Below are 56101 nucleotides of genomic sequence, written 5' to 3'. Positions count from 1 at the left end.
AGAAGTCCTCGACGAGCGGCTTGAACGGGGCCTTCTCCGTCGGGCCGCCCTTCCCCGCGAGTTTCTTGATCTGATCGGCCGCGCCGGCCTCGATCTGGTCGAGACGGATCAGATGCGGCACGGCCTTGAAGATCGCCTGGCGCAGGGCCGAGAGCGAGTCATAGCCGAGCTTCTTGCCGAGCGCCTCCGACAGCGCGCGGACAATCGCCCAGTCCTCGCGGGCCTCACCCGGCGGGAATGCGGCCCGTCCGGTCATTTGCACGCGGCCTTCGGTGTTGACGTAGATCGCGGACTTCTCGGTGTAGGCGGCTGCCGGCAGGATGACGTCGGCGCGATGGGCGCCGCGGTCGCCGTGGGTGCCGATATAGACGACGAAGGTGCCGTCCGACGGCTTGATCTCGTCGGCGCCAAGCAGGAACAGCAGATCGAGCGTCCCGAACGTCGTCATCTGCGCCGCGTTCAGCCCGCCCTGACCGGCGACAAAGCCGATGTCGAGCGCGCCGACGCGCGAGGCGCTCTCGTGCAGGACGCCGAAGCCGTTCCAGCCGTCCTTGAGCGCGCCGACGTCGAGCGCGAGCTTGGCCGCGGCTGCGAGAATGGCGGCGCCATCGTGGCGCGAGGCGGCGCCCGCACCAACCAGGATGATCGGATTCTTGGCGTTCTTCAGCACGTCCATGAAGGAGTGCTTGCCGGCCGCGAGCTCACCGAGCGTGTCCGTGCCCGCGCCGAGATGGTCATATTCGTAGGTGAGGTCGGGCTTGGCGCCGATCACGCCGACCTTGAAGCCGCCGGCGCGCCACCGCTTGCGGATGCGGGCGTTGAACACGGCCGCCTCTTTGCGCGGATTGGCGCCGATGATGAGCAGCGCATCGGCCTGCTCGACGCCGGCGAGCGTCGGATTGAAGATGTAGGAGCCGCGGCCGAACGCGGGATCGAAGGCGTCGCCGCCCTGCACTGCCAGATTGGCCGAGCCGTATTTGGCCAGCAGATCCTTCAGCGCGAACATCTCTTCGACGCCGGCGAGGTCGCCCGCGATCGCACCGATGCGCTTGCCGTCGGTGCGGGCCGCTTTCGCGGCGATCGCGGCAAAGGCCTCGGGCCAGCTCGCCGCGCGCAGCTTGCCGGCTTCGCGGATATAGGGCCGGTCGAGGCGCTGGGTGCGCAGGCCGTCGACGACGTGACGGGTCTTGTCGGAGATCCACTCCTCGTTCACGGCCTCGTTGATGCGCGGCAGGATACGCATCACTTCGCGGCCGCGGGTGTCGACGCGGATCGCAGATCCCACGCCGTCCATCACGTCGATCGACTGGGTCTTGCCGAGCTCCCACGGGCGCGCGGCGAAGGCATAAGGCTTCGAGGTCAGCGCGCCGACCGGGCAGATATCGACGAGATTGCCCTGAAGCTCAGACGTCAGCGCGTGCTCGAGATAGGTCGTGATCTCCATGTCCTCGCCGCGGCCGGTCGCGCCCATTTCAGGGGCGCCGGCCACTTCCGCCGAGAAGCGGACGCAACGGGTGCACTGGATGCAGCGGTTCATCGAGGTCTTGACCAGCGCGCCGAGATATTTGTCCTCGACCGCGCGCTTGTTCTCGGCGAAGCGGCTGGTGTCGACACCGTAGCCCATCGCCTGGTCCTGAAGGTCGCACTCGCCGCCCTGATCGCAGATCGGGCAATCCAGCGGATGGTTGATGAGAAGGAATTCCATCACGCCTTCGCGCGCCTTCTTCACCATCGGCGAACGGGTGGAGATTTCCGGCGGCTCGCCCTTGGGACCGGGACGGCAATCGCGCACGCCCCAGGCGCAGCTCGCGACCGGCTTCGGGCCGCCCTTCACCTCGACGAGGCACATCCGGCAATTGCCGGCGATCGACAGCCGCTCGTGATAGCAGAAGCGCGGAATCTCGGCGCCGGCCGCCTCGCACGCCTGAAGCAGCGTGTATTCGGCGGGGACATCGATCTCTTTACCGTCGATGATGAGCTTGGTCATTGTCTCTACTCCGCCGCGACCATGTTCACGGGATCGCGGACGCCGGCATCGTCGACGTCGGCCTTGTGCGAATATTGGTCGATGCGCGCTTCGATCTCATGACGGAAATGCGCGATCAGGCCTTGGATCGGCCACGCCGCCGCGTCGCCGAGCGCGCAGATGGTGTGGCCTTCGACCTGCTTGGTGACTTCCAGCAGCATGTCGATTTCGCGCTTGTGGGCGCGACCGTCGGCCATGCGGGTCAAGACGCGCCACATCCAGCCCGTGCCCTCGCGGCACGGCGTGCACTGGCCGCAGCTCTCGTGCTTGTAGAAATAGGAGATGCGGGCGATGGCGCGGATCAAATCGGTCGACTTGTCCATCACGATCACGGCCGCGGTGCCGAGGCCCGAGCGCAGCTTGCTCAACGAGTCGAAATCCATCGGCGTGTCGATGATCTGCTCGGCCGGCACCATGCGCACGGAGGAGCCGCCCGGGATCACGGCCTTGAGGTTGTCCCAGCCGCCGCGGACGCCGCCGCAATGCTTCTCGATCAGCTCACGGAACGGAATGCCCATGGCTTCTTCGACGTTGCAGGGCCGCTCGACATGGCCGGAGATGCAGAACAGCTTGGTGCCGACATTGTTGGGACGGCCAATGCCGGCGAACCATGCCGCGCCACGGCGCAGAATGTCCGGCGCAACCGCGATCGACTCGACATTGTTGACGGTGGTCGGGCAGCCATACAGGCCGACATTGGCCGGGAACGGCGGCTTCAGCCGCGGCTGGCCCTTCTTGCCTTCGAGGCTCTCGAGCAGCGCGGTTTCCTCGCCGCAGATATAGGCGCCGGCGCCGTGGGCGACGTAGATGTCGAACGGCCAGCCGTTGACGTTGTCCTTGCCGACCAGCTTGGCCTCATAGGCCTGGTCGATCGCCGCCTGGAGATGCTCGCGCTCGCGGATGAACTCACCGCGGACATAGATGTAGCAGGCATGCGCGTTCATCGCGCAGCTCGCGATCAGGCAGCCCTCGATCAGGAGATGCGGATCGTGCCGCATGATCTCGCGATCCTTGCAGGTCCCGGGCTCGGATTCGTCGGCGTTGACGACGAGATAGCTCGGCCGGCCGTCGGTCGATTCCTTCGGCATGAACGACCATTTCAGGCCGGTCGGGAAGCCGGCGCCACCGCGGCCGCGCAGCCCCGACGCCTTCATCTCGTTGATGATCCAGTCGCGGCCCTTGTCGATGATGTTCTTCGTGCCATCCCAGGCGCCGCGGCGCCGCGCGCCCTCGAGCCCCCAATCGTGGAGGCCGTAGAGGTTCTTGAAGATGCGGTCCTTGTCCTCGAGCATGTCAGTGCTTTCCGATCAACGGTTGGCTTGCTTGTAGGCAAGCCCGGCGGCGCAGACGGCGAAGGTCAGCGCCCAGAGCAGACTGGATTCCAGCGACGCGTTCAGGGCGAAGCGCTGAAGCAGGAAAATGAACGTGGCCGCCACGGCGGAATGCATTGCGACGAAGCCCCACTTCTTCACAACACTGCTCCCTTCAACTGGCGGCGAGAGATCACGCATCAGGTGATCTCCTTCAGCGTGGTCGGCCCACCGGTCGGCGCCGAGAACTGGCGGCCGTTCTGCGGACCGGGCTTGGGCGGATTGCCCGAGGCAAAGCCATCGAGCACCTTGCCGAAGCTTTCCTTGGTCAGATCCTCATAGGTATTCTTGCCGATCAGCACCATCGGCGCGTTCACGCAGGCACCGAGGCACTCCACCTCTTCCCAGCTGAAATTGCCGTCCTTGGAGAGATGGAAGGGCTCGTGATGGATACGGTGCTCGCAGACGTGGATCAGATCCTCGGCGCCGCGCAGGCGGCACGGCGTGGTGCCGCAGACCTGAACGTGGGCTTTCTCGCCGACCGGGGCCAGCTGGAACATCGTGTAGAAGGTCGCGACCTCGAGCACGCGGATATAGGGCATGTCGAGCATGTCGGCGACAGCGCGGATCGCGGCCTCCGAGACCCAGCCGTCGTGCTGTTCCTGTACGCGCCAGAGAATGGCGATGACGGCCGAAGCCTGGCGCCCGGCCGGATATTTCGCGATCTGCTGTTTGGCGAACGCGAGGTTCTCCTCCGTGAACGCAAAGCTCGCGGGCTGGACTTCCTTCGGTGCTAATCGGCGAACGGACATCTCTTCAATCTCTCACTGCATGCGGCGCGCGGTTTTCGCATTCAGGGCATTGATCCTGTCCTGCCAGAATGCGCTTGCGGTGCCGAAAACATTGTAGCCGACATGGGTCGAGACCTTGATGCGGTCGAGGATCGACAGCTCGGTCACCGTCTCCATACGCCTTGTGCTGGGATCGTAGACGATCAGCTTCAGCGGGGTGTGTTCGAGGATGTAGCGCGAGACCGCGTGCGAACGGTCGCTGCCATGCTCCTCGCACATGATGACGCTGTCGGCCTGGAGCAGCCGAGCGCCGCCCTTGATCGCCTCGATCTCGACGCCCTCGACGTCGAGCTTGATCAGGTACTTGCCGGTCGCGGCGACCTTGCCGTCGTCGATCAGATTATCGAGCGCGATGACCGGCACGTCCTCGCCGCCCGCCGACGCATCGCCGGCGATGCTGAAGGCCTCGTGCTTGGTGCCTGACAGACGCGCGGTGCCACGGGCCGCACCGATCGCGCATTTCATGGTCTCGAAGCGGCTGCCATTGATGCGGGCGTTGTTGGCGAGCTTCGGATGGTTCTGCCCGGACGGCTCGATCGCGATCGCCTTGTGCGAGCCGAACGGCTTGCTCGACACCAGCACCGACCAATAGCCGTAATTCGCGCCGCAATCGAGCAGGGTGTAGTCGACGTCGATGGAGTCGGCGAACAACAGCTCCAACTCGTCCTCGTAATTATAGGAGCGGTTGAGCAGTTTGCTCCAATAGCCGTCGCCGTAGGGAAATTCGAACACGGCGTCGGGGTTGAGCTTGATCGCGATGTTGCGCTCGGGCAGCGTCTTGCGCAGCAGATTGGCGCAGGCGATGTAGCCCATATGCGAGAAGTGCGAGGAGATCTTCGATCCCGTCACCAGCGCCAAGGCAGCCGTCCGCTCCCACAGGTTGGCCCCTTCAAGGGCCCCCGAGGCGCGGTCAAACTGGATCGGCGCCTGCGCCATCACCGATCGACCTCTCCGAACACGATGTCGAGCGAGCCGAGGATCGCCGACACGTCGGCGAGCAGATGACCGCGGCAGATGTGGTCCATGGCCTGGAGATGCGCAAAGCCGGGCGCGCGGATCTTGCACTTGTAGGGCTTGTTGGTGCCGTCCGAGATCAGAAAGACGCCGAACTCGCCCTTCGGCGCCTCGACCGCGGCGTAGACCTCGCCGGCCGGCACGTGGACCCCTTCGGTATAGAGCTTGAAGTGATGGATCAGCGCTTCCATCGAGCGCTTCATCTCGCCACGGCGCGGCGGCGCGACCTTGTTGTCTTCGACGACGACGGGACCCTTCCCGTCGGCTGCGTTCAGCTTCTGGATGCACTGCTTCATGATGCGCACGGACTGGCGCATTTCTTCCATGCGGATCAGATAGCGGTCGTAGCAGTCGCCGTTCTTGCCGATCGGGATGTCGAAATCCAGCTCGGCGTAGCATTCATAGGGCTGCGACTTGCGCAGATCCCACGCCGCGCCCGAACCGCGCACCATCACGCCGGAGAAGCCCCACTCCCAGGCTTCCTTCAGCGAAACCACGCCGATGTCGACGTTGCGCTGCTTGAAGATGCGGTTCGCGGTGAGCAGCCGGTCGAGATCTTCGACCACTTTCAGGAACGGATCGCACCAGGCGTCGATGTCGTCGACCAGCTTCTGCGGCAGGTCCTGATGCACGCCGCCGACGCGGAAGTAGGCTGCGTGCATGCGGCTGCCGGAGGCGCGCTCGTAGAACACCATCAGCTTTTCGCGCTCTTCGAAACCCCACAGCGGCGGGGTCAGCGCGCCGACGTCCATCGCCTGCGTGGTGACGTTGAGCAAATGCGACAGGATGCGGCCGATCTCGCAATAGAGCACGCGGATCAGCTGCGCGCGGCGTGGCACCTCGATGCCGAGCAGCTTTTCTGCAGCCATGCAGAAGGCGTGCTCCTGGTTCATCGGCGCGACGTAGTCGAGACGGTCGAAATAAGGGATCGCCTGCAGATAGGTCTTCTGCTCGATCAGCTTTTCGGTGCCGCGGTGAAGCAGGCCGATATGCGGGTCGACGCGAGCGACGACCTCACCATCCAATTCAAGCACAAGACGAAGAACACCGTGCGCAGCCGGATGCTGCGGTCCGAAGTTGATCGTAAAGTTGCGAAGCTGTTCGGGTTGCTCGTTCATGTTCAGACCTTCGGCCCCGCTTTTTCATCACCCGGAAGGACCGGATAGTCGGCGCCCTCCCACGGGGACAAAAAGTCGAACTTGCGGAATTCCTGGTTGAGCCTGACCGGCTCGTACACCACCCGCTTCTCCTGGTCGTCGTAGCGGACCTCGAGGAAGCCGGTGGTCGGGAAATCCTTGCGCAGCGGATGACCCTCGAAGCCGTAATCGGTCAGGAGGCGGCGCATGTCGGGATGACCGACGAAGATCACGCCATAGAGGTCGTAGGCCTCGCGCTCGAACCAGTCGGCGCCGGGAAACACCTCGATCAGCGACGGCACCTGCGTGGTCTCGTCGGCCTGGGCCTTGAGCCGGATCCGGGCGTTCAGGGTCGGTGACAGGAAGTGATAGATCACGTCGAAGCGCTTCTCGCGCGAGGGATAGTCCGCCGCCGTGATGTCGGTGAAGTTGATGAAGCGGCAGTTCGGGTCGTCGCGGAGGTACTTGACCACCTCGACGATCTTGCTGACCTCGACATCCACCGTGAGCTGGTTGAAGGCCACCGAATGACCGATGGCGGCGCCCGGAAGCGCGCTAACGATCGTCTGCCCCAGGGCGTCGAGCTTGGCGTCGTCCATGACGTAAAACCTTAGCGTTCGATGGTGCCGGTGCGGCGGATCTTCTTCTGCAGCAGCAGCACGCCATAGAGCAGCGCTTCCGCCGTGGGCGGGCAGCCCGGCACGTAGATGTCGATCGGCACGATGCGGTCGCAACCGCGCACGACCGAGTAGGAATAGTGATAATAGCCGCCGCCGTTGGCGCAGGAGCCCATCGAGATGACGTAACGCGGCTCGGGCATCTGGTCGTAGACCTTGCGCAGCGCGGGCGCCATCTTGTTGGTCAGGGTCCCGGCGACGATCATCACGTCCGACTGACGCGGCGAAGCACGCGGCGCGAAGCCGAAGCGCTCGACGTCGTAGCGCGGCATCGACACCTGCATCATCTCGACCGCGCAGCAGGCGAGACCGAAGGTCATCCACATCAGCGAGCCGGTGCGCGCCCAGGTGATGAGGTCGTCGGTCGCGGCCACGAAGAAGCCTTTGTCGGACAGTTCCGAATTGACCTCGAGGAAGAACGGATCATTGGCCCCGACCGGCTTGCCGGTCGACGGGTCCAGGATGCCCTTGGGGGCCGGCGCGAGAGCCGGACCGGCGGACGACACAGGGTTCAATCCCATTCCAGTGCGCCTTTCTTCCATTCATAGGCGAACCCGACCGTCAGCACGCCAAGGAACACCACCATGGACCAGAAGCCGGTCGCGCCAAGCTTGCCGAACGCCACCGCCCAGGGAAACAGGAACGCCACCTCGAGGTCGAAGATGATGAAGAGGATGGCGACCAGATAGAAGCGGACGTCGAACTTCATGCGGGCGTCGTCGAAGGCGTTGAAACCGCACTCATACGCCGACAGCTTTTCCGGGTCCGGCTGCTGGAACGCGACGATGAACGGCGCGATCAGCAGCACCAGACCAATGAGGCCCGCTACCCCTATGAAGACGACGAGTGGAAGATAGTTCTGCAGAATGCCGCTCATTGACGAGCCCTTTTTCCCGCAGCCTCGGGACAGCCACGGATTCGTCCAGTTTGGAATTGTTCTGAGCCTTAGCGCAGTGCACCAATGGGCGCAAGACACGCTCTTTTTAGGCCCTTTGTCGCCCTCAGAACGGTGGAAATCCCGGAATCACCCCGCGGCTGGTATGGAGCAGATCGACAGCCCCAGCAAGAGCGCCCCGATCAGTCCACACCCGCTGGGCCGTGACGTCCGTTGTTGAGAAGGCTCACTTTATCTAGGCCGCGACGCAGCAATGTCCAGATTACAACGAGGACAGGCGCGCCCACCATCGGGCGAGCGATCCGGGAGCCATGCATCACGATCGGACCCGGGCTCGTCTGGCGAATGCGTCGGGCGGGCGGCGCCCGCTTCCGCCGCCGCGGAAAATCAATGGCGAGCGCGGCGGCGACGTGGCTGGGTCGTCGCGCGCCGCGCTCGCATGAGCTTCGGGCCGGGGGGCATAGCCCGCGAGCTCATCGATCTCGTGGGTGGAAGCCAGTGACGAGCCGGTCAGGCTCTCACGATGGCCTTCCCTCGCCTGTTCTCGTCATTTGCCTCACCATTTGTAGGAGACGCTGGCAGTGACGCGCCGGCGGTCGCCGTAGAAGCAGGAGGACGCCGCCGCGCAGCTCGCGACATAGATCTTGTCGGTCAGATTGACCACGTTCAGCGCGGTGCGCCAGTTCTGCCATTCGTAGTGGAGCGCGAGATCGCCGAGCACGACCGCGGGAACCTCGAGGGTATTGGCGGTATCCGCCCACGACGAACCGACATAGCGGACACCGCCGCCGAAGCCGAACCCCGCGAGCGGCCCGTCCTTGAAGGTGTAGTCCGCCCAGCCCGACACCAGGAGCTCAGGCGTGTTGGTCGGGGTCTTGCCGACCAACGACGGGTCCAGATCCCTGCTGTTGAACAAATGGTAGGCCGTGAACGAGCCGATCAGCTTCAGCTCGCGCGTGGCGTTCGCCACCGCTTCGAGCTCGATGCCGCGCGATGTCACCTCGCCGGTCTGGTTCTGCAAGGTCGTGACGACAGGATCAGTGGTTGCCACGTTCTGGCGCTTCAGGTCGAACACCGAAGCGGTGAAGTAGCCGTCAAATCCCCGCGGCGCGACCTTCACGCCGATTTCCGCCTGCTGGCCGGTCTCCGGCAGGAACAGCTGGTTTTGCGCGTTGAGGCCGATGATCGGATTGTAGCTCGTGGCGTAAGACACATAGGGCGCGATGCCGTTGTCGAAATTGTAGATCAGCCCGGCGCGCCCGCTGAACCTGCTGTCGTCGCGGCTGGCGAGCGTGGCGCCGGTATCACGGCCAGCCTGCGTCGTCTCGACCCAATCGTTGCGGCCGCTCAGCACCAGCGTGAAGTTGCCGAGCTTCATCTGGTCCTGAAGATAGGTGCCGGCCTGCTTCTGCGTGATCTGGAAGTTGCGGAACGGTGCGCCCGTCAACGGAATGTCAAATCCATAGGCGGGATTGAAGACATTAATCGAAGGAACGGTGCCGAAGTTGAAAGCCTGATAGTCGTCGATCTGATAGCCCTTCAAATCGACCCCGAACAGCATCGTGTGCCGCACCGCGCCGGTGTTGAAGCGGTACTCCAGCTGATTGTCGAGATTGGCCTGGTTGGCGGTGTTCTTCGCATACCAATTATAGCGACCGAGACTGGCCGTGTTGATGTCAGCCCAATTATTGCCGACGTAGCCGCGATAGGTCACATCGACGTGGGCAAAGCGCGCATTCTGCCGGAACGTCAGATCGTCGGTGAGATTGCGCTCGAACTGGTAGCCGAGCATCTCCTGCTCGCGCGTGAACTTGTCGACGCTGGGATCGCCGGCGAAAAAGCTGGTGGGGATCTTGCCGAACCGAGCGTTGGTCACCGTGCCCTCATAGGGCAGGAAGTTGATGCCACGGGTTTCCTGCCGGGAAGCTGAAGCCAGCACCGTGAACGTCGTGTCGGCGTCCGGCTTCCAGGTCACCGACGGCGCGATGAAGTAGTTGTTGTCCGGGGTGAAATTGACCTGCGTAGGGCCGTTCTGGACCTGGCCGACGACGCGGTAGAACAACTTGCCGTTTTCGGGCTGGGTCGCGACCGGACCGCCGACATCGAAGCCGACATAAGCGTTGCCGAAATTGTTGACGCCGGTCTCGATGAAGCGGACGGGGTCCGCGGGCGGCATCTTGCTGATGACGTTGACGATGCCGCTCGGGCTCGATCCGCCATAGAGCACGGCCGACGGACCGCGCAGCACCTCGACGCGCTCCATGTTGGGCGCCTGGAGCTTCCAGCTCGCATAGGACGTGTAGAACAGCTGCATGCCGTCGAGAAACAGTCCGACGTCGTCGGACTTGAAGCCGCGGATCAGCCACCAGTCGTTGCGCGTGTCCGCGCCGAAGGTCCCGGCGCGGACGCCGGCGGTATAGCGCAGGACTTCGTCGAGCTTGTTTGCCTTCTGGTCGCGGATCTGCTCCGCGCCAATCACCGACACCGCCTGCGGCGTCTCCATGATCGGCGTGTTGGTCTTGGTGCCGGACGAGCTGCCGCCGGCGACGTAGCCGTGCACCGGGCCGAGCGGGGTCTCCACGGAACCGACATGGCGCCGCGGCTGCGGCTTGCTTCGGTTGGCGGTCTGCTGGGATGATCGCGGCGCGCGGCGCTGGACGGAGGGCGCCGCCCGGCGGCGCGCTTCCGGCGCGGTGACGGTGACCGACGGAATGTTCTGCGCGCCACTCTGCGCAGGAGATTGTGCAAGCGATGCCTGCGGCACCAAAACCCAAGCGGATGCGGTCGCCAATACGGCCGACCGCAGCATTCCAAGACTGTTCAACGCGCAACCCCAAAACTGCGTGTTTTGATTTGCCCATGCCGTCAGTCCCATGACGGCATGCGCTTGCGGTGACGCTTAGGGGAGCGCGCGCGAATTCCCTAATTGAAAGCCTCTTAGAAAGAGTCTTAGAAAGAGTCTTGGAAGGGTTCTTGGAAAGATTTTTGGAAGCGATCCAACATGTCCCGGATTGCCGAAACGTCAGCGCGAAGTCTTCTCGTTCTCGAGCATCTCGGCAGCGATCGTCGTCAATTGATCGACCTGCTGCAGCAGCGCCTCGAACTCGGCTTCGCTCAGATGTTCGCGCAAGCGCCGATTGCGCTCCTGCGCACCGGCGACGATCGCATCATGCGCCGCAAGGCCGGTTGCGGTCAGCGAGACCAGAACCTCGCGGCTGTCTTTCGGGTTCGCTGATTTCGCGATCAGCTTGCGCGAGACGAGTTCCGCAAGCGCGCGGCTGATCTGCCCCTTGTCCTGGCCGACAGCTTCCGCAAGCCGCGCCACGCTCATCGGCGGCCGCCGGCCGAGCGAGGCGACCAGGCCAAACTCGACCGAGGACAATCCGGCGAGACGCTTGTAGCGCAGGATGGCGCCGCGCTTGAGCAAATTGGCCAGCACCATCAGCCGCGACGACAGCATGACAGTGATCGGCGCCGGCGACTGACTTTCGTCCGCATCGGACGATGCGCGCCCGGCCCTGCTTGATGTCTGGCTCATGATCCACCTCTGCCAAGAAAGCCGCGGCGTGCCAAGTCTTGGTAGCGCAACCTCCCCAGCCTGATCCGAATGCGATTAAGAGGCATTTGGAAAATCGTTGACATTGTCATCGATCAGCCCTTCACTGGTGTTCAGGGCGTCACAAGCCGAGCCAGCAAGGCCGACAGCGGGAGGATCAGCATGACCATCACCCAGCGAGATCGCGATCTCGGCACGGCCTATGCGATGAAGCCGGCGCACACGCGCACCGAGCTCACCTCGGTCGTGCGCGGCACGCCGATGGGCGAACTGCTGCGACGCTACTGGCATCCGGTCGGGCTCATCAGCGATGCCACCGACACCCCGAAAAAGGTTCGCGCGCTCGGCGAGGATCTGGTGCTGTTCCGCGACAAGCACGGCCGCGCCGGCCTGCTCCACGCCCGCTGCTGCCACCGCGGCACCACGCTCTATTATGGCAAGGTCGAGGAGGACGGCATCCGCTGCTGCTATCACGGCTGGAAGTTCGACACCGAAGGTCACTGCCTGGAGCAGCCCTGCGAACTCGACGGCGGCCAGTTCAAGGACAAGGTGCGCCAGCCCTGGTATCCGGTCGAGGAGCGCTACGGGCTGATCTTCGCCTATATGGGCCCGGCCGAAAAACGCCCGGTGCTGCCGGCCTATGAATGCCTGGAGATCATGGACGACGGCGAGTTCGTGGAGGCGGACGACTCCTCGATCGGCGGCGGTGGTCCCGCGATCATCCCCTGCAACTGGCTCCAGCATTTCGAGAACGTGGTCGATCCCTACCACGTGCCGGTGCTGCACGGCTCGTTCTCGGGTCCGCAATTCACCAACATGATGGCATCGATGCCGGAGGTGACGTTCGACAAGACGCCGCGCGGGATCGCCGTGCGCTCGATCCGCAAGCAGGATGATGGCAAGGTGTTTTACCGCGTCACCGAGGCGGCGCTCCCCACCTTGCGCGTCGTGCCAAACCCGCGCGTGGCGCAGTTCGCCCGTGTCGAGTCGATCGGCTGGACGCTGCCGATCGACGACACCTCGTTCCGCATCTACGTCGCCGGCCGCGTCAAGAACCCCGGCGACATCGGGCGCATGCGCTCGAAATTCAACGGCAAATTCTGGTGGGACATGACCGAGGAAGAGCACCAGCAATTTCCCGGCGACTATGAAGCCCAGGTCGGCCAGGGCCCGCAGACCATCCATTCCGAGGAGCATTTCGGCCAGAGCGACCGCGGCATCCTCTTGATCCGGCGCATGCTGAGCGAGCAGCTCGAGGCGATGGAAGCAGGCCGCGATCCGATCGGAATCTCGTTCGATGTGAGCGCGCCTCGGGTCGAATTCGAAGCGGGGAATTACATCCGCGACGCGTGAAGCAGCCAGCTCCAATCAAAGCTGGACCGACAACGATAACAAAGACTAATTGGGGGAAGCGATGGTCGATGTGACATCACAAATGTCGGTGCAAACGGCCGCGACGGCAAAACCCCCGGCGCGGCGCTATTACGTGCTGGGCCTGCTCACGATCATCTACGCGCTGAACTTCCTCGACCGCACGATCTTCAACGTGCTGATCGAGCCGATCAAGAAGGAGTTCCAGCTCAGCGACACCATGATGGGCCTGCTCGCGGGCTTCGGCTTCGCCCTGTTCTACTCCCTGCTCGGCATTCCCATCGCGCGCGTCGCCGACCGGCTCAACCGGCGCAACATCGTCGCCGTCGCCTTTGCGTTCTGGAGCGCGATGACAGCGTTGTGCGGCGCTGCTTCGAGCGTCACGTCGCTGGCGCTGGCGAGGATCGGCGTCGGCATCGGCGAATCCGCAGGCTCGCCCGCCTCGCAATCCATCGTCGCCGACCTCTTCGCCAAGAACGAGCGTCCGCGCGCGCTCGGCATCTACGCCGTCGGCACCTATCTCGGCGTCTTCCTCGGTTATTTCGTCGGCGGCTACGTCAACCAGCACTATGGCTGGCGGATGGCGTTCTACGTCGCGGGCCTGCCCGGCATCCTGCTCGCTATTATCCTGTGGCTGACGATCTCCGAGCCGAAACGCGGCGCCATGCAGGAGAATTTCGTGCCTGAGCCGCTCGGGCCGACGCTGCGTTTCCTGGCCTCGCAGCAGAGCTTCATCATCGTGCTGATCGGCTTCTGCCTCACCACTTACACGAACTACGCGACCGCGGCCTGGATCCCGCCGTTCCTCGCGCGCGTGCACCATCTGTCGAGCGCCGAGATCGGCACCTACGCCGGCACCTTCAAGGGGCTCGCCGGCATGGCCGGCACCCTGCTCGGCGGCTTCGTGGTGGCGCAGATCAGCCGCCGCGACGACCGTTGGAAGCTGTGGGCGCCCGCCATCACCTCGGGCCTTGCCGGCCCGGTGTTCGCGCTGTGCATGCTGACGCAGGACTTTGCGATGATGGTGGCCATGCTGGCGCTGACCTCGTTCCTGGTCGGCTTCCATCTCGGGCCGATCTTCGCGATCGCGCAGACGGTGGCGAAGCCGAGCATGCGGGCGCTGGCCTCTGCCCTGATCGCGCTCACCGCCACCTGCTTCGGCCAGGGCGTCGGCCCGCTCGCCGTGGGCATGGTCAACGACGCCCTGAAGGGCACTTACGGCGCCGACGCCGTGCGCTATTCCCTGCTCTCGGCGGCGGTCACGACCACGCTGGGGGCGCTCCTGTTCGTCTGGGCGGCCCGCACGATCCGGAACGATATCGGCCGGGCCGCAGCCTGACGCCGGCCCCGGACGCCTCCCGGGCGAAACCCGCTCGCGGGGAGATGAAACCATTTTGCGGAACCCGCGAAACCATCCGGAAACAGACGGTCCTTACAAGAAGAGCCATAGACGGCGGCAAAGCCCGTCGGGAGGCTCAGATGAACCACTCCATTCACTCTGCTGATCGTGCGACCCACCTCAAGATCGTGGTGGTGGCGCTGGTAGCCGGAATCACGGTGGCCGGCTTCGGGATCGCAGCTCGCACCAATGCCGATTACAGCCAGACCGCCCAGTCCGCCCACGTGATCAAGGCCGGCAAGCCGGTCGTCGTCACCAGCGCCGGGACGTCGGAGATCCGCTGAGGGCGAAAAAGGTCCGGTTTGATACCAAATGGCCGCCTTCGGGCGGCCTTTCTGATTCAGGCGACGAGCGAGTGAGCCAACATGAAGCGGGTCAATAGCTGCCGCAGCAGTGCTTGAATTTCTCGCCTGAACCGCAAGGACAGGGATCGTTGCGGCCGACACCGCTCTGCCCATAACGCAGCCGGTTGAGGGCCTACCTGTTCTGCTCCAGGATCATCTTGCGGCGCGTCTCCTGCACGCCGATCACGGCAGCATTGTCGCCGGGCGTCCCAGAACGCCTGCGGCTTCAGATGGGCGAGCTTGCCGCTGACATAGACCGGGTAGAAGCAGCCGAGCGTTCCGTCGCGCAGGCGCTGCAGCGTCGTCAAATCGTAGAGGAAGAAACCTGCGGCCAGCAGCATCGCGTTGATGTCCTGGAAGTCGTCAACGTCGGTCTCGCAGACGACCACGCTGCAATTCTCGAGCACGTCGCGCGCGCCCTTCAGCGCGGCCTGTTCCGCGCCCTGCACGTCGAGCTTGAGCAGGAACGGCGGCTTGAGCGACAGCTCTTCGACCAGCGCATCAAGCGTCGTCGCCGGTACTTTCACCTTGCTGGTGGTGAGGTCGTTGACCCGCGACCAGTAGACGTCGCCCGCGGGACGCAGCGATGACCAGTAAGGATGCACGGATTCCGTGATCTCGATCTCGCCCTCGTGGTCGGTGATGGCGCAAATGCGATAGTGCCCGCCAAGCACCTCCTTGATCGCCTTGAGGGAGTCCTCGTAGATCCTGTTAGCGTCGACGTTCAGTGGCACCGCGCGCTGAGGCACGACTGATGGTTGAGCACGAAGTGCCCGTCGGCGCAGCCCAGATCGATCACGGTCCCGTAGCGCACGCCCTTCGCGAACAAATTTTGCAACGTCGCGCTGAAATCGGCTGCCTGCATCAACTCGATCCGAACAATCCCGGATTGAGCGGTACCATGTGATCAACGGCGCGATCAACTCGAGCGTCTGGCGACCGTCGCGCGGGCGAGGGAATTTTGCGCGGGTCGAAGACAACAAAGCATGCGGAAGTCGGGGGCGCGCGCAACCCGGGATCGAAGCGAGATCAGGATTTGAAGGTAAGGGTATGAAAGGATTGCCAAAAATGGCGCGAGAGACGGGGCTCGAACCCGCGACCTCCGGCGTGACAGGCCGGCGCTCTAACCAACTGAGCTACTCCCGCGTGACACGCAAATGTCTGCGGAACGAGGGGGGACTTAAAGGCCGGACCTGTTGAAGTCAAGGATGTTGCGTCCACAGCGTGAACGGGGCGGATTTCCGTCGAGGGCGCGCACGGACGTGACCCGCGCTCATGCCGGCGGCGTAGTCAGTCCGGTCCCGAATCGTCTACGCCTCCGGAACTTGGCGGTTCAGGGATCGTCACCCGACCACCGGCAAGCATCGAGGAGGCCAGATATGGCGAAGAAGGCTGCCGCTCCCGCCACCATCACGCTCAAGCACCTCGCTGCCGACATTGCCGAGAGCCAAGACCTGTCGAAGAAGCGCGCTGAGGCCGTTCTGACCGACATGGTCGACCTGATCACCAAGCACCTGAAGAAGGGCGACCGCGTCCGGATCGTCGGGCTTGGAATCCTCCAGGTTCGCAAGCGCGCCGCCCGCACCGGCCGCAATCCCGCCACCGGCGAGCCCATCCACATCAAGGCCAGCAAGAAGGTCGCCTTCCGCCCGGTCAAGGAACTGAAAGAGGCGATCTGACCCCTCACGTTTCGTTAAGCCTGATCAGCGTCCTCCGGCCTCACCGCGCCCTGCTTTTCTGGTATACCGCCCCTCTCCCCTGACCCGGCGGTTTGACCAGAAATGTCCTCCCTCACCTTTTCGCATACCGTGACCGAGCGCTTCCTGCGCTACGTCACCATCGACACCCAGTCCGATCCGGAATCCCCGAGCTCGCCCTCGACCGAGAAGCAGAAAGATCTCGGCCGTGTGCTCGCCGCCGAGCTCAGGCAGATGGGCGTCGAGGACGCGCATCTCGACGATTACGGCTACGTCTACGGAACGATCCCGGCGAACACGACGAAGAAGGTGCCGGTGATCTGCTTCTGCTCGCACATGGACACTTCGCCCGACGTTACCGGCAAGAACGTCAAGCCGCAGGTCGTGAAGAACTATCGCGGCGGCGACATCACGCTGCCGGGCGACACCAGCCAGGTGATCCGCTTCGCCGAGCATCCGGCGCTGAAGAACCAGATCGGCAACGACATCATCACCACCGACGGCACCACCCTGCTCGGCGCCGACAACAAGGCGGGCGTGGCCGAGATCATGGATGCCGCGCATTTCTTCATCAACAACCCGGACGTGAAGCACGGCACCATCAAGATCCTGTTCACGCCCGACGAGGAGATCGGCCGCGGCGTCGACAATGTCGACATCAAGAAGCTCGGCGCCGAGTTCGGCTACACCATGGACGGCGAGAGCGCGGGCAGCGTGGAGGACGAGACCTTCTCGGCGGACGGCGCCACCATCACCATCAACGGCGTCAGCGCCCATCCCGGCTATGCCAAGGGCAAGATGGAGCATGCGATCAAGATCGCCGCCGCCATCGTCGAGCGCCTGCCCCGCGAAGGCTGCTCGCCCGAGACGACATCAGGCAAGCAGGGCTTTCTGCATCCGATCGGCATCGAGGGCGCGCTGGAGCAGGCGACGCTCTCCTTCATCGTGCGCGACTTCACCGAGGAAGGGCTGAAGGAGAAGGAGATCCTGCTCGAGAACATCGTCAAGGACGTGATGAAGGATTTTCCGCGCTCGACCTACACATTCGAGGTGCGGGAGCAGTACCGCAACATGAAGCAGGTAATCGATCGTCACCCGCACATTCTCGAATACGCCATCGAAGCGATCCGCCGCGCCGGCCTGCGCCCGATGCGCACCGCGATCCGCGGCGGCACCGATGGCTCGCGCCTCTCCTTCATGGGCCTGCCCTGCCCCAACATCTTCGCCGGCGAGCACGCATTTCACTCCCGGCTCGAATGGGTCAGCCGGCAGGACATGGAGAAGGCGGTGCAGACGATCGTGCACCTCGCCATGATCTGGGAGGAGAAGGCCTAGCGCCTCTCGTCAAAAGACCATGGCCGGGATCGCTCCCGGCCATCGTCCTGCACGTCAGGGCACCGGCATCGCGCGCGGAGAGCGATGGAAGCGGTTCGAGCTTGCCATCCAGTTCGGCAACGGCTCTCCATCGCGGTGCCGCCCGCCGGCCACCGCCGCAGCCCAGGCCACCGCAGCGCCGATCAGGGTTGCTGCGGCAACGGAGAAGGCGACGATGATGGAATTACGCCGCGCCCGATTGATCGCCGTCCTTGAATCCGCGATCAGCGCGTCGACCCGTCGTTCCGAGTCGGGAGCGGCGAGTCCCGTCAGCGCGGCCACCTGCTGCACTAGATAGGTCCGATCATCGGTGCTGATGCCGCTGTGGCTCGATGACGTCATCAAGATGCGTCCTGCTTCGGCGCGGGCTTCCCTGAGGTCGGTGTTAGGGGGCCGCCGCGGCGCGCGAAACAGCTTGTCCAGCTCGTAGCTCAACAGTGGCTCGGCGGCGGAGGTATTGCTCGCCGAACTGCGCATCGGCGAACGATCAATCGCAGCTGCGCCGAGTATCGCGAGCAGAGCGGCACCAAGCAGCACGGCAAGCGCCCAGGACATCAGGCCATGCAGCCCGTCCCGCCGTTCGCCGTCGTCTTCGATCGTTGTGATCGTCGGGGCTGGTCGCGTTGTCCGGCCGGCGACATAGCCGCCGAAGCCGAAGCTGATAATCGCCTGGATGATCAGATACAGCCCCGACAGCAAAGCCAGCGCCGCCGATGCATCGCGCCATGTCGGCGAGGCTGAACTGACGCCCAGTCCGACGGCGACACCAAAGCCGACCAGGATGAACGACATTGCGCCAGCGGCCAACGCGCCTGCGATCACCGAGCTCCACTGAATGGTGCTCCGGTCATCGGCAGCGACGCCGCCGCCTTCCATGATGTCTTCCCGTATGAGAGTTTCCATCGTCATCGCCGCTCTCTCAGCGCAGGCCGAAGAACGACAGGATCGCCATGACGACGACGATCAAGCCGATGAGATAAATCAATCCATCCATAGTCCGTCCTCCTCGATTTCTCCTCGTCGCTAATCACAACGAAGAAAGAACGTTCCAAACTGGACCGAGCCCGCGGGAACGAACCGGCGCGATGCGGATTAGCTGTCCAAGTCCCAAGGATGAAGTTTGTGAGCACGAAAGCCCAGCCGGTCAGTCCCGGCTGGGCTTTCTTTTTGGGCGGCGGTTCCTGTCCTATGTTAACGACGCCGGCTCTCCGATCATCAAGGATGCGATAGGGGGGGAACCTCCGGATCGGGAGAGCGGCGTGGATCGCAGAACCGCGTGCCTTCATCAGGCAGATGCATTCCGGGAAAAGGCGATCGCCGATCCCGAGCACCACGACCAGTGGATTGATGAAGCCATCAAATGGCTGGAACGGGCCATGGAAGCCGGCTGTCGCGCCGTCGTGACGGTCGAAGCCGGCGATGTGCCGAACGCAGCAAGCGGAACGTCAGCCGACGCCCAGTTGAGCTTGATCACGCGCCAATGAGAAGCGCTGTCGTCTTCGCAATCGCTGCGGCAATTGTTCCAGGGGACGTAACAATGTTGCGGGTCGACACTGTTCCCGCCCCCATGCTAGGCCGGACACCGACTGCAACCAGAGTGAAATCGTGCTCGCAAACCGCCAGCCCTCAGGATCATGCCCGCCGCGCCACTGGCGCGGGCTGCTGTCTGTGCTGATCGCGGTTGTCTACCTGCTCGCGGGAGCGCTGCATGGCCTGCACGACATCGACGTCACCACGCCCGGTGGCGGCTCGGAGATCAGCGCCGTCCTTGACGGCTCGGGAGATCACAACGACCACAAGGCCATCGGCGGTCATCATTGCCATGGCTGCTTCTCGGTGACGATGGCGCAGCCGGCGCCACCGGCCGCATCGATCGGGCTCGTGTCCGCATCGCGCCCGCAACGCGCACCCCGGCTCGCCGGCATTATTCCCGATACCGACTCCCCGCCTCCCAAACAGATGGCCTGAACGGATTGGTCGGGCGCTCCGCGCCCATGAGGTTCATCCTTCACAGGTCGGTTTCATGTTTTACAGGGGAATGGCCGCGCGCCTGGCGTGCGCGGCAGCGTGTCTGATTGTCGGATTGGCGCTTGCGCCATCTCACGCTCAGACTCTGACGATGCGGAGCGCGCTCTCGCGCGCGCTGGCCACGAGCCCGCGGCTGACCGCGGCGGAGCGCGATGTCGGCATCGCCACGGGCCAGCGCATCCAGGCAGGTGCGCTTCTCAATCCGGAGCTGACCTACGAACAGGACAATTCGTTCGGGTCCGGCATCTATCGCGGCACGCGATCGGCCGAGACCACGCTGCAGATCAGCCAGGCCTTCGAGCTGTTCGGCAAGCGCGACGCGCGGATCGCCGCGGGTGTCGCCGGCATCGAGGTCGCCGCGATCCAGCGCAAGGCCGTCAGGCTGGAGGTGCTGTCGGAGACCGCGATCGCCTTCCTCAGCGTGCTCGGCGCACAGCGGCGCATCCAGATCCTCGACGAGCAGATCACCGCCATCGATCGGCTGACGCCGCTTTTGCGCCGCCGCGTCGAGGCCGGCGCCTCCTCGCCGGCCGAGACCGGCCGTGCGGAAGTGGCATCCGCCCTGGTGAAGGCCGACCGCGAGCGCTTCAAGGCGACGCTGGCCAGCGCCCGGCGCGAGCTTGCGGTCCTGATGGGCGACGCGGCACCGAAATTCGGCGAGGTCTCCGGACGGCTCGACACCATGGGACGGCCGCCGACGTTCCAGTCGGTCGTCGCCGCGATCGATGCCAATCCGCAGCTGGTGCGCTGGACCGCGATCTATGCCCAGCGCAACGCCGAGCTGTTGCTGGCGCGGCTGCGGCCCTATCCCGACGTGCGGATCGCCGCCGGCTGGCGCCATTTCAACGAGACCAATGACGACGCGGCGCGCCTCACCGTCTCGGTGCCGATCCCCGTGTTCGACCAGAATCAGGGCAATATCCTCTCGGCGCAGGAAAGCCTTGCCAAGACCAAAGCCGAGCGCGAGGCCAACCGCAACACGTTGATCGTGGTCGCGGGCCGCGCCTACGACTCGCTGCAGGGCTCGCTGCGCGAGCTCGCGGTGCTGCGCGAGAGCGCCATTCCCAAGGCTACCGAAGCCTCGGACGCCATCGCGCAAGGCTACGGCCAGGGCCGCTTCAGCCTGCTCGAAGTGCTCGATGCCCAGGCCAGCGTCACCCAGGCGCGGCTGCGCGAGCAGGAGGCGCTGCAGAATTTCCACGCGGGGGTGGCGACCATCGAAGGCCTCGTCGGCAATCCCTTCACGCTGGCGCGGGAGAGCGCACGATGAAGACGTCCTCCACCATCCTCGTCGCATTGTTTGCCGCCGCACTTGGCGCTTACTGCTATTCTCTGCTGGCCCCAACAAGGGTCGAGCATGCCGAACACGCCGCGGACAAGAGGCCGGAGAAGCCGAACGACCATGTCGAACAGGACGAGCACGGCGCCGACCGGATCCGCATCTCCGACGTCAAGCTTGCAGCCGCAGGCGTGACGCTGGCGGAAGCCGCGAGCGCCACGCTGACCGACACGCTCGCTTTCAACGGCATCCTGCGCGCCAACCAGGAAGCCGTGGTGCAGGTGACGCCGCGTTTTCCCGGCGTCGCCAAATCGATCCAGAAGCGCATCGGCGACAAGGTCGGCAAGGACGATCTGCTCGCCGCGATCGAGAGCAACCAGAGCCTCACCGTCTACGAGCTCAAGGCGCCGATTGCCGGCACCATCATCGAGCGGCAGATCTCGCTCGGCGAATACGCCTCCGAGCAGAAGCCGGCCTTCGTCGTCGCCGACCTCTCCACCATCTGGGTCGACCTGTCGATCTACCGCCAGGACCTGCGGCGCGTCCGCCTCAACGACGAGGTGCTGATCGATCCAGACGACGGCCGCGGCGAGATCAAGGGCACCATCTCCTACATGGCCCCGATCGGCTCGAGCGAGACCCAGACCGCACTGGCGCGCGTGGTGCTGCCAAATCCGGACGGACGCTTGCGTCCCGGCCTGTTCGTCACGGCACGGCTGATCCTCGCCGCTCGCAACGTCGCGGTCGCCGTGCGCCGAAGCGCGATCCAGACGCTGGAGAACCGGACCATCGTGTTCGTCCGCGAGGATGGCGACAAGATCGAGGCGCGTCCGGTGGAGCTTGGCGATTCCGATCCCCGCCATGTCGAGATCAAGGCCGGTCTATCGGCCGGCGAGCATTACGTCGCGGAAAACAGCTTCGTCGTGAAGGCGGAGATGGGCAAGGGCGAGGCCGAACATGATTGAGCGTCTCATCGCGGTCTCGCTGCAGCAGCGCTGGCTGGTCCTACTGTTCGCGCTCGCGGCCGGCGGCTTCGGCGCCTGGAACTTCACCCGCCTGCCGATCGACGCGGTCCCCGACGTCACCAACGTGCAGGTCCAGATCAACACCCGTGCCCCGGGCCTCTCGCCGCTCGAATCCGAGCAGCGCATCACCTTCCCGATCGAGACCGTGATGGGCGGGCTGCCCAAGCTCGAATACACCCGGTCGATCTCACGCTATGGCCTGAGCCAGGTCACCGTCGTATTCCAGGACGGCACCGACATCTACTTCGCGCGGCAGCTCGTCAACGAGCGTATCCAGCAGGCGAAGGACCAGCTTCCGGCCGGAACCGAGGTCGCGATGGGCCCGATCTCGACCGGCCTTGGCGAGATCTATGTCTACTCCGTCGAAGCCAAGGCCGGCGCGAAGTCACAGACCGGTGCCGAGTTCACGCCGACGGAGCTGCGCACCATCCAGGACTGGATCATCAAGCCGCAACTGCGCACCATTCCCGGCGTGATCGAGGTCAACTCGATCGGCGGTTATGAGCGGCAGTTCCACGTGCTGCCGGTCCCCGGCCGGCTGATAGCCTACAAACTCGGCTTTCGCGACATCATGACGGCGCTGGCCGCCAACAACGCCAATGTCGGTGCCGGCTATATCGAGCGCAACGGCGAGCAATATCTCGTCCGCGCCCCGGGCCAGGTCGCCAATATCGCGGAGATCCGCGACATCGTGATCGGTTCGCGCGGCGGCGTCCCGGTGCGTATCCGCGACGTCGCCGACGTCCAGGAGGGCCAGGACCTGCGTTCGGGCGCAGCAACCGCAAACGGCAGCGAAACCGTGCTCGGCACCGCCATGCTGCTGATCGGCGAAAACAGCCGCACGGTGGCCCAGCGCGTGAAGGCCCGGCTCACGGAGATCGCGAAATCGCTCCCTGACGGCGTGATCGCGCGCGCCGTCTATGACCGCACGCATCTGGTGGAAGCCACCATCCAGACCGTCGAGAAGAATCTCGTCGAGGGCGCGGCGCTGGTGATCGCTGTGCTTTTCCTGATCCTCGGCAACATCCGCGCCGCGCTGATCACCGCCTGTGTCATTCCCCTTTCCATGCTGTTCACGATCACAGGCATGGTCGAGAGCAAGGTCAGCGCGAATCTGATGAGCCTCGGCGCGATCGACTTCGGCATCATCGTCGACGGCGCGGTCATCATCGTGGAGAACTGTCTGCGGTTGCTCGCTGCCGAGCAGCACAGGCGCGGCCGGCTGCTGTCGCTCGAGGAGAGGATGGAGACAATCCGCGCCGGCAGCAGCGAGGTCATCAAGCCGAGCCTGTTCGGCACGATGATCATCGCCGTGGTCTACCTGCCGGTCCTGACCCTGACGGGGACCGAGGGCAAGATGTTCACGCCGATGGCGCTGACCGTGCTGATGGCCCTCGCCGGCGCGGCGCTGTTGTCGATCACCTTCGTCCCGGCCGCGGTTGCGATCTTCGTCACCGGCAAGGTCTCGGAGAAGGAGAACATCTTCATGAGAGCGGCCAAGCGGTTCTATGTGCCGCTGCTCGACCGCGCCATCCGCTACCGCGGCATGGTCGCCTTTGGCGCCATGCTGATCGTTGCCGGCAGCGTCTTCGCCGCGACGCGCATGGGAGGCGAATTCATCCCGAGCCTCGACGAAGGCGACATTACCATCGAAACCATCCGGATTCCCGGCACCAGCCTGACCCAGAGCGTCGGCATGCAGCTGCGGCTGGAAATGGCGATCAAGCAGGTACCGGAGGTCGCGACCATCTTCTCCAAGATCGGTACCGCCGAGATCGCCAACGATCCGATGCCGCCGAATATGACCGACACCTATGTCACGCTCAAGCCACGCGACGAATGGCCCGACCCGGGCAAGCCCAAGGACGAGGTGATCGCCGAGCTCGAACGCACCGCCAACACCCTGCCCGGCACGGCCTATGGCATGACCCAGCCGATCCAGATGCGCTTCAACGAGCTCATTGCCGGCATCCGCAGCGACGTCGGCGTGAAGATCTTCGGCGACGATCTCGACGTGCTTGCCGGCATCGCCCAGCAGGTCAACGGCGTCGTCCACGCCATCGAGGGCGCGGCCGACGTCAAGACCGAGCAGATTGCGGGCCTGCCGATCCTCACCGTCAGGCTCGACCGCCAGGCGCTGTCACGCTACGGCCTCAGCCTCAGCGAGGTGCAGAACGTGGTCGAGATCGCGATCGGCGGCAAGCCGGTCGGAAAGCTGTTCGAGGGCGATCGCCGCTTCGACATCGTGGTGCGGCTGCCGGAAAGCCTGCGTGCCGACCCTGACACGATCAAGTCGCTGCCGATCCCGCTGCCGCCGGGCGAGGATGTACCGGCCGTCACCAAGACCGCATGGCCGGGCGGAAACGCGGCGTTGCGCTATGTCCCGCTGTCCTCCGTCGCGGCGATCGAGATCGCACCGGGACCCAACCAGATCAGCCGCGAGAACGGCAAGCGTCGCGTGGTGGTTATGGCCAACGTTCGCGGGCGCGATCTGCGCTCCTTTGTCGCCGAGGCCCAGAACGCCGTCGCGGAGAAGGTCAAGCTGCCACCGGGCTACTGGATCGGCTGGGGCGGACAGTTCGAGCAACTGGTCTCCGCCACCAAGCGGCTGACGCTCGTGGTGCCGGTGGCGCTGCTGCTGGTGTTCCTGCTGCTGTTCATGGGCATGGGATCGGCGGCGGATGCGGCCCTCGTGTTCTCCGGCGTGCCGCTGGCGCTGACCGGCGGCGTCATGGCGCTGCTGCTGCGCGGCATCCCGCTGTCCATCAGCGCCGGCGTCGGCTTCATCGCGCTGTCGGGCGTCGCCGTGCTCAACGGGCTCGTCATCATCGCCTTCATCGAGCGGCTGCGCAGCGAGGGCCAACCCGTTGCCGACGCGGTGCGCGAGGGCGCGCTGACACGCCTGCGTCCGGTGCTGATGACGGCGCTGGTCGCGTCCCTCGGCTTCGTGCCGATGGCCCTTGCTACCGGGGCCGGCGCCGAGGTGCAGCGGCCGCTCGCGACTGTGGTGATCGGCGGTATCATCTCCTCAACCGTGCTGACGCTGCTGGTGCTGCCGGCGCTCTACGTGCTGTTCCGCCGTGACGGGGCTGCCGAAACGCCTACAATGGCGCCTGATTTGGCAGCGTCCAGGGAGCGCTAGAGGTGGGCAGCCACGACCATCACGGCCATCATCACGATGATTATAGCCACGGCCATGATCACGATCATGGTGGCCACGCCCATGCCCATGCGCCCGCCAGCTTCGGCACGGCGTTCGCGATCGGCATCACGCTCAATACCGCGCTGGTCGTGGCCGAGGCCATCTACGGCTATATCGGCAACTCCACCGCCCTGCTTGCGGACGCCGGCCATAACCTTAGCGACGTGCTCGGCCTGGTCGTGGCCTGGTGCGCGTCGATCGCGGCGCGGCGCGCGCCCAGCGGCCGCTTCACCTATGGCCTGCGCGCCTCCACCATCCTGGCGGCGCTGGCGAACGCGGTGTTCCTGCTGGTCGCGACCGGTGCGATAGGCTGGGAAGCGTTTTTGCGCCTGCGTGAACCGGAGCCGGTCGCCGGCATCACCGTCATGGTGGTCGCCGGCATCGGCATCCTCATCAACGGTTTTACCGCCATGCTGTTCGCGCGCGGGCGCAAGGACGACATCAACATCGAAGGCGCCTATCTGCACATGGCGGCCGACGCCGCGGTCTCGCTCGGCGTCGTGGTCTCGGCGGCGCTGATCATCTGGACCGGCTGGCTCTGGCTCGATCCCGTCACCAGCCTCGTCATCTGCGCCACCATTCTCTGGAGCACCACCAGCCTGCTCCGCGGCTCCATCGACATGTCGATGGCGGCCGCGCCCAGGGGCACCGACATTGCCGCAATCAAGATCCTACTGCTGGAGCGGCCCGGCGTCACTGCGATCCACGATCTCCACGTCTGGCCGATCTCGACCACTGAGACGGCGCTGACCTGCCATCTCGTCATGCCCACCGGCGCCGGCGATGCATTCCTGATGGAGACGGCGCAGATGCTGAAGCGCTCCCACCGCATCGGCCACACCACCCTTCAGGTCGAGACGCATCCCGACAACGGCTGCGCGCTGGCGCCGGATGATGTGGTGTGAGGTAGTTGCGTGGCTGCGTCCCCATCGTCATTGCGAGCGCAGCGCGCTGCGCTCGCAATGACGGGGACAGAGCGGCGCCTACGCCGCCTTCGCCGTCACGATCCAGATCGCACCCTGGAGCGCCACGCTCGACCCCTTCAGGAACGGGGCGAGCATCTCGCGGATCGAGGCTTTTGCCGCGGCATACGTCTCGGGCGGATGGCCTTGCAGCGCGCGGCTGGCGGGGCCGATCTGGAGCGAGCCCTCGACCGCGGCATCGAGCCCGCCGCCGATCGCGACATCCATCGCGAGATTGTGCGGTTCCATCGCGACGTCGACGAAGCCCGCGCCTTTCAGGATGCGCGTCACGCGCTCTTCGGAGGCAAAGGCGAACGGGCCCGGCTCGTCCGGCCCGACCGGCGGCATCTTGGGCACGTGTTTGTAGACCGCCATCAGCGGTGCCATCATCCAGGGATTTTCCTTCGGCTCGCGCCAGCAGGCAAACGCCAGCCGCCCCGTCGGCCTCAATGCGCGGCGGAGGTTGGTGAAAGACACGATCGGGTCAGCGAAGAACATCACGCCGAACCGCGAGGCCAGCAGGTCAAAACTGGCCGGCTCGAACCGATGCACCGTCGCATCCGCCAGCACGAAATCGAGCGGCAGGCCCTTTGGCGCAAACGCGCGCGCCTGCGACAGCATCGGCTCGGAGACGTCGAGCCCGAGCGCGAAGCCATCAGGCGCCACCGCTTTCGCGAACGCAAAGGTCGTCGCGCCAGAGCCGCAGCCGACGTCGAGGACGCGCTCCCCCGGCTTCGGCTTGGCGCGGTCGATCAGCACATCGGCAATGGGTCCGAGCAGGCTCTCCTGCGCCGCATGGCGATCGGCCCAGCGCTGCCCGCTGGGACCGTTCCAGTAGGCGATCTGATCGGCGTTCTGCTCGTGTCCGCTCGGTTGTTCCATTGGGGCCTCTGTCGTTTTGCCGGTCGTGATACCACGCCGGAAGGCCATCAAGCGGTTCAAATGAGCATGATTTGCGGTGCGGCCGCCTCTTGCTCCAACACCCGAGGGGGCGCTAAAGAGGCGCCGTGGGGCGGTTAGCTCAGCTGGTTAGAGCATCTCGTTTACACCGAGAGGGTCCGCGGTTCGAATCCGTGACCGCCCACCAGCCTTCGCTCGCTCGCCGCTGGGCAAGCCGAACCTCAATCTTCCAGCCGGCCCGGCAGCAGTGGCACCGCGTCGATCCACACCGCCGCCGACTGGCACCAGATCTGCCTGACGGGCCGCAATTTGTCGCACTGGCGGATGCTGCCCCAGCGGATGCCCCAATCGTCCTCCTGGTCGCCCTCGCCGCTCGTGAACAGCGGGGAACCGCACTCGGCGCAGAAGTGCTGGAAGCGCATCCGGCCGTTGTCGCCGCGCTTGCGGTAGATCCTGGGCGTGCCGGCGGTCAGCTTGACGTCGGTCTTGGTGCAGATCGCCGTCACCCGGAACGGCGATCCCGTTAGGGTCTGGCAGTCCCGGCAATGGCAGACCGACACCGTCTCGGGATCGATCTCGGCTTCAAAGGTGATCGCGCCGCAATGGCATTGCCCGTCGATGTGCATTGTCGTCATCCACTGCCCAAAACAAAATGCCCCCACAACAAAAACGGCGCCCGAAGGCGCCGTTTTATCATCTTTTCGAGCTGCGATCTCAGTGAGCGGTCAGGCCGCCGGCGGCTTCGTCGCCGTCCGGCTTGACCGTGACCTTGGTGTCCTCTTCCCAGACGATCGGCACCGGCTTCTTGACCAGCGCCTTGGCGACGACGTCGTCGAGGCGGGAGACCGGGATGATCTCCATGCCGCCCTTGATCGCATCGGAAATCTCCGTGAGATCCTTGGCGTTGTCCTCGGGGATCAGCACCGTCTTGATGCCGCCGCGGGCAGCAGCCAGCAGCTTCTCCTTCAGGCCGCCGATCGGCAGTACGCGGCCGCGCAGCGTGATCTCGCCGGTCATCGCGACATCGTGGCGGACCGGGATGCCGGTCATGACCGAGATGATCGCGGTGGCCATCGCCACGCCCGCCGACGGACCGTCCTTCGGCGTCGCGCCTTCCGGCACGTGCACGTGGATGTCGCGCCGGTCGAACAGCGGCGGTTCGATGCCGTAGACGATCGCGCGCGAGCGGACGTAGGACGCCGCCGCCGAGATCGATTCCTTCATCACGTCGCGCAGATTGCCTGTGACCGTCATCTTGCCCTTGCCGGGCATCATGACGCCTTCGATCGTCAGCAACTCGCCGCCGACATCGGTCCAGGCAAGGCCGGTGACGATGCCGACCTGCGGCTCGCTCTCGATCTCGCCGTAGCGGTACTTCGGCACGCCGAGCAGCTCTTCCAGGGTCTTCTCGGTGACCTTGACCGACTTCTTCTTGGAGATCATCAGCTCCTTCACCGCCTTGCGGGCAAGTGTGGAGAGCTCACGCTCCAAATTGCGCACGCCCGCTTCGCGGGTGTAGCGGCGGATCAGAAGCAGCAGCGCATCGTCGTCAATCGAGAACTCCTTGGAGTCCAGGCCGTGCTTGGACACCGCGTTCGGGATCAGGTGCTTGCGCGCGATCTCGACCTTCTCGTTCTCGGTGTAGCCCGCGATCCGGATGATCTCCATGCGGTCCATCAGCGGCCCGGGAATATTGAGCGTATTCGCGGTCGTGATGAACATCACGTTGGACAAATCGTAATCGACCTCGAGATAGTGGTCGTTGAAGGTCGCGTTCTGCTCGGGGTCGAGGACCTCGAGCAAAGCCGAGGACGGATCGCCGCGGAAATCGGCGCCCATCTTGTCGATCTCGTCCAGCAGGAACAGCGGATTGGACGACTTCGCCTTCCGCATCGACTGGATGATCTTGCCGGGCATCGAACCGATATAGGTGCGGCGGTGACCTCGGATCTCGGCCTCGTCACGCACGCCACCGAGCGACACGCGCACGAACTCACGCCCGGTCGCCTTCGCGATCGACTTGCCGAGCGAGGTCTTGCCGACACCGGGAGGGCCGACGAGGCACAGGATCGGGCCGGTCAGCTTGTTGGCGCGCGACTGCACGGCGAGATACTCGACGATGCGGTCCTTGACCTTCTCCAGCCCGTAGTGATCGGCATCCAGAACCGCCTGGGCGGCTTCCAGATCCTTCTTCACCTTGGACTTCTTGTTCCACGGGATCGACAGCAGCCAATCCAGATAGTTGCGCACGACGGTCGCTTCCGCGGACATCGGCGACATCTGGCGCAGCTTCTTCAATTCATGCTGCGCCTTCTCGCGCGCTTCCTTGGAGAGCTTGGTCTTGGAGATCTTCTCTTCGAGATCAGCGAGCTCGTCCCGACCGTCGTCGTCGCCGAGCTCCTTCTGGATCGCCTTCATCTGCTCGTTGAGATAGTACTCGCGCTGGGTCTTCTCCATCTGGCGCTTGACGCGCGAGCGGATGCGCTTCTCGACCTGAAGCACCGAGATCTCGCTCTCCATCAGGCCCAGCACCTTCTCCAGGCGCTGCGTGACCGACAGCGTCTCCAGGATGCCCTGGCGATCCGCGATCTTGACGGCGAGATGCGAGGCGACGGTGTCGGCGAGCTTGGCGAAATCGGTGATCGCCTGCACGACGCCGACGACCTCGGCCGAGATCTTCTTGTTGAGCTTCACATAGCTCTCGAAGTCGGACACGACCGAGCGCGCCATGGCCTCGGCCTCGACCGACTTCGCATCGGTGTCGGCGAGCGCAATCGCAGTCGCTTCGTAATAGTCGGCGCGATCGGTATACTTCTGCACGCGCGCACGCTCGAGCCCTTCGACCAGCACCTTCACGGTGCCGTCGGGAAGCTTCAAGAGCTGGAGCACGCTGGCAAGCGTACCGGTCTCGTAGATGGAATCGGGTGCCGGATCATCGTCGGACGCGTTCTTCTGGGTCGCGAGCATGATCAGCGCGTCGTTCTTCATCACCTCTTCGAGCGCGCGGATCGACTTCTCGCGGCCGACAAAGAGCGGAACGATCATGTGCGGGAAGACGACGATGTCGCGCAGGGGCAGCACGGGGTAGGCGTGCGTTTCGCCATGAACGATGATTGGCCTGGGTTTTGGATTGGTCATGGCCTTTTTCCTTTTGCTTTGCCCCCTTGCACGCAGCCCGCCATGCTCATGCGCAACCGCCACAAGGTGCCGAGGTGATCGGCAAAACCGGTCGGTCCTTTTGAGGTTGGACCGGCTCGCCGGATCGGAACTGAGGCGAATCTTGGAGAGAATTTTTGCTCGCCGCCGACATTAGGTGGCTATCGACCCGGGGGGTGTCAAGTCATTGAAGACGCGCGCCATCAGGCGCTTACGCACGCAAATAAGCGACACAACACCGGCTGCGGAGATACTTTCCGCAGCCCTTGCTTGAGGAGACGATTGGAGCGTCCCAGCGCCGAAATCAGGCGCTGGCGTTCTCGACGGCGCGATCGGACCGATCGGCGTAGATGTAGAGCGGACGCGCCGTTCCTTCCACGACTTCGCGGGAAATCACGACTTCTTCCACACCTTCGAGGCCCGGCAGGTCGAACATGGTCTCGAGCAGGATCGCCTCGAGGATCGAGCGCAGTCCGCGCGCACCGGTCTTGCGCTCGATCGCCCTGCGGGCAACCGCGCCAAGCGCCTCGTCGGCGAAGGTCAGCTCGATGTTCTCCATCTCGAACAGCCGCTGGTACTGCTTCACCAGCGCGTTCTTCGGCTCGACCAGGATCTTCTTGAGCGAAGCCTCGTCCAGATCTTCCAGCGTCGCCACGACGGGCAGACGGCCGACGAATTCCGGGATCAGGCCATACTTCAGGAGATCCTCCGGCTCGACGTGACGGAAGATTTCGCCGGTGCGGCGGTCTTCCGGCGCGAGCACCTGGGCGGCGAAACCGATCGAGGTCGAACGTCCGCGTGCCGAAATGATCTTCTCAAGGCCCGAGAACGCACCACCGCAGATGAACAGGATGTTGGTGGTGTCCACCTGCAGGAATTCCTGCTGCGGATGCTTGCGGCCGCCCTGCGGCGGGACCGAAGCCACCGTGCCTTCCATGATCTTGAGCAGTGCCTGCTGCACGCCCTCACCCGACACGTCGCGCGTGATCGAAGGATTGTCGGACTTGCGGCTGATCTTGTCGATTTCGTCGATATAGACGATGCCGCGCTGGGCACGCTCGACGTTGTAGTCGGCGGCCTGGAGCAGCTTCAGGATGATGTTCTCGACGTCCTCGCCGACATAGCCGGCTTCCGTCAGCGTCGTCGCATCCGCCATCGTGAACGGCACGTCCAGGATGCGGGCGAGCGTCTGCGCGAGCAGCGTCTTGCCCGAGCCGGTCGGACCGATCAGCAGGATGTTCGACTTCGCAAGCTCGACGTCGTTGTGCTTGGTCTGGTGGTTGAGGCGCTTGTAGTGATTGTGCACCGCGACCGAGAGGACCTTCTTCGCATGGTTCTGGCCGATCACGTAATCGTCCAGCACCTTGCAGATTTCCTTCGGCGTCGGAATCCCGTCGCGCGACTTCACCAGCGAGGATTTGTTCTCCTCGCGAATGATGTCCATGCAGAGCTCGACGCACTCGTCGCAAATGAAGACCGTGGGACCCGCGATCAGTTTGCGCACTTCGTGCTGGCTCTTGCCGCAGAACGAGCAATACAGCGTGTTCTTGGAGTCGCTCGTGCCGACCTTACTCATTCATGTCTCCGTCCGCGGTTCGATCCCGTCCGCTCGATCGCCCTATTCCGGCACGACAGCCGGTACAGTCCTTCAAATAGAGCAAATTCCGTACCAAAAAAGACCCTACGCGTTACATGCCGTGCGAATCACGGTCACTCGATTCCCCGCGATCATAGCCGATCAGTCGTAGCGAACCATGCTGTCACCCGACTATCAAGAATTCGCTAATCGGGGGTCGCCGGCTACCCGTGACAATACCGTGATTTCCGGTGTTGGCACGGGCGAAGTGATCGAAATCACCCCGGCGTTGCTGGATTGCCACGAAAAACAAGCACGAAAGCGGAACTTTCTGCCTGCCGCAGGGCGCAAAACTACGTTTTGCGACGCGCGCACGTGTCCTTAACGTGAACGCTCCCCGATGGCGCCGGCGAGCCCGGAGGGTTCGCCGCCGCAGTAGTGCTACGGGGTCTTCGGCGCCGCGGTTTCCTCGGCGCGCTTGTCGATGACCCTGTCGACCAGGCCGAACTCCTTGGCGTCGCTCGCGGTCAGGAACTTGTCGCGTTCCAGCGCGTCCTCGATCGCCTTGTAGGTCTGACCGGTGTGCTTCACGTAGATCTCGTTCAGCCGCTTCTTCAGGTTCAGGATTTCCTGGGCGTGCAGCATGATGTCGGTGGCCTGGCCCTGGAAGCCGCCGGAGGGCTGATGCACCATAATGCGCGCGTTCGGCAGCGAGAAGCGCATATCCTTCTCGCCGGCGCAGAGCAGCAGCGAGCCCATCGAGGCGGCCTGGCCCGTGCACAGCGTCGAGACCGGCGGGCGAATGAACTGCATGGTGTCGTAGATCGCGAGGCCCGACGTCACCACGCCGCCCGGCGAGTTGATGTACATCGAGATTTCCTTCTTCGGATTTTCCGCCTCAAGGAACAACAGCTGCGCGACGATCAGCGTCGACATGCCGTCCTCGACCGGCCCGGTCAGGAAAATGATGCGCTCTTTCAGAAGGCGCGAGAAAATGTCGTAGGCGCGCTCGCCACGGTTGGTCTGCTCGACCACCATGGGCACGAGGTTCATGTAGGTTTCAACCGGATCGCGCATGAGTCACCTAGGGTTTTGAAGAGGCGGACATCGCCAGGCCCGGCTGCCAGTCGGGGCTGGATCTGCCGGAGGGCCGATGGACGTCCCGTGATGCAGGAACTTGATAGACGAACTTGGTAGAAGCGGAAGGCCTAGCGACAGATATAGCCCAATTCGCGCCTGACAAGTGCGGAGCGAATTAAGGCTTAATCCGTGAGGCAGTTGAAGCTGATTCGTACAAAGAGGCCCAGCCGGCCACCTGGCTAGCTCGACCTCTTTGCTGATCATCCTTAATGCAAGCCTATCCTGGAGGCTCTCCTAAAGGCTCTTCTGGAGCCCTCAGGCGGCGGTCTTTTCCGCCTCGTCGTCCTTGTAGAGATCGTCGCGCGAAACCTTCTTTTCGGTCACGTTGGCGAGCTCGAGGATGAAGTCGACGACCTTGTCCTCATAGATCGGTGCACGAAGCTGGGCCAACGCTTGGGCGTTGCTGCGGTAATAGTCCCAGACCTCCTTCTCGCGGCCCGGCATCGAGCGCGCCCGCTCGATCACGGCGCGGCCGACCTCGTCGTCGGTCACGGAGATCTTGTTCTTCTCGCCGATCTCGGAGAGCACGAGGCCGAGCCGCACGCGGCGATCGGCGATCTTGCGGTACTCTTCCTTGGCGGCGTCTTCAGTGGTGTCCTCGTCGGCGAAGGTCTTGCCGGCGGAGTCCATCTCGGCCTTCACTGAGTTCCACATCAGATTGAACTCCTCGTCGACCAGCGAGGGCGGAGCCTCGAAGCGATGGGCCTCGTCGAGGCGGTCGAGCAGCGCGCGCTTGACGCGCTGGCGCGTCGCGGTCGCGAACTCGGCGACCAGCCGTTCGCGCGCCGCTTCCTTTAGCTTGTCCAGCGATTCGAGGCCGAGCGTCTTGGCGAACTCGTCGTCGATCGCGAGGTCCTGCGGCGCCTCGATCAGCGTCGCGGTCGTCTCGAACTCGGCCGGTTGGCCCGCGAGCTTGTCGTTCATGTAGTTCTTGGGGAACGCCACCTTCAGCGTGCGGGTCTCGTCGGTGGCGATGCCGGTGAGCTGCTCTTCGAAGCCGGGGATGAAGGTGTTGGATCCGATCACGACCTGGATGCCCTCACCGGCGCCGCCCTCGAAAGGTTCGCCGTTGATGGTGCCCTTGAAGGCGACGGTGACACGATCACCCGACTCGGCCTTGGCGCCCTCGCCCTTCGCGGCATAGCCGCGGTTCGAATCGGCGATGCGCTTGATCGCCTCATCGACGTCGGCGTCGGTGACTTCGGCGACGGGCTTCTCGACCTCGAAGGTCTTGAAGTCGGCGAGCGCGATCGACGGCACCACCTCGATCGCAACCGTGTAGGTCAGATCGGTTTTGCCGTTGAGCAGCTCCTCGACCTCGGCCTGCTCGGTCGGCATGGTGATCTTCGGTTCGGTCGCAAGGCGGAAGCCGCGCTCGGAGAACAGCTGCGTGTTGGTGTCGCGGATGGTCTGGTCAATGGTCTCGGCCATCACCGAGCGGCCGTAGACCTTCTTGAGGTGCGTGACCGGCACCTTGCCGGGACGGAAGCCGTTGATGCGGACCTTGTCCTTGAGATCGACGAGCTTGGCACCGGCCTTGGCGTCGAGATCAGACGCGGGAACGCTGATCTTGAACTCGCGCTTCAAACCTTCCGAGAGGGTTTCTGTGACCTGCATGGTGTCCAATCTTCTTCTCGTTCGGTCCCGGCGCGCATGCGTCGGGACGCTGTCATTAATCGATCCGGCGCGAGGCGAACGCCTCAACGCCGGTGGTTCATCGGACCGGCTTCCGGCGGACAAACATCCGCGCGGGAGCAGATCGCGTAATCCGTGCAAACGCTGAAAGCGCTTGGTGCGGGCGGAGGGACTCGAACCCCCACAACTTTCGTCACTGGAACCTAAATCCAGCGCGTCTACCAGTTCCGCCACGCCCGCGTAAATTTGCATCAAGACCGGCCGCGATGCCGCGGGCGGCGGGCTTATAGCATGTGCCCGCCTGTTCGCAGCAAAAAAATGGCCCGATAGAGGCAGGCTTCAACTAGGCACGACGGCTGGACTTATCCAGCACGCCGTGGTCCGGATCGGCCATGAAAACGCGGATCTTCGACCCGACGAGGCGCGAGGTTTTGGCCGGACTTGGAGCCGGACTTGGCGCCTCTGTGGCCGGGCTGATGGCGGGCGGCGCAGTCCCGGCCGTGACCGCCCAGCTCGCGCTTCAGGCAAGGCCGGGGACGCTGGCTCTGAGGCCGGGGCAGCCGGCCACACCCATCTGGGAGCTGGCCGCCGTCAGCCACCTCGGGGATGTCCGTCTCAAACGTGGCGACCGCTGCGAGGTGGTCTTCCGCAACGACCTGCCTGTGCCGCTTGCACCAGTCTGGTACGGCCTTGGCGCCCCGGCCGCGGCCGACCCGCTTCGAGGACGCGCCCCAACGGCCCCGGACGCGACGGAAACATCAATTATTTCAGTGCCAAACGCGGGAACCCTGTTGGCCAACTTCCGCCTGTTCGAGGACGGCCTGAAGCAGCCCGCGCGCCCGCTTCCGATCATTGCCGCCGAGACAAACGCGGTCGCCGCCGATCGCGACGTGGTTCTCTTGATCGAGGAATGGCGGCTACGGCCAGATGGAACCGCACTTCCCCCCGGCCGGGACCCGAAGGACACATCCCCGCTCTATACAATCAACGGAACGACTTCATTCGAACTCTCAGCTGCGGCGAATGAGCGGCTGCGGCTGCGCTTTATCAACGGCTCGCAACGTTCTGTTCTGGCGATCAAATTGGAAAGCCACGAAGTCCAGGTGCTGGCCCTGGACGGACAGCCGGCCGAGCCGTTCCCGGCCCGCAACGGCGCGCTGGTGCTGGCTCCCGGCGCACGCGCCGACGCCTTCGTGGATGCGGCCACATCGGCCCCATTCCTGCTGCATGACGGCAAGGAGGCGCGCCAAGTCGGCCGCCTGACGGTCTCCGGCAAGTTTGAACGGCGCGCGCCGCTGTTGCCGCCGCAGCCGCTCCCTCCGAATGACCTCCCCGACCGCCTCGATCTGAGAGGCGCCCTGCGATTCGATGTCGCGCTTGGGGCAGCCGACGTCGGGTGGGTACGGCCCGCAAATTTCTCGACGTCCTCCGCCCCTACCTTTCGCACCAGGGCCGGCCGCACCGTCGTGCTGGCCCTCAAGAACCCCGCACCCGTCGCCACCGTCTTCCATCTCCACGGCCACCCTTTCCGCCTGCTCGACAAGCTCGACGACGGCTGGAAGCCCTATTGGCTCGACACGCTCGCGATCGAACCCGGCCAGACCCAGCGCATCGCATTCGCTGCGGCCTCCCCCGGGCGGTGGCTGATCGAATCCGTCGCAACCGACTGGGCCGCACCGCGGCTGGTGCGCTGGTACGCGGTGGAGTGAGAGCTCAGTATTCCACCCCCAGCGCACCATAGATTCGCCGGTGCACGGCCGGCAGCGTCTCGGTGAGATCCTCCGCGATCAGCCCCGGCCCCGCCTCGCTCGCCGCTTCGCCATGCATCCAGACGGCGATGCTGGCGGCTTCGAATGCCGGCACGCCTTGCGCCAGCAGCCCTGCGATGATGCCGGCGAGCACGTCGCCGGCACCCGCGGTGGCGAGCCAGGGCGGTGCGTTGGCGGCGATGGTGGCGCGGCCGTCGGGCGCGGCGATCGTGGTGTCCGCGCCCTTCAGCAGCACGACCGCGCCGGAGCGCTCGGCGGCGGCGCGCACGCGCTCGATCTTCGAGCGGCCCGGATATTTATTGCTGAGGTCGGAGAACAGCCGTGGGAACTCGCCCTCGTGCGGCGTCAGCACCACCGCCTTGTCCTGCGACGTCTTGATCGATTCGAACAGGCGCTCGGGATTCGCGGCAAAGCTCGTCAGCGCATCCGCGTCGAGCACCAGATGCCGCTGCGCGTTAAGCGCCGTGTGGACGAGATCGCAGGTGCGCTCGCCGACACCCGCGCCGGGGCCGATGATGCAGGTGTTGTAACGCTTGTCGCCGAGCAGCTCGCCGAACTCGATGGCGGTATCGACGGGGCGAACCATGACCGCGGTGAGCGCAGCCGCATTGATCGCGAGCGCATCACGCGGCGTGGCCAGAGTCACCAGGCCCGCACCTGCCCGCAGCGCCCCGCGCGCGGCGAGCCGCGCGGCACCGGTCGCCGCCGCGTCGCCCGAGACCGCCAGCACATGGCCGCGCGCGTATTTGTGGCCGTCGATGCGCGGCACCGGAAAGGCCGCGCCCCAGAAGTCCGGATCGTTTTCGAATATTTGCGGCGCGATCTCGTCCAGCACCTGCGCGTCGATACCGATGTCGGCGACACGCACGTGGCCGCAATGCATCCGCCCCGGCAGCAGCAGATGCGCCGGCTTCTTCCGGAAGAAGGTAAGGGTCTCGATGGCGTTCACCGCCACGCCCAGCACGGCTGCGCTGGTGCCATTGATGCCGCTCGGCAGGTCGACCGCGAGCACCGGCGCACCGTTGGCGTTGATCGCCTCGATCATCGCACGCGCCTCGCCCTCGGCGGGACGGCTGAGGCCCGCGCCGAACAGCGCATCGATGATCAGCGCCGGTCGCCCGATCGCCTGCGGGTTGAACGGGAGCACCGGGTGCTTCCAGCCCCGCGCGGCCGAGGCCGCATCGCCCTGGAGCTGGTCGCGCTCGCACATCAGGATCACCGAGACCTCGCGGCCTTGCGCGGCGAGCTCGGCGGCTGCGACAAAACCGTCCCCGCCGTTGTTGCCCGGGCCGGCCACGATCAGGATCGGCCCCTCCTCCACCAGCGCGTGGGCGGCCTCGGCGACCGCCTGACCGGCGCTGAGCATCAGCTTGAAGCCGGGGGTGCCTGCCGCAATGCTGAGCTGGTCGGCGCGCTGCATTTCGGCGTTGGTCAGAACTTCCATGCCACTTCCCTGTCCAAAAGCCTTTTCAAGAGGCACGTTCCGCACCAGGCCATCCGACGGAACGACGATCTGCACAGATATTGAACCGTTTGCCTATTTCGTAGTCTGCGGTATTTTGTGCGGGTCGGCGCCACCTATCAGAGCTGCACGTTAAATGGCTGATAACGCTCCAATAATCAGGGCATTTGCAACTTGGCATAGACCCTGCTTTCGCGGAAGTCGCTTCGGTTCGTCGTGCTCACTGGCATTTATCAGGGTGTGGCCGGCCGTTGTTGCCGGACTGGTCAGGGATCCCGGCATAGCGAAGACAAGATCGTGCGTTAAGAAAAGCGCATCCTGACGAAGACGTTGCTATTTGTTCGAAAGGCCGGGAGGCGCGCAGTGAAGAAAATCGAAGCCATCATCAAGCCATTCAAGCTCGACGAGGTGAAGGAAGCGCTTCAGGAAGTCGGCCTTCAGGGCATCACCGTCACTGAAGCCAAGGGCTTCGGCCGGCAGAAGGGTCACGCCGAGCTGTACCGCGGCGCAGAATACATCGTCGACTTCCTGCCCAAGGTGAAGATCGAGATCGTGATCGGCGACGATCTGGTCGAGCGCGCCATCGACGCAATCCGCCGCGCTGCGCAAACCGGGCGCATCGGCGACGGCAAGATCTTCGTCTCCAACATCGAAGAGGCGATCCGCATCCGAACCGGAGAATCCGGGCTGGACGCTATCTGAGCCGGGTGCTATCCCGCATTTTGCGACATTCTGACAAGAAATAGGCTGCTTCGGCGGCCTCATTTTGTTTGTGCCTCGCGCGCCTCAAGAAGCGTGAACACGGTCGCTCGAAGTTTGGAAACCGACCCGCAGAGCCAAAAGGGGTATGCATGAAGACCGCCAAAGACGTCCTGAAATCGATCAAGGACAACGACGTCAAATACGTCGACCTGCGCTTCACCGATCCGCGCGGCAAGTGGCAGCACGTCACCTTCGACATCAGCATGATCGATGAGGACATTTTCGCCGAAGGGACGATGTTTGACGGCTCCTCGATCGCCGGCTGGAAGGCGATCAACGAGTCCGACATGTGCCTGATGCCCGATCCGGTGACCGCGACGATCGATCCGTTCTTCGCCGAGACCACCATGGTCATCACCTGCGACGTGCTCGAGCCGACCACCGGCGAGCCCTACAACCGCGATCCCCGCGGCATCGCCAAGAAGGCCGAGGCGATGGTCAAGTCGATGGGCGTTGGCGACACCGTGTTCGTCGGCCCCGAAGCCGAGTTCTTCGTGTTCGACGACGTGCGCTTCTCCGCCAACCCCTACAGCACCGGCTTCCGCCTCGACTCTTCCGAGCTGCCGACCAACTCCGACACCGAATATGAAGGCGGCAATCTCGGCCATCGTGTCCGTACCAAGGGCGGCTACTTCCCGGTGCCGCCGCAGGACTCCGTGCAGGACATGCGCTCGGAGATGCTCGGCGCCATGGCCAAGATGGGCGTGAAGGTCGAGAAGCACCATCACGAGGTCGCTTCCGCCCAGCACGAGCTCGGCATGAAGTTCGACACGCTGACCTTGATGGCCGACCACATGCAGATCTACAAATACTGCATCCACCAGGTCGCGCACATCTACGGCAAGACCGCCACCTTCATGCCGAAGCCGGTCTTCGGCGACAACGGCTCGGGCATGCACGTGCACCAGTCGATCTGGAAGGACGGCAAGCCGGTGTTCGCCGGCAACAAATACGCCGACCTGTCGGAGACCTGCCTCCACTACATCGGCGGCATCATCAAGCACGCCAAGGCGATCAACGCCTTCACCAACCCGTCGACCAACTCCTACAAGCGTCTGGTCCCGGGCTATGAGGCTCCCGTGCTGCTCGCCTATTCCGCCCGCAACCGCTCGGCGTCCTGCCGCATCCCCTACACCGCTTCGCCGAAGGCCAAGCGCGTCGAGGTGCGCTTCCCCGATCCGCTCGCCAATCCCTATCTCGGCTTCGCCGCGATGCTGATGGCGGGCCTCGACGGCATCAAGAACAAGATCGATCCGGGTCCGGCGATGGACAAGGACCTCTACGATCTGCCGAAGGAAGAGCTGAAGCAGATCCCGACGGTGTGCGGCAGCTTGCGCGAGGCGCTGGAAAACCTCGACAAGGATCGCGGCTTCCTGAAGAACGGCGGCGTGTTCGACGACGACTTCATCGACGCTTATATCGAGCTGAAGATGACCGAAGTCGCCCGCTTCGAAATGACCCCGCACCCGGTCGAGTTCGAAATGTACTATTCGGGCTAAGCCGCCGGAACGACTACGACGCACGAAAGGCGCCCCTCGGGGCGCCTTTTTTTGTGGTCCTCGAGTTTTGTTCTGCGTCTGACTCCACTTCGTTCTCAAAGAACGAATCGGAATCGAGAAAACTGGCGCGCATCAATTCTTGATATCTGGTTTATTGCGCCCGAGAGATCGCGAGCGCTGTTGGTAATCGCAGGATGCGTTCAGCGCCGCGAAATCCATCCTGGAGACTAGTTCTCGTGCCTGTTTGCGAAAATCGCCAATCCTCCGCCGCCGGTCGCAACGATCGAGAGCCTTATCGGCCTCGGCGCAACCCCGCAGCTACGCCGCCGCGCGCTGCTTCGCCACCATGGCCTGACCGAACGCCTCGAACAGTTTTCGGTTGATCGGATTGTGCTGCGGGTCGTATTCGGCGTGCCATTGCACCCCGAGCGCAAAAGCCCTGGCTTCCGCGATGCGGATTGCCTCGATGGTGCCGTCCTCGGCAATGCCCTCGATCAGCACGCGCTTGCCGGGATCGAGGATGCCCTGGCCGTGCAGCGAATTGACCCTGATCTTGTCACAGCCGAGCAATTCTGCGAACGCGCCGCCCGGCGTCAGATCGACGTCGTGGCGATCGGCGAACACCACTGTCGGATCGGGGTGGATCTCACCGTTCTCGAGCCTCGGCATGCGATGGTTCATGCGGCCCGGGATCTCGCGGATCTCGGGATGCAGCGAGCCGCCGAAGGCGACATTCATCTCCTGGAGGCCCCGGCAGATGCCGAACAGCGGGATACCGCGAGCAACGCAGGCGACCGAGAGCGCCAGCGCCACCTCGTCGCGGTGGATGTCGTAGGGCTCGTGCGCCTCACATGGATCGACGTTGAAACGGGTCGGGTGGACGTTGGCCCGGGCGCCAGTCAGCACGATGCCGTCGACCGTATCGAGCAGCGCGCCGATATCGGTGATGTCAGGCGAGCCCGCGAACATCACCGGCAGGCCGCCTGAAACCTCGGCCACGGCGCGCAGATTACGCTCGCCGACCATCTGGACCTGAAATCGATTTTCAACGCGATGGGCATTCCCGATCACGCCGACGACCGGCTTTCTCATCTCCCGCTCAGACCTCCCCGCCGAAGAAGATTCTCCAAACATGCCCCCGGGGTGGAACAAATTCAACAGAAGGGTACGCGGGACGGCAATGCTATTTTCGCGCAAATGCCTCCCGGGCCACGATCGCGCCGCCAAGGGGCAGGCCGGCGGTCTTCAGTGCGGTCGCCGCCGGGTCGCCCGGCGCAGCCAACCAGGGCAGTTTCGTTTCGATTCCGCGCGTCACGGACTCCCCGAGCGCGCCACCGAAATCGATCGGCCAAAGCCCGTTGGGCACCATTTCGGCGGTAAGGCCACGGAGTGCATAGCCGTCGCCCAGGACCGCCTCCGCATGGTCGCCGGCGACAAGGCGCGCCGTCGCAGGGTCCATGGGATCGCCAAAGCTCACCAGCACGGGCATTAGGTCCCCCTGCACCGCGACGACGCCGGTCTGCCGGTTGAGCTCGTTGAACGAGACACGGTTGCCTCGCGCGGCGCCATAAGCGCGGAGCGCGACATAGTTGATGTCGTCGAGATCGAGCTTCGCGCCCTGCTGATGTGCCAGCAATGCCACCACATTCTTTCCCCGGCCGAGGTCGACGAACACAGCCTCGCCGCGCATCGTGGTGCGGCCGCCCCGGCTATAGCCGCGATCGGGCACGACGGCCAGAACACCGGAGCCGGACTTGACGCCTTCGGGCGTCGTCACCTCGACCGTGAGGCGATATTTGTGGCCGGGCCGGTTGATCCGGATCTGGTCGCCAATCACGAGCACGGCCAAAAGCCCGAGCAGACCCACCCATTTGCTGATGAAACTCAAGCGCGCCCCACCTGTTCTCTCCTCGTCCGTCTGCACCGTTCACACGGCAGCGTCAAACCAGCGCGTTGACGCGGTCTTGATCGAAAGCGTGTTTGCCGAAAGACTTCCCCCCGGTCCACCTAAAGGACATTGCGTGATCACATTCCCGGATGAACGACCCCCGACCCGTTTTGATCTGGCTTGGGGCATTTCGGTCGGCGGCATCGGCGTGGTGCTGTTCGCCGTGCTGCTCGCGTTCTCCTGGTACTTCGCGACCACCCTGCTCCTGATCTTCGCCGGGGTGCTGCTGGGCCTTGGGCTCAACGCGCTGACCAACGCGCTTGGCCGGCATGCGCGTCTGCCGCATGCGCTGCGGCTCGCAATCGTCTGCTTGGCCCTCGCGCTCATGCTCGCGGGCATCGCATATCTCGGCGGCGCCACCATCGCCGATCAGGCGGCGGGACTCAGCAAAACCATCAAATCCCAGATCGGCAACGTCAAATCATTCCTGGACAATCACGGCATCGACACCAGCTTCTTCGATTTCGGGAGCTCCGGACCCGATTCGTCTCCCGACGCGCAACCGGAGCCGACGCCGTCGGCCGGCACGACGTCGCGCGGGGCAATACCCGGCGCAGGCGCCCTTGCCTCCAGCGGCGGGGCGATCGTGAGCCAGACGTTCAAGCTGCTGCTTGGCACCATCCACGGCGTGGGAAACATCTTCATCGTGCTGTTTCTGGGAGTCGCCTTCGCCGCCCAACCCAGCGTCTATCGCGAGGGATTGCTGTTCATCGCGCCTGCAAAACATCGCGCGCGCGCGGCCGTCATCATCGACCGCGTCAGCGAGACACTTGAACGATGGCTGATCGCACAGATGATCGTCATGCTCGCGGTCGGGGCGGTAACCTGGATCGGGCTTCTCATCATCGGCATCCCGGGCTCCTTCATCCTCGGGATTCAGGCGGGACTGCTCGGCTTCATTCCGACCGTCGGCGCCATCATTGCCGGCGTTGTGGTCGTGCTGGCGAGCCTCGCCTCAGGATGGATTCCGGCGCTGTCGGCCTTTCTCCTCTTCATGGGCGTCCACGCCATGGAGAGCTACGTGCTGACGCCCCTGCTGCAGCGGCAGGCACTGGACATCCCGCCGGCTACGCTGTTCGCGTTCCAGATCCTGCTCGGCGTCGTCTTCGGGATCTGGGGTCTAGCGCTGGCGCTGCCACTGGTCGCCATCGCCAAAGTCGTGATCGACCACTTCAAGACGTACGAAGCGCCGCCTCTGGCGGAGGCGGCCTGAGCCGCCTCAGGTGGTGAGCACGGTTTCGGTGTGCTCGACCTCAGGGGGTAGCGCAAAATACTGGCCGACGAGGCCGCGCCATTCGGTGAAATTCTCGGAGCCGCGGAAATCGACGGTATGGTTCTCGAGCGTTTCCCACTTCACCATCAGACGATAGCGCTGCGGCTTCTCGATCGACTTGTGCAGCTCGAAACCATGGAAACCCTTGGAGCGGCCGAAAGCGGCCTTGGCCTTGGCGACGGCGGCCTCAAAGTCCTTCTCGCTGCCCGGCTTGACGTCGATTTGCGCGATCTCGGTGATCATCTGTTTCCACTCATTTTTGTTCGATGGGAGTGTCTACCGCAGCCCGCGACAAAGAAAAAGGCGCCGAAATGGCGCCCTGCCCGGTCCGAGAATGCAGATCACTCAGGCGAGCAGCAGAGCGGTGCCCGCCACGATCAGCGCACAACCGGCGAACAGCGCAAGCGGCCAGTAATTGCGGCCTTGCGTGTAATGCCCCTGGGCGCGGCGCTCGGTGATCAGCGCGCTCTCATATTCGTCCGCGGTCGAGAACAGGCAGGCGAAGCCGCCGCGTGCCGAAGTCGCCGCGGCTTCGAGCGACATCAGGGCGGTCTGCGGGCTCTGTCGACGGATCGATTCCATGACCGCAATGGTAGGGATCGAATGGTAAACAGGGGATTACCGCAAGGCCTCCGTTGCCTAAGCTGTCGCCGTCTGCGCCTTGGACTGCGTGTTGGAGACGCCGATCCGTGCGGCGCTCTGGCGGCGCCAGTTCTCCAGCGACAATGGCAGCTCCTCCGCCGCCTCGACGCGGTTACGGCCGCCGCGCTTGGCCTGGTAAAGCGCGGTGTCAGCCGAGGCCAGCAGCACTTCGAGTTCGGTGCCGGCCGGACCGCCCGCGACGCCGATGCTGACGGTGGTGTCGACCGGGCCCTCATCGACGACGACCCCGGAGGTCTCGAAGGCTTCGCGCACGCGCTCGGCCACCAGCACGCCCTCCTCCAGCGAACACGGCAGGAGGGCGGCGAACTCCTCGCCGCCGATGCGACCCGACATGTCGCTGATGCGCAGGTTGCTGACGACGACGGTCGAGAACAGTTTCAGCATCTCGTCGCCGGCGGGATGGCCGAAGCGGTCGTTGATCGACTTGAAATGATCGATATCGAAGATCATCACGGTCACGGGACGGCCGGCCTTGGCCTCGCGCTCGATCACGCGTCCGCAGGCTTCCGAGAAGCCGCGGCGGTTGAGCATGCCGGTCAGCGGATCGGTGGACGCGGCGGTCCGGTGCGCAGTGACCGTGCGCTCGGACACCAGCATGAAGATCACGAACACGGTGCCGACGGCATAGAGCACGAGCTCGACCGCGAACACGGTGACCCAGATGCTGTTGGAGAAGCCGGCATCGTTCGGGCGCAGGAAACTGCCGAGCAGAATCGGCAGCATCAAGACGCAGCCGTGCATCACCGGGACCACGAAGGCCGGCCAGCGCCGTTGCAGGCTCTTGCGCCGCTCGACCCAGAGCTCGCTCGCCGTCAGCGCCGCATAGACCGAGACGATGCCGGCGCCGACGATCATGCGCAGCATGGACGCCGCGGGATCGAGCAGCGTGGCGGCAGCGGTCCAGGCGAGCGCGCCGACCAGGAGACCCGGCCAGTTCGGCTTGCGGCCATGAAAGACGCGCGCCGCATTCCACACCATGCCGCAGGCGACGAAGCCGACTGCGTTCAGCGCAAGGTAAAGATGCGGGCCCAGCTTGTCGCCGGCCGCCGTCCAGAGCGCGACCGATGCGGCGCCAAGGAGATAGGCGGTGCCCCACCATTTCAGCGCAGGGCTGTTCTCCTGCCTTCCGAAAAATACCATCATGGCGCCGAGCAGTGCGGCGACCATGGTGGCGACCAAATAGAGCGTGATGCTATCGAGCGACATCATGTCGGCCCCCTTCTAGACATAGCAGTTACGCGATCGGCTCCACCGATTTGCGCGCCCTTCCAAATGCGACGCTATGTCTCGCGGGTTCCATTCAGGTTTTCATGCGAGCCCAAGTTTTCAGGAAACACGCCATCAATTTGCATACAAACGAACAGCAAAAAGGGCGCTGAAATCAGCGCCCTTTTGCATCTCATTGAAGCCGCTTTCGCGGCGAATGCGACCGAAGCGATTAACGCTTCGAGAACTGGAAGGACCGGCGGGCCTTGGCCTTGCCGTACTTCTTGCGCTCGACCACGCGGGAGTCGCGGGTGAGGAAGCCGCCCTTCTTGAGCACGGTGCGCAGCTCCGGCTCGAAATAGGTCAGCGCCTTCGAGATGCCGTGACGGACGGCACCGGCCTGGCCGGACAGACCGCCGCCGGCGACGGTGCAGATCACGTCATACTGGCCCGAGCGCGCGGCCACGGAGAACGGCTGCTCGATCATCATACGCAGCACCGGACGGGCGAAATAGACCTCGACCTCGCGCGCGTTGACCGTGACCTTGCCGGCGCCCGGCTTGATCCAGACGCGGGCGACCGCGTCCTTGCGCTTGCCGGTGGCATAGGCGCGGTTGAACTTGTCGACCTTCTTCTCGTGCTTGGGCGCGTCGGGCGCGGCCGCCGTCTTGAGCTGCGAGAGCTGGTCGAGCGACTGGATGGATTCGGCCATGTTATGCGGCCCTCGTGTTCTTGCGGTTCAACTTGGCGATGTCGATCTTCTCGGGCGTCTGGGCCTCGTGCGGATGATCGGCGCCGCCATAGACGCGGAGGTTGCCCATCTGGACGCGACCGAGCGGACCACGCGGGATCATGCGCTCGACGGCCTTCTCGAGCACGCGCTCGGGATGCTTGCCCTCGAGGATCTGGCGCGCGGTGCGCTCCTTGATGTGGCCGACGTAACCGGTGTGCTTGTAATAGGTCTTCTGCTCGCGCTTGCGGCCGGTGAGAACCGCATACTGCGCGTTGATGATGATGATGTTGTCGCCGCAATCAACGTGCGGGGTGTAGGTCGGGAGGTGCTTGCCGCGCAGGCGCATGGCGACGATGGTGGCGAGACGGCCGACGACCAGACCCTTGGCGTCGATCAATACCCACTTCTTCGTCACCTCAGCCGGCTTTGCCGAAAAGGTTTTCATGTCAGAGTTTCCGTGGACGGGGAGCATCGGCGCGAACACCGCACCGGACTGGGCGGTTTTCTAGAGAACGGGGGCGCCGCGGTCAATGCCCAAAGGCGTAATTTACATGTGCGATATCAATTGCTTAGAAATATGGTATTAACATACCCGCAAAAAGCTCAAACGTTTGGAATGGAATAGGTCGAGGTGACATGGGCAATCGGATCGGGCGAGGTACCGGACAACAGCTTCACCTCACCGACCGCGAGGCGCTTGCCGAGCTTGAGCAGCCGCGCCTCCGCCAGCACGTCCTGCCCGGGTTGCCCCTTGCGCAGGAAGTTGATGTTGAGATTGGTGGTGACGGCGAGCCCGATCGGCCCGATCGCGGACAACAGCACCACGTACATCGCGAAATCGGCGAGTGCCATCAGGGTCGGGCCGGACACGGTTCCGCCCGGCCGCAGCATCTTTTCGCTATAGCGCTGACGCAAAAGGCAGGCCTGACCGTCCGCGCTCTCGATCGTGATGTCGTCGCCGCTGAAGGCCTGGGGAAACTCGTTGCGGAGGAACTGCTCGAGCTCCGCCACGCTCATTTTCGCTAACGCCATGCTACCCCTCACCCTCGCTTCACGTCCCCTGTTACATTAAGTTATCTGCGTCATCCAATCGCAATAATCCAACCGGAAACGCTTTGATGTCCGTCCAGGCCGCCCGCGTCCCCTCCCCGCAACCACCGATCCTGCTGCGCGAGACCGTGGGCCCCATCGCGGTCCTGACCCTCAACCGCCCGGCCGCCCGCAACAGCCTGTCGGCGACGCTGATCGCAAGCCTGCATGCCGAGCTCAACGAGATCCGGGACGACAAGTCCGTCCGCGGGGTCGTGATCGCGGCCAACGGTCCCGCCTTCTCCGCCGGCCACGACATGAAGGAGCTGACCGCGCGCCGCACCGACCCGGACCGTGGCCGTGCCTTCTTCGCCGAGATGATGACCGCCTGCAGCGCGATGATGCAGGCGATCGTGCACCTGCCCAAGCCTGTGGTCGCATCGGTCCAGGGCATTGCGACCGCCGCGGGCTGCCAGCTCGTGGCAAGCTGCGATCTCGCCATCGCCTCGGAAGCAGCACACTTCGCCACGCCCGGCGTCGACATCGGCCTGTTCTGCTCGACGCCGATGGTGGCGCTGTCGCGCAACGTGCCGCGCAAGCAGGCGATGGAGATGCTGCTGACGGGCGAGCCGATCCCGGCCGCGCGCGCCCGCGAGATCGGCCTCGTCAATCGTGTCGTCGCGGCCGGCACTGAGCGCGCTGCCGCCATTGCGCTCGCCGAACAGGTCGCGCTGAAATCCGCCTATACCGTCAAGCTCGGCAAGGAGGCGTTCTATCGCCAGGCCGAGATGAGCCTTGCAGACGCCTATCGCTATGCGGCAGAGGTGATGACCGACAACATGATGGCGCGAGACGCCGAGGAAGGCATCGGCGCTTTCATCGAGAAGCGCACGCCGACATGGCGGGACGAGTAATTCGTCATTGCGAGCGAAGCGAAGCAATCCAGAAATCCCTCCTCGGAGGCAGACTGGATTGCTTCGTCGCTTCGCTCCTCGCAATGACAGCGAAAAGATGAGCCCGAAAAGATAAGCCAATGAACCACGACGCCTATCCCGACAATTACATCCGGGGCATCCTCAACAACGTGAAGTCGATCGCGATGGTCGGCGCTTCGCCTGCCAACGTGCGGCCAAGCTATTTCGCGTTCAAATATCTGGCCCAGCGCGGCTACGACATGATTCCGGTCAACCCCGGCCATGTCGGCAAGGAGCTGCTCGGAAAACCCTTCGTCGCCTCGCTGTCCGACATCGGCCGTCCCGTCGACATGATCGACATTTTCCGCAACTCCAGCCACATCATGCCGGTGGTCGAGGAAGCCCTCACCCTCGATCCGCTGCCGATGGTGATCTGGATGCAGCTGGGGGCGCGGGACGATGCGGCGGCGCTGAAGGCGGAATCGGTCGGTATCAAGGTGGTGATGAACCGCTGTCCCAAGATCGAATATGGCCGCCTGTCGTCGGAGATCTCCTGGATGGGCGTCAATTCACGCACGCTGAGCTCCAAACGCGCCCCGGTGCCGACGCAGGGCATGCGCTTATCCCTCAATCGGATGAGTGTCGGCGGCGGCGACACCGCGGCATCGGACCGCGCCGCCAAGAACAAGAGCGAGCAAAGCTGACGCAATTGCGAAGGTTTCATTTCGCGAACGCGACAATGCGTAGCACGATCGTTCCGATGTGAAGCCGCGCCTTGACGGCAGCCGCGGCGCCAATCAGCATGCCGCGCGATTTCAGACCACAAGAACAGGACGCCCTCAATGAGCGATCGCCTTCCGGGATTTTCGACCCTCGCCGTGCATGCCGGTGCACAGCCCGATCCCACGACCGGTGCGCGCGCGACTCCGATCTATCAGACGACGTCGTTCGTCTTCAACGACGCCGACCACGCCGCCTCTCTGTTCGGCCTGCAGGCGTTCGGCAACATCTATACCCGCATCGGCAATCCCACCAATGCGGTGCTGGAAGAGCGCGTCGCGGCGCTCGAAGGCGGCACGGCCGCGCTTGCGGTGGCCTCGGGCCATGCCGCGCAGGTCGTGGTGCTGCAGCAATTGCTCCAGCCCGGCGACGAGTTCATCGCCGCGCGAAAGCTCTATGGCGGCTCGATCAACCAGTTCACGCACGCGTTCAAGAGCTTCGGCTGGAACGTGGTGTGGGCCGATCCCGACGACATCGCGAGCTTCGAACGCGCGGTCACGCCGCGCACGAAAGCGATCTTCATCGAGTCCATCGCCAATCCCGCCGGCAGCATCACCGACATCGAGGCGATCTCGACGGTGGCGCGCAAGGCCGGCGTACCGCTGATCGTCGACAACACGCTGGCCTCGCCCTATCTGATCCGTCCCATCGACCACGGTGCCGACATCGTCGTGCACTCGCTGACGAAATTTCTCGGCGGCCATGGCAATTCGATCGGCGGCATCATCGTCGATGCCGGCACCTTCGACTGGTCGACCGGCGGCAAATATCCGATGCTGTCGGAGCCGCGGCCCGAATATCACGGCATCCGGCTGCAGGAGACGTTTGGCAATTTCGCCTTCGCGATCGCCTGCCGCGTACTCGGCCTGCGCGACCTCGGACCGGCGCTGTCGCCGTTCAACGCCTTCATGATCCTCACCGGCATCGAGACATTGCCGCTGCGCATGCAGAAGCACTGCGACAATGCGAAAGCGGTCGCCGAATTCCTCGCCGGCCATCCGGCGGTGGCCGCGGTGAACTATGCGGGCCTTGCAAGCGACAAGTACAACCAGCTCGCGCGCAAATACGCACCGAAGGGTGCCGGCGCCGTGTTCACCTTCAGCCTGAAGGGCGGCTACGACGCCGGTGTCAGCCTGGTGTCGAAGTTGCAGCTGTTCTCGCATCTGGCCAATGTCGGCGACACCCGCTCGCTGGTCATCCATCCGGCCTCGACCACGCACAGCCAGCTCGACGACGCCGCCAAGGTCAAGTCCGGCGCCGGCCCCGACGTGGTGCGGCTCTCGATCGGCATCGAGGACAAGGAAGATTTGATCGCCGATCTGGAGCAGGCGCTGGGCGCGTAGCTGTCGTGGTCATTCCGGGGCGCCTGAGCGCCCCGGAATATGGCTCCAGTTAACAGTCATTAACCATATCTGCCGTATACATCGTCACTGGATCGCCCCTTTTGATTCGGAGCCGACGATGCTGCGCTGGATGGTGCCTGCCCTTGCGGCGATGCTGACGGTCTCAGCTGCGATTGCGGCCGATTTGCCGGCCACGCCGAGGCGGCGGGCGGCCGCTCCGCCACAGGAGCCGCCGCAGGTTTATGTCGAGACCGATCCGGATGCGCTAATCTCGCCGGCCTACGGCATCGGCAGCTACATCCGCAATTTGCCGGGTACGCCACTACTGCCGGGCTCGCATACGCTGCCGGGCTATTACGGCCGCCCCTGGGACTACGATTACCAGGGCGCGTATTACGGCGGGAAGCAGGTCGATTATTTCTGGCGCCTGCCCTATTCGTGCGGCATCTACGGCTATTGCTGAAGAGCAGATCCGATCAGCTGGCCTGACCGACGGGAACGGCGCGCGGCTGCGCTTCGGTTGCGCCACGCGTCGCGAGCCGTTCGGTCTGCATCACCGCAAGCGTCAGCACCACGATTACGACCGCCTGATGCGCGAGCGCGAGATCAATCGGCACCTGGTTGAGCAGCGTGAGGATGCCGAGCACGCCTTGCAGGCTGACCGCGCCCAGCAGCAAAAGCGCGCCGCTCGCCGCAGACCCCGCGCGTGAACGCACCGCATCGAACCCGTGCAACGCCGCCAGCGCGAACAGCGCATAGGCCGTCATACGGTGCTCGAACTGCACCGTCAGCACATTGTCGAACATGTTGCGCCACCACGGCGTCTCGAACCACAGCCGCTCCCCTGAGGGAATGAACGCGCCGTCGATCTGCGGCCAGGTGTTATAGGCGCGGCCGGCGCGCAAGCCCGCAACCAGCGCACCGAAATAGATCTGGATGAAGGTCACGACCAGGAGCAAGGCGCTCGTGAAGCGCAGCCGCGAGGGTGCTGCGATCGGCGGACGCTCGGCGAGCCGCCGCACCGTCCAGACGATGCCGGCGAAGATCACGAGCGCGAGCACAAGGTGTGTCGCCAGCCGATATTGCGACACCTCGACGCGCTCAGACAGCCCCGAGGCCACCATCCACCACCCCACCGCGCCCTGGAGCCCGCCGAGCCCGAACAACAGCCACAACCGCCGCTTCAACTCGCCTGACAGGCCACCGCGCCAGAGGAAAAACAGGAACGGCAACAGATAGGCGACGCCGATGAAACGGCCGAGCAGCCGGTGGCTCCATTCCCACCAGAAGATCTCCTTGAACTCGGACAGGCTCATGCCGGCGTTGAGCTCGCGATATTGCGGGATCGTCTTGTAGGCCTCGAAGGCCGCCGTCCACTGCGCTTCCGAGAGTGGCGGAACGCTGCCCGCGACCGGCTTCCATTCGACGATCGAGAGTCCGGATTCCGTCAGCCGCGTCGCGCCCCCGACCAACACCATCAGCGCGATCAGCGCAGCCACTGAGATCAGCCACCAGCGCACGGCGCGATGCGGCTCGGACGGGGCGGAAATCGTCGTCATTCGAGGCAAAACCAGAGCTTGAACCGGACTGCGTGCCCCTTATAGTCCCCCGCTTCCGCAGCGCAAGTTACGCGAAAGCCGCGACATTCCGTCATGACGATCCGCACCCGCAAGTTCCTCGGCACCATCCTGCTCCTGGTGCTCGCCACCGTCTGGGCCCTGCTCGGCATGGCGCTGGCGCAGATGCCCTGGATCGCCGAGTCCGGCTGGCGGCAGGCAATCTATTACGTGGTGGTCGGCATGGGCTGGGTGCTGCCGGCGATGCCGATCGTGAGCTGGATGCAGCGGCCCGACCGGGTCAAGTCGAGTTCGTAGCGCTTCTAGGTCGCGGCTGTGCCGGTCGGCTTCACCGGCGCAAAAGCAACCCCCGACACCAGCCCCCGCATGATGCGCAGCGAGCGCACCCGGCCATCCCAGGAAATGCGCGGCAGCGCGCGCAGATTGGTGCGTCCCTCCGCGTCCACGACACCCGGGATCGTCGTCACCGCGCTGGCAAAGCCGGCCTCCTCCGCCATGATGACATGGCTGCGCCGGAACGAGGCGCGATCGCCGAACGGAAAGGCGAGATGCCGGATGTCGCGATCGAAGGCCGCTTCCGCGACTGCCTTGCCCATCGTCATCTCGCGCAGCGCGGCCGCATCCTTCATGTTGGCGAGAACGGGATAGTTCACGGTCGCACTGCCGATCGTCACCAGCGGGTCGGCCGCAATCCTTGCCAGATCCTCCCAATTCATCGATGCCTCGCGTGAGAGCGCGGCAAGGTCGACCCGGTAGCGCGTACAGAGGTCTGCGATCGCGGCCGACACATCCGCCGGCGGCAGCGAGCGCAGCCAGGCCTCGACGAACGAAAACAGCGCCTGCTTCTCGGCGTTATCAGTAACCGTGAAGCGCTGCTCCTTGTCGCCCATCATCAGGCTGACACGGCTCTCGCGCGCGATCACCTGTTCGAGTCCGAGCCACCAGGCCTCACCGACGCCGTCGGGAAACGCCGTGGGCACATAGATCGTGAAGGGCACGGCATGGCGCGCCAGCACCGGATAAGCAAAGTCGATCAGGTCCTTGCCGGCGCCGTCGAAGGTGAGTGCCACGAAGCGCCGGTGTTCCGACAGTGTCACCGCGCGCCGGCAGACCTCGTCCATGCCGAGAAAATCATACTTCCACCGCTTCAGCGCGCGAATGGCGCGATCGAGGAAATGCGGCGTGATCTCGTTCTCGCGCAGCGGCTGAAACCCGCCGTGCCGCCTCGGCCGCACATGCGCAAAGCGCAGGATGGCGCCGGCACCACGACTGCGCAGCGCAGCCTGCCCCGTGAACCAGGTCAGCTCAAGGCGCAGCCGTTCCAGCCATCTGTCGTCGGATGCCAATATCCCACCTCGCGCCCGTCGGCGGCCGTTCCCCCTCTTATAGTCATTACTCTTTGTTGACACTTCTTTGCAAAGGTCGGCCACAGGCCGAATTACGCACATTTTTGATTTCTCGACAGGTTCGCGAATGACCATGGCTGCGGCGATGCAAAGCCGGACGGCAGAATTGCCAGCGCGGTCGAAAGCGGGCCGCATCGCGCATGTCGATATCGTGACCGATCTCGGCGCGGCCGAGGCCGCCTGGCGCGCCTTCGAGCAGCCCGGCCACCTCTTCACGCCCTATCAGCGATTTGATCTGCTCAGTCCCTGGCAGCGTCTGGTTGGCGAGCACGAACGCGCCCGCCCTTTCATCGTCGTGGCCCGCGACGCCGAGCATCAGCCACTGCTGCTGCTGCCGCTCTCGCTGCGCCAAAACCACGGCGTCCGCACGGCCTGCTTCATGGGCGGCAAGCATACGACCTTCAACATGGGCCTGTGGAACGCCGAATTTGCAGCGCTGGTCACCATCGGCGATCTCGACGCGCTGCTTGCGCCGCTCGGCGAGCATGCCGACGTTCTCGCACTGACGCAGCAGCCGCTGCACTGGAACGACCAGCAGAACCCGTTCGCGCATTTGCCGCGCCAGAGCGCGATCAACGGCTGCCCGCTGCTCACGATGGAACCGGGCGGTCCGCCGGCATCGCGGATCAGCAACTCCTTCCGCCGCCGCCTCAAGAGCAAGGAGAAGAAGCTCCAGGCGCTCGCCGGCTATCGCTATCATTTGGCGACCACCGATGCGGACATCACCCGCCTGCTCGACTGGTTCTTCCGCGTCAAGCCGGCGCGGATGGCCGAACAGAAGCTTCCCAACGTCTTCGCCGAGCCCGGCGTCGAGCCATTCGTCCGCAGCGCCTGCCTTGCGCCACGCGGTGACGGCCGCGCCATCGACATCCATGCGCTCGAATGCGACGACGAGGTGATCGCGATCTTCGCCGGCGTCGCCGACGGCCAGCGCTTCTCGATGATGTTCAACACCTACACGATTTCCGAGCACGCCCGCTACAGCCCCGGGCTGATCCTGATGCGTTACATCATCGACCGCTGCGCCGAGCGCGGCTACCGCTCGCTCGACCTCGGCATCGGCTCGGACGAGTACAAGCGGATGTTCTGCAAGGACGACCAGGACATCTTCGACAGTTTCGTTCCGCTGACGTCACGCGGAAAGCTCGCGGCCATGGCGATGTCCTCGCTGAGCCACGGCAAGCGGCTGGTGAAACAGAACCAGATGTTGTTCGACCTGGCGCAGCGGCTGCGGCGGGCGTTCGGGTAGCTCTCGCATTGCACGACTGCCCTCCTTCTCCCCTTGTGGGAGAAGGTGGCGCGAAGCGCCGGATGAGGGGTTGTATCAGCAAATCAAAATGCGAGAGGCACGCGCGGAGAGAGACCCCTCACCCGTCTCGCCGCTATCGCGGCGAGCCACCCCTCTCCCACAGGGGGAGAGGGTAAGAAACGCCTACGCCGCCACAACGCGTGGCGCGTCCCTCGCATCCGACGGCTGCACGGACCTGCTCAGCATCGTCACTTCGCTGAAGCCGACGGCGCCGAGCTGCTCGCACATCAGCGCGCGCGCATCCGGCGTCATCGACGCCTCAGGCACCACGACGGCGCGGGCATTCGCCGTCAGGAGCTCGGCCGGAAGGTCGGAGGCACTGCCGGCATCGAGTAGCACGTGATCGTAGGCGCGCAGCAACGCGTCGATCGCGAGCGTCACGCGCGGCGACTGCAACAGGCTGCGATCGAAGCCGGGGCGGCCGGCCATGACCAGATGCAGCCGCGAGACCTTGTCCCGGGTGATGATCTGCGCGAACGATGCCTCGCCCTGCATGAGCTCGGCAAGGCCGGGGGCCGAGGCATCGACGGACACGGCGGCCATGGTCGGCGAGGACGCGGCGAGATCGACCACGACGACCCGCGCGTCGCGCGCCAGGTGCCGGGCCAATGTCAGCGCCGACAGCGTGATGGCTTCGCCGCTCGCGGTGCCGAGCACCGTGACTTTCTTCGCCATGGCCCCGGCGGCGCGCAGGCTGTCGGCCAGCTGTTCGATCTCCGCGAATTCGGTGACATCGACGTCAGCCGTCATCTCCGGCTGAAGCGGCGCGGGTTCTGCCATGACTGGATCGACGAAGGGCTCGACCACCACCGGTTGGACGATCTGTTCCTGGCGAGCCGACGCCCGCGCGAGCGCCGGCGCGAACACCGCTACCGCCCGGGGCGCGGTCTGGCGCAACAATTCTCCGGTGACGACGACGCCGGACGAGAGCAGCAGTGTCGCGACCGTCGCGATCAGCACGATCGGCAGCTTCTTCGGATAGGCCGGCGTGTTCGAGACGACGGCGCGCGAGATGATGCGGCCATCCGTCGGCGCGGTGTCGATGGTCTCGCGGGTGTTGGCTTCACGGTACTTCGCGAGATAGGTTTCGAGCAGGTCGCGCTGGGCCTTGGCCTCACGCTCGAGGGCGCGGAGCTGCACGTCCTGGCCGTTGGTGGCCGTCGCCTGCTTCTTGAGCTGCTCGAGGCTTGCGGACAATTCCTGAACGCGGCCGCTGGCGGCGCGCGCATCGTTTTCGAGCGTGCGGGCGAGCTTGGCGGCCTCGTCGCGGATCTGGGTGTCGAGGTCGGCGAGCTGTGCCTTCAATTCCTTGATGCGTGGATGGTTGCCGAGCAACGTCGACGATTGCTCGGCTAGCTGCGCCCGCAACGCCACTCGCTGCTGGGAGGGCGTGCGCATCGATTCCGAGTTCAGCACTTCGGACGATTCGATCGGTTTGCCGCTCTGGATCATCTCGCGGATCAGGCGCGCCTTGGACTCGGCGTCGGCCTTGAGTGCGCGCGCATTGTTGAGCTGGGTGTTGACCTCGCCCATCTGCTGGTTCGACAGCGTCGTGTTGTTGGTGCCGACGAACAGGCTCGACTTGGAGCGGAAATCCTCGGCCTTCGCTTCGGCCTCAGAGACATTCCGTCGCAGCTCGTCGATCCTGCCGGCATACCACTGGCTGGCGTTTCGGGCCTGGTCCTGACGCGCATCCTGCTGGAGCACGAGATAGCCGTCGGCGATCGAATTGGCGACGCGCACGGCGAGATCGGGATCGGCAGACTGGAATTCGATCACGATCACGCGTGACTTATCGACGGCGTAGGCCTGGAGGCGCTCGTAATAAGCGTCCAGCACGCGTTCTTCCGGCGTCATCGAGAACGGATCGCGGCC

Annotated in this window: 52 protein-coding genes, 3 tRNA genes and 1 pseudogene (2 of these 56 cut by a window edge); 22 read left to right on the top strand and 34 right to left on the bottom strand. The window is 64.5% G+C overall.

Features of this window, described 5'->3' with window-relative positions; translation table 11 throughout:
- The 11 genes from nuoG to IVB41_RS23205 all read right to left on the bottom strand — a co-directional run.
- A protein-coding gene (gene nuoG / locus IVB41_RS23255; RefSeq protein WP_247435305.1) for an NADH-quinone oxidoreductase subunit NuoG crosses the window boundary here: on the bottom strand, nucleotides 1-1987 show its 5' portion. Its footprint begins 89 nt before the window's first position; only the first 1987 of its 2076 coding nucleotides appear in the window; it begins with the start codon at nucleotides 1985-1987; its stop codon lies off the left edge, out of view.
- A 5-nt stretch (nucleotides 1988-1992) separates the two neighbouring features.
- A complete protein-coding gene (gene nuoF / locus IVB41_RS23250; RefSeq protein ID WP_247435299.1) occupies nucleotides 1993-3318 on the bottom strand; it encodes an NADH-quinone oxidoreductase subunit NuoF in 1326 nt (441 codons plus the stop codon).
- A gap of 15 nt (nucleotides 3319-3333) precedes the next feature.
- Nucleotides 3334-3537 carry a hypothetical protein gene (locus tag IVB41_RS23245; protein WP_026232874.1) on the bottom strand — a complete coding sequence of 68 codons (204 nt, stop codon included), beginning with the start codon at nucleotides 3535-3537 and terminating at the stop codon, nucleotides 3334-3336.
- Nucleotides 3537-4148 carry an NADH-quinone oxidoreductase subunit NuoE gene (gene nuoE, locus IVB41_RS23240; protein WP_247435296.1) on the bottom strand — a complete coding sequence of 204 codons (612 nt, stop codon included), beginning with the start codon at nucleotides 4146-4148 and terminating at the stop codon, nucleotides 3537-3539. The genes IVB41_RS23245 and nuoE overlap by 1 nt, the downstream gene beginning before the upstream one ends.
- A gap of 12 nt (nucleotides 4149-4160) precedes the next feature.
- Nucleotides 4161-5123 (bottom strand): FkbM family methyltransferase, encoded by a 963-nt coding sequence (locus tag IVB41_RS23235; RefSeq protein ID WP_247435293.1) that lies wholly within the window; start codon nucleotides 5121-5123, stop codon nucleotides 4161-4163.
- Entirely contained in the window at nucleotides 5123-6319 is a 1197-nt protein-coding gene (locus IVB41_RS23230) for an NADH-quinone oxidoreductase subunit D (protein WP_247356280.1), read from the bottom strand. The genes IVB41_RS23235 and IVB41_RS23230 overlap by 1 nt, the downstream gene beginning before the upstream one ends.
- Before the next feature lie 2 nt (nucleotides 6320-6321).
- Nucleotides 6322-6936, bottom strand: coding sequence for an NADH-quinone oxidoreductase subunit C (locus IVB41_RS23225; RefSeq protein WP_018455092.1), 615 nt, complete (start codon nucleotides 6934-6936; stop codon nucleotides 6322-6324).
- Between the two features lie 11 nt (nucleotides 6937-6947).
- On the bottom strand, nucleotides 6948-7535 hold the full coding sequence (locus tag IVB41_RS23220; protein WP_027567200.1) for an NADH-quinone oxidoreductase subunit B family protein: 588 nt from the start codon (nucleotides 7533-7535) through the stop codon (nucleotides 6948-6950).
- The gene (locus tag IVB41_RS23215) at nucleotides 7526-7891 is read right to left on the bottom strand and encodes an NADH-quinone oxidoreductase subunit A (RefSeq protein ID WP_007603535.1); all 366 of its coding nucleotides are present in this window, start codon (nucleotides 7889-7891) and stop codon (nucleotides 7526-7528) included. Before IVB41_RS23215 ends, IVB41_RS23220 begins: the two co-directional genes overlap by 10 nt.
- 574 nt (nucleotides 7892-8465) lie before the next feature.
- Nucleotides 8466-10718 (bottom strand): TonB-dependent siderophore receptor, encoded by a 2253-nt coding sequence (locus IVB41_RS23210; RefSeq protein ID WP_247435289.1) that lies wholly within the window; start codon nucleotides 10716-10718, stop codon nucleotides 8466-8468.
- A gap of 213 nt (nucleotides 10719-10931) precedes the next feature.
- Nucleotides 10932-11447 carry a MarR family winged helix-turn-helix transcriptional regulator gene (locus IVB41_RS23205; RefSeq protein WP_247289468.1) on the bottom strand — a complete coding sequence of 172 codons (516 nt, stop codon included), beginning with the start codon at nucleotides 11445-11447 and terminating at the stop codon, nucleotides 10932-10934.
- A gap of 180 nt (nucleotides 11448-11627) precedes the next feature.
- Between IVB41_RS23205 and IVB41_RS23200 the strand changes: the two genes are divergently transcribed.
- The 3 genes from IVB41_RS23200 (at nucleotide 11628) to IVB41_RS23190 (ending at nucleotide 14519) form a co-directional block, all read left to right on the top strand.
- Nucleotides 11628-12818: an aromatic ring-hydroxylating dioxygenase subunit alpha gene (locus IVB41_RS23200; RefSeq protein WP_247435286.1), complete on the top strand. Its 1191-nt coding sequence runs from the start codon at nucleotides 11628-11630 to the stop codon at nucleotides 12816-12818.
- A gap of 61 nt (nucleotides 12819-12879) precedes the next feature.
- Nucleotides 12880-14175, top strand: coding sequence for an MFS transporter (locus tag IVB41_RS23195; protein WP_346770866.1), 1296 nt, complete (start codon nucleotides 12880-12882; stop codon nucleotides 14173-14175).
- 140 nt (nucleotides 14176-14315) lie between these two features.
- Nucleotides 14316-14519, top strand: coding sequence for a hypothetical protein (locus IVB41_RS23190; RefSeq protein WP_026232877.1), 204 nt, complete (start codon nucleotides 14316-14318; stop codon nucleotides 14517-14519).
- Between the two features lie 91 nt (nucleotides 14520-14610).
- Here the strand turns inward: IVB41_RS23190 and IVB41_RS23185 are convergent, their stop codons facing one another.
- The 3 genes and pseudogenes from IVB41_RS23185 to IVB41_RS23175 all read right to left on the bottom strand — a co-directional run bounded on the left by IVB41_RS23185 (nucleotide 14611) and on the right by IVB41_RS23175 (nucleotide 15725).
- Nucleotides 14611-14700 (bottom strand): SEC-C metal-binding domain-containing protein, encoded by a 90-nt coding sequence (locus IVB41_RS23185; protein WP_245287764.1) that lies wholly within the window; start codon nucleotides 14698-14700, stop codon nucleotides 14611-14613.
- A 259-nt stretch (nucleotides 14701-14959) separates the two neighbouring features.
- A pseudogene (locus tag IVB41_RS35820) lies at nucleotides 14960-15184 on the bottom strand (FkbM family methyltransferase); the annotation flags it as partial.
- 464 nt (nucleotides 15185-15648) lie between these two features.
- A tRNA-Asp gene (locus IVB41_RS23175) sits at nucleotides 15649-15725 on the bottom strand.
- Nucleotides 15726-15904: 179 nt separating this feature from the next.
- Here IVB41_RS23175 and IVB41_RS35660 point away from each other — a divergent pair.
- Entirely contained in the window at nucleotides 15905-16258 is a 354-nt protein-coding gene (locus IVB41_RS35660) for an HU family DNA-binding protein (RefSeq protein ID WP_256468853.1), read from the top strand.
- Nucleotides 16259-16360: 102 nt separating this feature from the next.
- Complete coding sequence (gene pepT, locus IVB41_RS23165; RefSeq protein WP_027567208.1) at nucleotides 16361-17611, top strand: peptidase T; 1251 nt, start codon at nucleotides 16361-16363, stop codon at nucleotides 17609-17611.
- 54 nt (nucleotides 17612-17665) lie between these two features.
- Here pepT and IVB41_RS23160 read toward each other — a convergent pair whose 3' ends face one another.
- Nucleotides 17666-18559, bottom strand: a complete 894-nt coding sequence (locus IVB41_RS23160) for a hypothetical protein (RefSeq protein ID WP_247356273.1) — start codon at nucleotides 18557-18559, stop codon at nucleotides 17666-17668.
- Between the two features lie 350 nt (nucleotides 18560-18909).
- Here IVB41_RS23160 and IVB41_RS23155 point away from each other — a divergent pair, with 350 nt between their 5' ends.
- From IVB41_RS23155 to IVB41_RS23130, 6 genes are all read left to right on the top strand, one after another.
- Nucleotides 18910-19134 (top strand): hypothetical protein, encoded by a 225-nt coding sequence (locus tag IVB41_RS23155; RefSeq protein WP_027567210.1) that lies wholly within the window; start codon nucleotides 18910-18912, stop codon nucleotides 19132-19134.
- A 121-nt stretch (nucleotides 19135-19255) separates the two neighbouring features.
- Entirely contained in the window at nucleotides 19256-19618 is a 363-nt protein-coding gene (locus IVB41_RS23150) for a hypothetical protein (RefSeq protein WP_247435280.1), read from the top strand.
- 55 nt (nucleotides 19619-19673) lie between these two features.
- A complete protein-coding gene (gene ihpA, locus IVB41_RS23145) occupies nucleotides 19674-20948 on the top strand; it encodes a divalent metal ion exporter subunit IhpA (RefSeq protein WP_247356266.1) in 1275 nt (424 codons plus the stop codon).
- Entirely contained in the window at nucleotides 20945-21922 is a 978-nt protein-coding gene (gene ihpB / locus IVB41_RS23140) for a divalent metal ion exporter adaptor subunit IhpB (RefSeq protein WP_247435277.1), read from the top strand. Before ihpA ends, ihpB begins: the two co-directional genes overlap by 4 nt.
- Entirely contained in the window at nucleotides 21915-25124 is a 3210-nt protein-coding gene (locus tag IVB41_RS23135; protein WP_247435274.1) for an efflux RND transporter permease subunit, read from the top strand. The genes ihpB and IVB41_RS23135 overlap by 8 nt, the downstream gene beginning before the upstream one ends.
- 2 nt (nucleotides 25125-25126) lie before the next feature.
- On the top strand, nucleotides 25127-26089 hold the full coding sequence (locus IVB41_RS23130; RefSeq protein WP_247435270.1) for a cation diffusion facilitator family transporter: 963 nt from the start codon (nucleotides 25127-25129) through the stop codon (nucleotides 26087-26089).
- 78 nt (nucleotides 26090-26167) lie between these two features.
- Here the strand turns inward: IVB41_RS23130 and IVB41_RS23125 are convergent, their stop codons facing one another.
- Nucleotides 26168-27028: a class I SAM-dependent methyltransferase gene (locus IVB41_RS23125; RefSeq protein WP_247435267.1), complete on the bottom strand. Its 861-nt coding sequence runs from the start codon at nucleotides 27026-27028 to the stop codon at nucleotides 26168-26170.
- A gap of 128 nt (nucleotides 27029-27156) precedes the next feature.
- On the opposite strand from IVB41_RS23125, the gene IVB41_RS23120 reads away from it, so the two are divergent.
- A tRNA-Val gene (locus IVB41_RS23120) sits at nucleotides 27157-27233 on the top strand.
- A gap of 34 nt (nucleotides 27234-27267) precedes the next feature.
- Here the strand turns inward: IVB41_RS23120 and IVB41_RS23115 are convergent.
- From IVB41_RS23115 to IVB41_RS23090, 6 genes are all read right to left on the bottom strand, one after another.
- A complete protein-coding gene (locus tag IVB41_RS23115) occupies nucleotides 27268-27672 on the bottom strand; it encodes a GFA family protein (protein ID WP_247435264.1) in 405 nt (134 codons plus the stop codon).
- An 88-nt stretch (nucleotides 27673-27760) separates the two neighbouring features.
- On the bottom strand, nucleotides 27761-30184 hold the full coding sequence (gene lon / locus IVB41_RS23110; RefSeq protein ID WP_247435261.1) for an endopeptidase La: 2424 nt from the start codon (nucleotides 30182-30184) through the stop codon (nucleotides 27761-27763).
- 322 nt (nucleotides 30185-30506) lie between these two features.
- A complete protein-coding gene (gene clpX, locus IVB41_RS23105) occupies nucleotides 30507-31778 on the bottom strand; it encodes an ATP-dependent Clp protease ATP-binding subunit ClpX (RefSeq protein ID WP_007603503.1) in 1272 nt (423 codons plus the stop codon).
- A 441-nt stretch (nucleotides 31779-32219) separates the two neighbouring features.
- Complete coding sequence (locus IVB41_RS23100) at nucleotides 32220-32855, bottom strand: ATP-dependent Clp protease proteolytic subunit (RefSeq protein ID WP_007603501.1); 636 nt, start codon at nucleotides 32853-32855, stop codon at nucleotides 32220-32222.
- Nucleotides 32856-33173: 318 nt separating this feature from the next.
- The gene (tig, locus tag IVB41_RS23095) at nucleotides 33174-34535 is read right to left on the bottom strand and encodes a trigger factor (RefSeq protein ID WP_247435257.1); all 1362 of its coding nucleotides are present in this window, start codon (nucleotides 34533-34535) and stop codon (nucleotides 33174-33176) included.
- Nucleotides 34536-34708: 173 nt separating this feature from the next.
- Nucleotides 34709-34793 (bottom strand) — tRNA-Leu (locus IVB41_RS23090).
- Nucleotides 34794-34945: 152 nt separating this feature from the next.
- On the opposite strand from IVB41_RS23090, the gene IVB41_RS23085 reads away from it, so the two are divergent.
- Nucleotides 34946-36262 (top strand): multicopper oxidase family protein, encoded by a 1317-nt coding sequence (locus tag IVB41_RS23085; protein ID WP_247435254.1) that lies wholly within the window; start codon nucleotides 34946-34948, stop codon nucleotides 36260-36262.
- A gap of 4 nt (nucleotides 36263-36266) precedes the next feature.
- Here IVB41_RS23085 and IVB41_RS23080 read toward each other — a convergent pair whose 3' ends face one another.
- Complete coding sequence (locus tag IVB41_RS23080) at nucleotides 36267-37766, bottom strand: NAD(P)H-hydrate dehydratase (RefSeq protein WP_247435251.1); 1500 nt, start codon at nucleotides 37764-37766, stop codon at nucleotides 36267-36269.
- Between the two features lie 381 nt (nucleotides 37767-38147).
- Here IVB41_RS23080 and IVB41_RS23075 point away from each other — a divergent pair, with 381 nt between their 5' ends.
- Nucleotides 38148-38486 (top strand): P-II family nitrogen regulator, encoded by a 339-nt coding sequence (locus IVB41_RS23075; RefSeq protein WP_007603495.1) that lies wholly within the window; start codon nucleotides 38148-38150, stop codon nucleotides 38484-38486.
- 149 nt (nucleotides 38487-38635) lie between these two features.
- Nucleotides 38636-40045, top strand: coding sequence for a type I glutamate--ammonia ligase (glnA, locus tag IVB41_RS23070; protein ID WP_007603494.1), 1410 nt, complete (start codon nucleotides 38636-38638; stop codon nucleotides 40043-40045).
- Nucleotides 40046-40363: 318 nt separating this feature from the next.
- Here the strand turns inward: glnA and IVB41_RS23065 are convergent, their stop codons facing one another.
- Together IVB41_RS23065 and IVB41_RS23060 are read right to left on the bottom strand one after the other, a co-directional pair.
- Nucleotides 40364-41137 carry a gamma-glutamyl-gamma-aminobutyrate hydrolase family protein gene (locus IVB41_RS23065; RefSeq protein ID WP_027567222.1) on the bottom strand — a complete coding sequence of 258 codons (774 nt, stop codon included), beginning with the start codon at nucleotides 41135-41137 and terminating at the stop codon, nucleotides 40364-40366.
- A 91-nt stretch (nucleotides 41138-41228) separates the two neighbouring features.
- The gene (locus IVB41_RS23060; protein ID WP_247435249.1) at nucleotides 41229-41933 is read right to left on the bottom strand and encodes a hypothetical protein; all 705 of its coding nucleotides are present in this window, start codon (nucleotides 41931-41933) and stop codon (nucleotides 41229-41231) included.
- Nucleotides 41934-42069: 136 nt separating this feature from the next.
- On the opposite strand from IVB41_RS23060, the gene IVB41_RS23055 reads away from it, so the two are divergent.
- Entirely contained in the window at nucleotides 42070-43206 is a 1137-nt protein-coding gene (locus IVB41_RS23055; protein WP_247289986.1) for an AI-2E family transporter, read from the top strand.
- A gap of 6 nt (nucleotides 43207-43212) precedes the next feature.
- Here the strand turns inward: IVB41_RS23055 and IVB41_RS23050 are convergent, their stop codons facing one another.
- From IVB41_RS23050 to IVB41_RS23025, 6 genes are all read right to left on the bottom strand, one after another.
- Complete coding sequence (locus tag IVB41_RS23050; RefSeq protein ID WP_247435246.1) at nucleotides 43213-43509, bottom strand: antibiotic biosynthesis monooxygenase; 297 nt, start codon at nucleotides 43507-43509, stop codon at nucleotides 43213-43215.
- A 102-nt stretch (nucleotides 43510-43611) separates the two neighbouring features.
- Complete coding sequence (locus tag IVB41_RS23045) at nucleotides 43612-43848, bottom strand: hypothetical protein (RefSeq protein ID WP_247435244.1); 237 nt, start codon at nucleotides 43846-43848, stop codon at nucleotides 43612-43614.
- Nucleotides 43849-43905: 57 nt separating this feature from the next.
- Complete coding sequence (locus IVB41_RS23040) at nucleotides 43906-45138, bottom strand: diguanylate cyclase (protein ID WP_247397395.1); 1233 nt, start codon at nucleotides 45136-45138, stop codon at nucleotides 43906-43908.
- Between the two features lie 229 nt (nucleotides 45139-45367).
- Nucleotides 45368-45847, bottom strand: coding sequence for a 30S ribosomal protein S9 (gene rpsI / locus IVB41_RS23035; RefSeq protein ID WP_007603485.1), 480 nt, complete (start codon nucleotides 45845-45847; stop codon nucleotides 45368-45370).
- Nucleotide 45848: 1 nt separating this feature from the next.
- A complete protein-coding gene (gene rplM, locus IVB41_RS23030) occupies nucleotides 45849-46313 on the bottom strand; it encodes a 50S ribosomal protein L13 (RefSeq protein ID WP_007603484.1) in 465 nt (154 codons plus the stop codon).
- 158 nt (nucleotides 46314-46471) lie between these two features.
- Nucleotides 46472-46900: a PaaI family thioesterase gene (locus tag IVB41_RS23025; protein ID WP_007603483.1), complete on the bottom strand. Its 429-nt coding sequence runs from the start codon at nucleotides 46898-46900 to the stop codon at nucleotides 46472-46474.
- Nucleotides 46901-46986: 86 nt separating this feature from the next.
- Between IVB41_RS23025 and IVB41_RS23020 the strand changes: the two genes are divergently transcribed.
- From IVB41_RS23020 to IVB41_RS23005, 4 genes are all read left to right on the top strand, one after another.
- Entirely contained in the window at nucleotides 46987-47811 is an 825-nt protein-coding gene (locus IVB41_RS23020) for an enoyl-CoA hydratase (protein ID WP_247289437.1), read from the top strand.
- A 119-nt stretch (nucleotides 47812-47930) separates the two neighbouring features.
- Nucleotides 47931-48515 (top strand): CoA-binding protein, encoded by a 585-nt coding sequence (locus tag IVB41_RS23015; RefSeq protein ID WP_247356251.1) that lies wholly within the window; start codon nucleotides 47931-47933, stop codon nucleotides 48513-48515.
- Nucleotides 48516-48653: 138 nt separating this feature from the next.
- Nucleotides 48654-49934 carry an O-acetylhomoserine aminocarboxypropyltransferase gene (locus IVB41_RS23010; protein ID WP_027567230.1) on the top strand — a complete coding sequence of 427 codons (1281 nt, stop codon included), beginning with the start codon at nucleotides 48654-48656 and terminating at the stop codon, nucleotides 49932-49934.
- 118 nt (nucleotides 49935-50052) lie between these two features.
- Nucleotides 50053-50397 carry a hypothetical protein gene (locus tag IVB41_RS23005; RefSeq protein ID WP_247289433.1) on the top strand — a complete coding sequence of 115 codons (345 nt, stop codon included), beginning with the start codon at nucleotides 50053-50055 and terminating at the stop codon, nucleotides 50395-50397.
- Between the two features lie 13 nt (nucleotides 50398-50410).
- Here IVB41_RS23005 and IVB41_RS23000 read toward each other — a convergent pair whose 3' ends face one another.
- Nucleotides 50411-51493, bottom strand: a complete 1083-nt coding sequence (locus IVB41_RS23000) for a COX15/CtaA family protein (RefSeq protein ID WP_247435241.1) — start codon at nucleotides 51491-51493, stop codon at nucleotides 50411-50413.
- Nucleotides 51494-51586: 93 nt separating this feature from the next.
- Between IVB41_RS23000 and IVB41_RS22995 the strand changes: the two genes are divergently transcribed.
- The gene (locus tag IVB41_RS22995; protein WP_247289430.1) at nucleotides 51587-51808 is read left to right on the top strand and encodes a DUF2842 domain-containing protein; all 222 of its coding nucleotides are present in this window, start codon (nucleotides 51587-51589) and stop codon (nucleotides 51806-51808) included.
- 5 nt (nucleotides 51809-51813) lie between these two features.
- Here IVB41_RS22995 and IVB41_RS22990 read toward each other — a convergent pair whose 3' ends face one another.
- A complete protein-coding gene (locus IVB41_RS22990; RefSeq protein ID WP_247435238.1) occupies nucleotides 51814-52857 on the bottom strand; it encodes a polysaccharide deacetylase family protein in 1044 nt (347 codons plus the stop codon).
- Between the two features lie 127 nt (nucleotides 52858-52984).
- Between IVB41_RS22990 and IVB41_RS22985 the strand changes: the two genes are divergently transcribed.
- On the top strand, nucleotides 52985-54166 hold the full coding sequence (locus IVB41_RS22985) for a GNAT family N-acetyltransferase (RefSeq protein ID WP_247435235.1): 1182 nt from the start codon (nucleotides 52985-52987) through the stop codon (nucleotides 54164-54166).
- A gap of 183 nt (nucleotides 54167-54349) precedes the next feature.
- On the opposite strand, the gene IVB41_RS22980 is transcribed toward IVB41_RS22985, so the two are convergent.
- A protein-coding gene (locus IVB41_RS22980) for an exopolysaccharide transport family protein (protein WP_247435232.1) crosses the window boundary here: on the bottom strand, nucleotides 54350-56101 show its 3' portion. The gene runs 513 nt beyond the window's last position; only the last 1752 of its 2265 coding nucleotides appear in the window; its start codon lies off the right edge, out of view; its stop codon occupies nucleotides 54350-54352.

The sequence above is a fragment of the Bradyrhizobium sp. 44 genome (genome assembly GCF_023073095.1).
Lineage (GTDB): Bacteria > Pseudomonadota > Alphaproteobacteria > Rhizobiales > Xanthobacteraceae > Bradyrhizobium.
Note: the sequence above shows the minus strand (reverse complement) of the source record. Positions and strands in the feature narration are given on the sequence as shown.

Excerpts from the sequence above, each read along its gene's own strand:
- ihpB (WP_247435277.1), top strand. The coding sequence starts at position 20,945 with ATGAAGACGTCCTCCACCATCCTCGTCGCATTGTTTGCCGCCGCACTT.
- tig (WP_247435257.1), bottom strand. The coding sequence starts at position 34,535 with ATGCAGGTCACAGAAACCCTCTCGGAAGGTTTGAAGCGCGAGTTCAAG.
- IVB41_RS23190 (WP_026232877.1), top strand. The coding sequence starts at position 14,316 with ATGAACCACTCCATTCACTCTGCTGATCGTGCGACCCACCTCAAGATC.
- IVB41_RS23215 (WP_007603535.1), bottom strand. The coding sequence starts at position 7,891 with ATGAGCGGCATTCTGCAGAACTATCTTCCACTCGTCGTCTTCATAGGG.
- IVB41_RS23025 (WP_007603483.1), bottom strand. The coding sequence starts at position 46,900 with ATGGCGTTAGCGAAAATGAGCGTGGCGGAGCTCGAGCAGTTCCTCCGC.
- IVB41_RS23200 (WP_247435286.1), top strand. The coding sequence starts at position 11,628 with ATGACCATCACCCAGCGAGATCGCGATCTCGGCACGGCCTATGCGATG.
- nuoE (WP_247435296.1), bottom strand. The coding sequence starts at position 4,148 with ATGTCCGTTCGCCGATTAGCACCGAAGGAAGTCCAGCCCGCGAGCTTT.
- IVB41_RS23015 (WP_247356251.1), top strand. The coding sequence starts at position 47,931 with ATGAACCACGACGCCTATCCCGACAATTACATCCGGGGCATCCTCAAC.
- IVB41_RS23005 (WP_247289433.1), top strand. The coding sequence starts at position 50,053 with ATGCTGCGCTGGATGGTGCCTGCCCTTGCGGCGATGCTGACGGTCTCA.
- IVB41_RS23220 (WP_027567200.1), bottom strand. The coding sequence starts at position 7,535 with ATGGGATTGAACCCTGTGTCGTCCGCCGGTCCGGCTCTCGCGCCGGCC.
- pepT (WP_027567208.1), top strand. The coding sequence starts at position 16,361 with ATGTCCTCCCTCACCTTTTCGCATACCGTGACCGAGCGCTTCCTGCGC.
- IVB41_RS23235 (WP_247435293.1), bottom strand. The coding sequence starts at position 5,123 with ATGGCGCAGGCGCCGATCCAGTTTGACCGCGCCTCGGGGGCCCTTGAA.
- IVB41_RS23195 (WP_346770866.1), top strand. The coding sequence starts at position 12,880 with ATGGTCGATGTGACATCACAAATGTCGGTGCAAACGGCCGCGACGGCA.
- IVB41_RS23010 (WP_027567230.1), top strand. The coding sequence starts at position 48,654 with ATGAGCGATCGCCTTCCGGGATTTTCGACCCTCGCCGTGCATGCCGGT.
- IVB41_RS23000 (WP_247435241.1), bottom strand. The coding sequence starts at position 51,493 with ATGACGACGATTTCCGCCCCGTCCGAGCCGCATCGCGCCGTGCGCTGG.
- IVB41_RS23125 (WP_247435267.1), bottom strand. The coding sequence starts at position 27,028 with ATGGAACAACCGAGCGGACACGAGCAGAACGCCGATCAGATCGCCTAC.
- IVB41_RS23100 (WP_007603501.1), bottom strand. The coding sequence starts at position 32,855 with ATGCGCGATCCGGTTGAAACCTACATGAACCTCGTGCCCATGGTGGTC.
- IVB41_RS23210 (WP_247435289.1), bottom strand. The coding sequence starts at position 10,718 with ATGCTGCGGTCGGCCGTATTGGCGACCGCATCCGCTTGGGTTTTGGTG.
- IVB41_RS23065 (WP_027567222.1), bottom strand. The coding sequence starts at position 41,137 with ATGAGAAAGCCGGTCGTCGGCGTGATCGGGAATGCCCATCGCGTTGAA.
- IVB41_RS23135 (WP_247435274.1), top strand. The coding sequence starts at position 21,915 with ATGATTGAGCGTCTCATCGCGGTCTCGCTGCAGCAGCGCTGGCTGGTC.
- clpX (WP_007603503.1), bottom strand. The coding sequence starts at position 31,778 with ATGAGTAAGGTCGGCACGAGCGACTCCAAGAACACGCTGTATTGCTCG.
- IVB41_RS22985 (WP_247435235.1), top strand. The coding sequence starts at position 52,985 with ATGACCATGGCTGCGGCGATGCAAAGCCGGACGGCAGAATTGCCAGCG.
- IVB41_RS23225 (WP_018455092.1), bottom strand. The coding sequence starts at position 6,936 with ATGGACGACGCCAAGCTCGACGCCCTGGGGCAGACGATCGTTAGCGCG.
- IVB41_RS23040 (WP_247397395.1), bottom strand. The coding sequence starts at position 45,138 with ATGATGTCGCTCGATAGCATCACGCTCTATTTGGTCGCCACCATGGTC.
- IVB41_RS23085 (WP_247435254.1), top strand. The coding sequence starts at position 34,946 with ATGAAAACGCGGATCTTCGACCCGACGAGGCGCGAGGTTTTGGCCGGA.
- ihpA (WP_247356266.1), top strand. The coding sequence starts at position 19,674 with ATGTTTTACAGGGGAATGGCCGCGCGCCTGGCGTGCGCGGCAGCGTGT.
- IVB41_RS23230 (WP_247356280.1), bottom strand. The coding sequence starts at position 6,319 with ATGAACGAGCAACCCGAACAGCTTCGCAACTTTACGATCAACTTCGGA.
- IVB41_RS22995 (WP_247289430.1), top strand. The coding sequence starts at position 51,587 with ATGACGATCCGCACCCGCAAGTTCCTCGGCACCATCCTGCTCCTGGTG.
- rplM (WP_007603484.1), bottom strand. The coding sequence starts at position 46,313 with ATGAAAACCTTTTCGGCAAAGCCGGCTGAGGTGACGAAGAAGTGGGTA.
- IVB41_RS23045 (WP_247435244.1), bottom strand. The coding sequence starts at position 43,848 with ATGGAATCGATCCGTCGACAGAGCCCGCAGACCGCCCTGATGTCGCTC.
- IVB41_RS23115 (WP_247435264.1), bottom strand. The coding sequence starts at position 27,672 with ATGCACATCGACGGGCAATGCCATTGCGGCGCGATCACCTTTGAAGCC.
- nuoF (WP_247435299.1), bottom strand. The coding sequence starts at position 3,318 with ATGCTCGAGGACAAGGACCGCATCTTCAAGAACCTCTACGGCCTCCAC.
- IVB41_RS23205 (WP_247289468.1), bottom strand. The coding sequence starts at position 11,447 with ATGAGCCAGACATCAAGCAGGGCCGGGCGCGCATCGTCCGATGCGGAC.
- IVB41_RS23160 (WP_247356273.1), bottom strand. The coding sequence starts at position 18,559 with ATGACGATGGAAACTCTCATACGGGAAGACATCATGGAAGGCGGCGGC.
- IVB41_RS23020 (WP_247289437.1), top strand. The coding sequence starts at position 46,987 with ATGTCCGTCCAGGCCGCCCGCGTCCCCTCCCCGCAACCACCGATCCTG.
- glnA (WP_007603494.1), top strand. The coding sequence starts at position 38,636 with ATGAAGACCGCCAAAGACGTCCTGAAATCGATCAAGGACAACGACGTC.
- rpsI (WP_007603485.1), bottom strand. The coding sequence starts at position 45,847 with ATGGCCGAATCCATCCAGTCGCTCGACCAGCTCTCGCAGCTCAAGACG.
- IVB41_RS23080 (WP_247435251.1), bottom strand. The coding sequence starts at position 37,766 with ATGGAAGTTCTGACCAACGCCGAAATGCAGCGCGCCGACCAGCTCAGC.
- IVB41_RS23050 (WP_247435246.1), bottom strand. The coding sequence starts at position 43,509 with ATGATCACCGAGATCGCGCAAATCGACGTCAAGCCGGGCAGCGAGAAG.
- IVB41_RS23245 (WP_026232874.1), bottom strand. The coding sequence starts at position 3,537 with ATGCGTGATCTCTCGCCGCCAGTTGAAGGGAGCAGTGTTGTGAAGAAG.
- lon (WP_247435261.1), bottom strand. The coding sequence starts at position 30,184 with ATGACCAATCCAAAACCCAGGCCAATCATCGTTCATGGCGAAACGCAC.